A 57,671-nucleotide genomic window follows, 5' to 3' on the forward strand; every position below is an offset into this window, starting at 1 on the left:
CGGACGCCTGAAGGACTGGCGCCGCGTCGCCACCCGCTACGATCGGTGCCCGACCGTCTTCCTCTCCGCCATCGCGCTCGCTGCAACCGTCATCTTCTGGCTGTGATCAACGAGTCCTGACCCTAGCTCAAACTGGCTGAGTTTCAGGGGAGCATGTCAAGACTGGTGTACGTCCGTTGTCGCTGGACCGCAATCTCTGAGCGGTTATGCTACGGTTGTTGATCGGCTAGACGCTGCCGGTGTTGTCGCTGGACCGCAATCTCTGAGCGGTTATGCTCTTCGTCATAGACGACCCAATGCTCGATCAGTTGTCGCTGGGCCGCAATCTCTGAGCGGTTATGCTTGGTGGCCTGCTCTTGTATCCGCGCCGAGTGTTGTCGCTGGACCGCAATCTCTGAGCGGTTATGCTGTGGATCCAGGAGGACCCGGCGCAGCAGATGTTGTCGCTGGACCGCAATCTCTGAGCGGTTATGCTCCTTGGCTGGGCTCATACCGGTCGCATGGGGTTGTCGCTGGACCGCAATCTCTGAGCGGTTATGCTGGACCAAGAGCTTCGCGCGCTCAACATCAGGTTGTCGCTGGACCGCAATCTCTGAGCGGTTATGCTACCCCGAACCAAGCGCTGGATGAGGGGCTCGTTGTCGCTGGACCGCAATCTCTGAGCGGTTATGCTTTTCGCCTCGGCGGCAAGGCCCGTGCCGTTGTTGTCGCTGGACCGCAATCTCTGAGCGGTTATGCTGGCAGCGCTCGGCGATCTGCCGTGCAAGCGGTTGTCGCTGGACCGCAATCTCTGAGCGGTTATGCTGACACCGGTCCGCGCAGCGATTTCCCGCTGGTTGTCGCTGGACCGCAATCTCTGAGCGGTTATGCTCCCGGCTGCGGTCGTCACGATGGCGGTCCCGTTGTCGCTGGACCGCAATCTCTGAGCGGTTATGCTCTTCCGGGACATTGCGGCTATGCGCCACCAGTTGTCGCTGGACCGCAATCTCTGAGCGGTTATGCTCTGGCCGTTGCTGGTGACGACTTCGCCCAGGTTGTCGCTGGACCGCAATCTCTGAGCGGTTATGCTTTGGCCCCTGGAGGTGACGGTGCCGCCGCCGTTGTCGCTGGACCGCAATCTCTGAGCGGTTATGCTCATGAGCTTCTCGGCCCAGTTCCACTTCACGTTGTCGCTGGACCGCAATCTCTGAGCGGTTATGCTCAAGTGGAGCTGTCCACGACGCCGCGCATGTTGTCGCTGGACCGCAATCTCTGAGCGGTTATGCTCTGCACGACGTATCGGCGGCCCGGCCACAAGTTGTCGCTGGACCGCAATCTCTGAGCGGTTATGCTAGCAAGATCGGTGTCGAGCACGCGGAACTCGTTGTCGCTGGACCGCAATCTCTGAGCGGTTATGCTTTGAGGCGCGCATATGCCGCCGCCGCGTCAGTTGTCGCTGGACCGCAATCTCTGAGCGGTTATGCTGACGCGCCCACCAATAATATACCCGGTCCAGTTGTCGCTGGACCGCAATCTCTGAGCGGTTATGCTCTTTCACTCGCATTCCAACGCCCGCGCTTGGTTGTCGCTGGACCGCAATCTCTGAGCGGTTATGCTCAAATTTCGTTCGGATGCAGAACGCCTATCGTTGTCGCTGGACCGCAATCTCTGAGCGGTTATGCTCTGGTGCTGTTGCTGGACCCCAGCGGACAAGTTGTCGCTGGACCGCAATCTCTGAGCGGTTATGCTTCGCCTCGGTGAGCGCGAAGTGCGGTTCAGCGTTGTCGCTGGACCGCAATCTCTGAGCGGTTATGCTCCCGATAAAAAGCACGACGATGGTGAACAGGTTGTCGCTGGACCGCAATCTCTGAGCGGTTATGCTCAGCAGCATCACCTTCTGCGCCGTGCCACGGTTGTCGCTGGACCGCAATCTCTGAGCGGTTATGCTCTGCTCCGATGCGGCTGCGCTTCGTAACCGGTTGTCGCTGGACCGCAATCTCTGAGCGGTTATGCTCGCCAGGCCCGCCGGCGCGATTGCCGGATCGTTGTCGCTGGACCGCAATCTCTGAGCGGTTATGCTGACGGTGCGCGCATCGCCTATGATCCGCTGGTTGTCGCTGGACCGCAATCTCTGAGCGGTTATGCTTCTACAGGAGCGGCGCGTTGCGCCCGCGCGGTTGTCGCTGGACCGCAATCTCTGAGCGGTTATGCTGCCCCTCGGGCGGAAGAGCGATCACCAGCGGTTGTCGCTGGACCGCAATCTCTGAGCGGTTATGCTCCGGATCATTTCGCGCACAATGGCGAGCCGGTTGTCGCTGGACCGCAATCTCTGAGCGGTTATGCTTTCTAGGCGCATTGATATGGGTCGGATCGTGTTGTCGCTGGACCGCAATCTCTGAGCGGTTATGCTCGAACAGGCTATGCTTTACCACTCCAGAGGGTTGTCGCTGGACCGCAATCTCTGAGCGGTTATGCTCAGTCCCTCCTGCGGTAATCACGACTGCCGGTTGTCGCTGGACCGCAATCTCTGAGCGGTTATGCTTGACGCGATAACCCCCGCACGGTTGCCCCTGTTGTCGCTGGACCGCAATCTCTGAGCGGTTATGCTCGGATCGACGTCGAGGAACACCGCGCGCGGGTTGTCGCTGGACCGCAATCTCTGAGCGGTTATGCTCAGCCGATCGCGCGCGCCGCCCCGGATGCGGTTGTCGCTGGACCGCAATCTCTGAGCGGTTATGCTGTCATAGGGCAGCTTGTCCGCGATCGACCGGTTGTCGCTGGACCGCAATCTCTGAGCGGTTATGCTGGAACGCCACGTCCTCCCGGTCCACGCCCTGTTGTCGCTGGACCGCAATCTCTGAGCGGTTATGCTAGGAAGAGGCCTAGATACTTCATTGTTGTTGTTGTCGCTGGACCGCAATCTCTGAGCGGTTATGCTCTGCTGCGCGCCGTGGTGATCGCCCGCCGAGTTGTCGCTGGACCGCAATCTCTGAGCGGTTATGCTATGTCCTGCTTGTCGCGCAGGGTGTCGATGGTTGTCGCTGGACCGCAATCTCTGAGCGGTTATGCTGACCAGCGGCAGCTGCGGGAGGAATACGACGTTGTCGCTGGACCGCAATCTCTGAGCGGTTATGCTCAGCCCCAGCGCCTCCCGTGCCCCCGCGCTGTTGTCGCTGGACCGCAATCTCTGAGCGGTTATGCTAACGCCAAGCCGCGGCTCTATTGCCGCAAAGTTGTCGCTGGACCGCAATCTCTGAGCGGTTATGCTGCGGGCCATTCTCAACCTGATAGCCGCCCTGTTGTCGCTGGACCGCAATCTCTGAGCGGTTATGCTGCGCAGCGGGGATAGGAACAAGGCCGGTCAGTTGTCGCTGGACCGCAATCTCTGAGCGGTTATGCTAGCCGCCAGCCGGGCGCGTGCGAGGAAACGGTTGTCGCTGGACCGCAATCTCTGAGCGGTTATGCTCGAATAGAAGCGGGTTGGCTTCCTTGCTAAGTTGTCGCTGGACCGCAATCTCTGAGCGGTTATGCTAAGCGTATAGGTCCAACCATGCACTAGCTTGTTGTCGCTGGACCGCAATCTCTGAGCGGTTATGCTAGATGGTGGGGTATCGTGTTGACCTGCAACGACGAAATCCTCCATCCGGCATAGTCAAAATGGTCATGGAGCATCAGAAGAGCGCCAGCTGATCAGGGTTTTTGCGAGCTTGCCGGCGAGTCTGTCCGGCGAAGCGAATGATATTCTCATATTGACGGTCGGTGAAGCTCAGAATGTGGATCTCGCCCTTGTCGGGCAGATTCGCTTCGATCCGGCGCAGATAGGCCTCCATCTGTTCCTTCCCGCTACAAAAGCGCGCATAGACGGAGAACTGGCTTTTCTCGAATCCTTCATCGAGCAGATATTCACGAAACTTGGTGGCGGCGCGCGACTCGGCCTTACTGGTGACGGGCAGGTCGAACATCACAAAAATCCACATCAACCGATATCCCGACAGTTGCGGTGCGTCGATCGGAGCCGCGACCCTGGGTTGGCTCTTGCTCACCGTACCAAGCCGTCCAAGGCGGCGAAGTCCAGCGCGGAAGGCGGGGCGGGGAGGATCAGGTCGGCGGCGCGACCGCTCTGGAAACTGCGCGCCAGCGTTTGCGCCGCGCGTTGGACCGCCAGCCAGACCGTGGTCACGCCGTCCTCCAGCATCAGGTCGACGGCGATCAACCTGGCATAGGCTCGTTTCGCCTCAGGCGTTACCATCGTCACGCCATGCGCGAGCAGTCGCAGAGTCAGGGCGTCGACCAGTGCGCGGAACGGCTCGATCACGTCGTCGGCCAATGCGAAGGGGTTGCCGCGGTGCGCGTGATGGACGCCGATCGAGGGATGCAGCCCGGCGGCGACGACCGCCCGGGCGCAGGCGGCGCGGAGCACGGCATAGCCATAATTAAGCAGCGCGTTGATCCCCTCAGCATCCCGGTCGCGACGGAAATCCTCGCCCATCAGCAGCGGCCAGTATCGCCGTGCGGCCTGCGCCTCGACATTTTCCGGGTCGCCCGATCCGACCTTGCGCGCCAGATGCTCGAACGCGGTGGCGGAATGGCCGTTGGCCGACAGCACCGCGCCCTGCCATCGGATCTTCGCGACCACGAGCGCCCGCCAGAGCTGCTTGGACAATGGTCGCCCCGCTTCCCACTGGGCCCGCATCCGGCCGTTTTGTGCATGATGCCCGTCGATCGGGAGGCAGATCGCGGCGGGGCTGTGATTGGCGCCGCAGAACAGCATCACCGCGCCACGTTCGGCCAGCGCGACGATGACGTTGGTCGACCAGGTGACGCCATGCGCATGGACGATGACTGCGCCCACATCGTCGAGCGGGATACGACCGACCTCGACCCGATCCTCCGAAACGATCAGGAAGCCGCGATGGGTCGACAGATGCCGGTTGTCCGTGGCGATATCGATGATCCGCTCCAGTCCCATCGCGATTCCGATCCGTCAGGCGACGTCGCCGCGCGGCCTCGTCGGCCGCACGGTCTTGCGCGCCGGGAAGCCGGGGTCGAGGACGCGGCCGAGTTCGTCGATCCGCACCTGGCGGGCGCGAAGCTTCTTTAAGCCGCCGCAGGTCGGCGAGAAATTAATGTAGGGATCGTCTGAGTTCTTGTGACGGTCATCCAGCTTGCCCGACTCGTTGTGCGCAACCAGCCGAACCTGCCCATTTTGCCAGAACTGGGTCACGATCATCAACTGGCGGTCGTTCAGTGTCCGTTCGATCGCCAAAACATCACTTTGGTGGAGACTCAGGACCTTGCGCGCTGCGGGGTGGGGGCGATCGACCGTAACCGACTGGTGCGCATCGAACATCGACGTGACCTGGGGGATCCATTTCCCATCGGGCATTTCCCAGACATCGTAGCGATAATTGCTCCCGCCCTTATAGCCCTTATAGGCGCGGCCCGCCTGGTCGCGGATGGGGATGACGGTCAGTGGTTCGGTCACGCGGACCCGCCGGATCCCGCGATAGAGGAGGGGCCCCAGCTCTGGGAAGCGGGTCATGCGTGCCTCGAACGCCTTGCCGTCCAGCCCTTGGCTGAACTGCATCAGCGCCTCGCGGAGCAGCGGATCGCGCACGCGGGCTATATCGGCGGGTTTCTTCAGCGACGACAAGGGTACCCGGCGCACCACGATGCTGTTGCCTTTGGCATCGGTTTCGCCGGTCAGGCCATAGGCGGTGTCGTTGTGCAGCCGCCCGGCGGTCTGGTCGCGACCGGGTTTCAGCCCGGCCTTGGACACGGTGCCATGATCGGGGCGATGCGACACGATGATCCGGTTGACCGTGCTGCGCACATCGTCGCGAAAGCCGTCCCAGGGGGCGGGGACCAGGATGCGCTCCCGGCCCTCGCTGCCCGACTCGCCCGAGGCACGGGCGATGGCGTTGAGCATCCCCCGATCGACGATCGCGATCACCACCGCATCGATCGCATGGTGGCGATGGTCGAGCCGGTTCTTGGGCTGGTCCGCCCCGCCGCCGAAATTGTGATCGGGCAGCAGGTCGTTGAGCCCCAGCTTGCGCCGGACCATCTCGGTCAACCGGCCGGGCGACACCCAGACCGGGTTCGATCCCTCACCGCGTCCCGGATAGAGCCAGGATAGATATTCGCGCGCCAGCCGCCCGAGATATTGGGTATCGACCAGATGCCGCGCGAGGAACCCGCCCTCCTGGGTGAAGCGCTGCATCGCATCCGGCTCGAACCGCCAGCGTTTGGCCTTGGGCAGGCGCGACGCGCGTTCGGCGGTGGCGGGCCAGCGATCGGTGTGGCCCCACGCCTCGTAGGGGGAGCGGCGGCGCTTCTCGCGATTGGCTTCGCGCAGGCAGAGCAGCTTGTTGCCGTTCGAATCGTCCAGCGTTTCCGCAAAGGGGAGGATATGGTCGACCTCCACCTTGTCAGAGAAGAGCATGTCGATCGAAATCTGCTTGCCGCTGTAGATGCAACGGCGGTCCAGCACATTGCCGGGGTTCAATTCTTCCCACAGCTTGAGCCGCGCGCGGTTCGCGCCGCTGTCGCGCTGGCCGATCTCGCCCAATTTGGTCGAGCGCTCTTCGGCGGCGCGGCGATTGTCGGTGTTCTCGCGATTGCGCTTCTTCTTCTCGTCCTCGCTCAGCTTCAGTTCGCGCGCGAGTTCGATCGCGATCTCCTTGGGCGGGCCATAGGCGCGGATCAGCCGGTTCACCACATGGCGCAACTGGTTCAGCCCGATATGCACCGTCGGATTGGTCAGGCGGCCGACGCGCATCTCCTCCGGGTCGGTCGGCTCGGCAGTGCCGGGCATGATGTGGCGTTCGAGTGCAACGCCGTAATAGGGGAGTTCGGCGGCGTCTTCATTGTCGCGGCGGTCGCGGAAATCGCTGTGATGCTGGAAGCCCGCCCGCTGCACCGCCTCGCTATAGACGACCACGCGGCCATCCTCGGTCCGGTCGTGGAGTAGTGAGTCGATCAAGGTCGTCGTCGCGGTCGGGCCGAAGCGCCCATGGCCCTGCGGCGGATGCGCGCCCAGCACCGCCAGGGCCTGTTCGGGCGACAGGTCATAGGTCGCGGTGAGCCAGTCGCGATAGGCGGCCTCATCCACCTCGCTCTCGACCGCCATCAGTCGCCGGACGACCTCCCATTGCTCGTCGGTCGACAGATGCGGCCAGCGGGTGCCGAAGCGGGTCTTCTTGCCCATTTCGGCGGCAATCTCGTCGCCCTTCAACTCGGTGCGGTTCTCGCTTTCCTTGTTGAAGCGATCGGCCGGGTCGAGCTTCAACGCCTTGCGCATCGCGGCGAAGGTGGCCTTGGCCCGAGTCTTGAGCAACAGGAAGAGCATGTCCCGCTGATCGGGTGTCAGCCGCTGCGCGACTTCGCCCGCGCGGACGATGGTCAGTGCGTTGATCTCCTCCAGCAGGCGGCGTTTCTGGAACAGCGGATGCGCCTTGGGCAGGCGCGTCTCGCCGGGCACCAGCGTGCATTGGCCGACCGGCGGGGCCTTGAGCGGACGCTGGTGAAAGATGATCTCGTGCAGCCGGCGATAGACATCGGGCGTCAGCACATCGGGATGATGGTCCGACTGGGCGGCCCAGATCTGCTCGAACTCGTCGGCGATCAGCTTGCGGGCGGGGTAGAAGTCATAGCCGTCGCCCTTGGCGTTCTCGCCCGTTTCGGGGCGCAGCCGGGTACGGACAGAGGGCATATGGTTGGCGTCCTCCGCCTCCTGCCGCCGCAGATGCAGGAATTCGCCCAGCGTGCGGGCATCCTTCTCTCGCATCTTCTCGACCAGGCGATCGACGCCGATCGCGATCTTGCCCGCCTCTTCATCCTGGCCGCGATCGGTCTTGCGATTGGATTGGAAGCCGCGTCGCTGGTTGAGGTGGAAAAAGACGCGCCCCAGTTCGGGCAAACTCAGCGCCTCGTCGAGCGCCCGTGCGCGCAGGCGGTAGGGGTCTTCGATCGCGAGGCGCTGGCGCTCGGACTGGTCGGCGGGAAACAGGCCGTCGCGGATCAGATATTTGATGAGCGCGGCCTGACGTTGCTTGAACCGGTCGCGCCGCCGTCGCATCGCGCGGGCCGCGCGCCGATCGACCGCCAGTGAAGCACCGGACTTGGGATCGCGCCCGTCGCTGAAGATGCGCGAGCCGATGGCGAGGACGCTGACGGGATTCCCGCCTCGGTCCAGTGTCAATGCCGCCCATCCCAGCGAATTCGCGCCAAGATCGACTCCCAGCCGCCAGTCCATGATTCCCCCGTTCATCGTCCTTGCCCTGATGATGGCCCGTCTTGTCTAAGGAGGAAAGGGCGGAAGCCAAAACGGAATGAGCATCCCGAGAGACTATATTTGGGACTTGACTGGCAACTTGAGATGCGAAATAAAGACGGCCTCAGAGATTGCGGTACTGGCGGCTAACAAGTAGTCATATCTGCACCAGATAAGGCCAGCGCTACGGCGCTGGCTTTTTTCTTGTCTTTTCCTGACGATCAACGCTCCGCGCGCTTCAGCAGATGCTCGGCCTGTTCCAGATGCAGTCGCTCGACCATCTGGCCGTCCAGCCGGATCGCCCCCAGTCTCGCCTGTTCGGGATCGGCGAAGGCGGCGATCACGCGGCGGGCCCAGGCCAGTTCACTTTCGCTTGGTCCGAAGGCGCGGTTGGCCTCGGCGATCTGGCTGGGATGGATCAGCGTCTTGCCATCAAAGCCCATGCGTCGCCCATCCGCGCAATCCTCGGCCAGCCGTTTGGGCGCGTCGAGCGCGTTGCACACGCCGTCCAGCACGACCAGGCCGGCGGCGCGGGCCGCGACCACCATCTGGACACGCAGCGGCCGGAGCGCCTCCGCCGCAGCAGGGGAGGGGAGCCGCATCTCCTTGGCCAGATCATTCGTCCCCGCCACCAGCGCGGCCAGCCCGACCCGTGCCGCCGCCTCCGCCATCGCGCCAAGCGACAGGACGCCGCGACACGTCTCGACCATTGCCCAGAGCGGTATGCCGGGGCCGAGCGCGGCACGGGCGCGCTCCAGCGTCGCGACATCGTCGACCTTGGGGATCAGCACCGCATGCGGCGGCGCGCCGGACAGGGCAGCCAGATCATCGGCGGCCCAGGGCATGTCGAGGCCGTTGGTCCGCACGACCAGCAGGCGCGCGCCGAAGCCGCCCTCGCGCACCGCCTCGACCGCAGCGGCGCGCGCTGCCTCCTTCGCCTCGGGCGCGACGGCATCCTCCAGGTCCAGGATCACCGCGTCGCTGGCGAGCGTCCGTGCCTTGGCGAGCGCCCGGGCATTGGAGGCGGGGAGGAACAGCGCGCTGCGGGGTACGGAAAGAACGGCATGGGTCATGGCGGCACGATAGGCGGATCGATGGCGATGGGCCAAGCCCAACCGCTGCGGGCGTCGTCGATGGCCTTGCGAGGATCGACAGGCCGCCCGCCGGATCGGTTCAACCCGGCCCGACGCCGCTCCGGCTGTCGATCGCCGCCCCGCGAATGGCGGAGACGCCGTGGCGACGGTCGAAGCGAAGGATCAGCGTCTCGTCGCCCAGCGCGAGGTGAAGCGCGACGCCGTCGCCCGCATCCCATTCCCCCTCCTGCATCGCGCCACCCGATAGCGAGCGCCACTCGGCGTCTGCCAGCCAAGCGGTCCAGTCGATCGCCGTGCGCTGTCGAAACCGGCTGAGCGCGGCGACGAAATCCTCCAATGCCCGATCGCGCCCCTCCCAATCGAGCCAGGTCGTCGCATTGTCCTGCGCATAACCGTTGTTATTGCCCTGCTGGCTGCGGCCGAATTCGTCGCCGGCGGTCAGCATCGGCGTGCCGCGCGACAGGAACAGGGTGGCGAGCAGCGCGCGGACCGAGGCGGTGCGGGCGGCACGGATGGCGGGATCGTCGGTCGGCCCCTCGACGCCGTGATTCCACGCCACTTCATCGGCATGCCCGTCGCGATTCTCCTCGCCATTGGCATGGTTGTGCCGTTCGGCATAGCGGGTCAGGTCGGCCAGGGTGAAGCCGTCATGTGCGGCGACGAAGTTGACCGATCGGCTGGCGGAGCCAGTGAAAATATCCGCCGATCCGGCCACCCGTGTCGCAAGGTCGCCGGTGCGCCCGTCGCCGCGCCAGAAGCGGCGCACCTGATCGCGATAGCGGTCGTTCCATTCCAGCCAATGCTCTGGGAATTGCCCGAGCTGATAGCCGCCGGGGCCGACGTCCCAGGGCTCGGCGATCATCACGCGGCCCGACAGGATCGGATCGGCGGCGATCTCGGCGAAGATGGGAGCCTTCGGATCGAAGCCCGGCCCGCGCGCCAGCACCGGGGCGAGGTCGAAGCGAAAGCCGTCCACCCCCGCGCGCGCGAAATGGCGCAACGTGTCGAGGATCATGGTGCGCACGACCCCGCGGCTGGCATCGAGCGTGTTGCCGGTCCCCGCATCGTTGATGAGCGTGCCGTCCGCCGTCCGGGCGTAGATGTCCGGGGCGAGCCCGCGAAAGGACAGAGTTCCGCCCTGCCCATCGCTTTCGCCCATATGGTTGAAGACGAGGTCGAGGATGACGCCGATCCCGCCCTTGCGCAGCGCGGCGACGGTGGCGATCAACTCGGCGACGCCGCCCGGCACCCGATCGGGGCAGAGCGCCATCGGCACGACCGGATTATAGCCCCAGGCATTGCGCAGCCCCAAGGGCGGCAAATGGCGCTCGTCGATCGCGGCGGTGATCGGCATCAGCTCGACCGCGCCGACGCCCAGCTTGCGCAGATGATCCAGGATCGCCGGATGGGCGAGCGCGGCCAGCGTCCCGCGCTGCGCCGCCGGAATGGCGGGGTGGCGCATGGTCAGCGCGCGGACATTGCACTCGTAGATCAGCCGGCCGGGCCTGAAGAGCGGCCGGGCGGGGAGGGCGGACAGCGGCGCGACGACGCGGGCGCGGGGCACGATGTCGGCGGTGTCGTCGCCAAATCGGGCGAGGCGCGGCGACTGGACGAAACGGCGATCGATCTCGATCGCATAAGGATCGACCAGCAGTTTCGCCGGATCGAACCACAGATTCCGCGCCGGGGCATAGGCACCATGGGCGCGATAGCCATAAAGCTGGCCCAGCCGGATACCCGGCACGGTGGCGCTCCAGACATCGCCGTCGCGGCGCATCGCGACCCGCCGTTCGCTCCCCCCTTCGAACAGGCAGAGTTCGACCCTCTCGGCGCTCGATCGGACGGCGAAGCGCGTGCCCTTGGGGGCGGGGGTGGCACCGAGTGGCGGGGCGGGACGATTCGTCATGGCAGGGCTATTCTATTCCACCAGGATCACCCGGACGAAAGCCGGGCCGGGCGCTACGGTCGATCAGGTCACGACATCGGGCCGGGTGCGGCCGGTATGCCGGGCGATCCCGGCGATTTCGTCCGCCGCCGCGACGAGGTCGGCGAGCATCTCGGGCGTTTCGCGGTCCAGTTCGTCGGCCGCGTAACGCTCCAGATAGACGCGGAGCGTCGCGCCGCTGGTGCCCGTGCCCGACAGCCGGAACACCACGCGGTTGCCCCCCTCGAACAGCACCCGGATGCCCTGGTTGCGACTGACTGACTGGTCGGTGGGATCGGTATAGGCGAAATCGTCCGCCGCCTCGATCGTCAGCCCGGCGAATGTCTGTCCCGGCAGGGTCGCCAGTCTGCCGCGCAACTCGGCCATCAGCGTATCGGCGCGCGCACTGTCGACGCCCTCATAATCGTGGCGGGCATAATAATTGCGGCCATGGGTCGCCCAATGGTCGCGCGCGATCTGGTCGACCGACTTGCCCGACACCGCAAGGATGTTCAACCAGAGCAGCACCGCCCACAGCCCGTCCTTTTCGCGCACATGGTCCGAGCCGGTGCCGGCGCTCTCCTCGCCACAGATGGTCGCCATGCCGGCGTCGAGCAGATTGCCGAAGAACTTCCAGCCGGTCGGCGTCTCATAGACCGGGATGCCCAGCCTTTCGGCCACGCGGTCGGCGGCGGCGCTGGTCGGCATGGACCGGGCGATGCCCTTCAGCCCACCGGCATAAGCGGGCGCGAGATGCGCGTTCGCCGCCAGCATGGCGAGGCTGTCCGACGGCGTGACGAAACGCCCGCGCCCGATGATGAGGTTGCGGTCGCCATCGCCGTCCGAGGCCGCGCCGAAATCGGGCGCGTCGGGAGCCATCATCCGGTCGTACAGCTCTTTCGCATGGACCAGATTGGGGTCGGGATGATGCCCGCCGAAATCGGGGAGCGGGGTGCCGTTCTTCACGGTGCCGCTCGCAAAGCCCAGCCGCTTTTCCAGGATCTCGATCGCGTAAGGCCCCGTCACCGCGCTCATTGCGTCGAACGCCATGGTGAGGCCGCCCGCGACCGCCTTTCGGATCGCGGTGAAGTCGAACAATCGCTCCATCAGTGCGGCATAGTCGGCGACCGGGTCGATCGCCTCGACGGTCATGTCGCCCACCGTCACCTCGCCCAGCGTGTCGAGGTCGATGTCCGCCGCCTCGACCATCAGCCAGCGGCGGATCGTCCTGGTATTGGCGTGGATCGCGTCGGTCACCTTTTCGGGCGCCGGGCCGCCATTGGCGATATTGTACTTGATGCCGAAATCCTCGTCCGGGCCGCCGGGATTGTGGCTGGCCGACAGGACGAGGCCGCCCAGCGCCCTGCGCCGGCGGATCACGTTGCTCGCCGCCGGGGTGGACAGGATGCCGCCCTGGCCGACCACGACGCGGGCGAAGCCGTTCGCCGCCGCCATGCGGATCGCGACCTGGATCACCTCGCGGTTCAGGAAGCGGCCGTCGCCACCGATGACCAGCGTCTGGCCGGTCTTCTCATCGCCCAGCGCGTCGAATACCGACTGGACGAAATTCTCGGCATAATGCGGCTGCTGAAAGACTCGGACCTTCTTGCGCAGGCCCGACGTACCGGGCTTCTGATCGAGATAGGGCTGTGTGGCGACGGTCTTGATCATGAATACCCCAGGACGGAACGATAGAGTTCGGCATAGTGGCGGCCGCTCTGGCGCCAGCTGTAATCGGCGTTCATGCCATTGACCTGGATGATACGCCATCGATCTTGTCCGGCGTGCAGCCGCATCGCGCGGCGCAGCGCCGCGACGATCGTGTCGGGCGTCACATCGTCGAATTGCAGCCCGGTCGCGACCCCGGTGGTCAGCGCCGCTTCATTGGCGTCGATGATCGTATCGGCCAGCCCGCCGGTCCGCGCGACGACGGGGACGCAGCCATAAGCGAGACCATATAGCTGGGTCAGCCCGCACGGTTCGAAGCGCGAAGGGATCAGGATCGCGTCACACCCGCCCTGAAGCAGATGCGAGACCGGCTCGTCATAGCCGATCCGTGCCGCGACCCGGCCGGGATGACGAAGGGCGGCGGCGGCGAAGGCGATCTCCAGCGCCGGATCGCCGCTGCCCAGCACCACCAGCCGGCCGCCCATCGCGACAAGATCGTCGATCACCTCGACCAGCACGTCCATGCCCTTTTGCCAGGTCAGGCGGCTGATGACGGTGAAGATCGGGCGATCATCCTGCTCCAGTCCGAAAAGCGCCTCGACCGCGCGCTTGTTGGCGATGCGATCGTCCAGCGTGTCGACGGTGAAGGGCGCGGCCAGGGCGGTGTCGGCCCCGGGATTCCAGATGGCGGGGTCGATGCCGTTGACGATGCCGCTGACACAGGCGGCGCGCTGGGCGATCAGGCCCTCCAGGCCCATGCCATATTGTGGCCGGTGGATTTCCTCGGCATAGGTCGGGCTGACCGTGGTGATCGCGTCGGCGGTGCGCAGGCCCGCCTTCAGATAGCCGATCTGCCCATAATATTCGACGCCGTCGATCGACCAGGCGCGCGGCGGCAGGCCGAGATCGGCGAAGTGATGCGCCGCGAACGATCCCTGAAAGGCGATATTGTGGATCGTGACGATGCTCCTGGCGACCGGACCGGGGCCGGGGGCGTAATGCAGGAAGGCGGGGGCCAGCGCCGCCTGCCAGTCATGCGCATGGAGCAGGTCGAAATCGAACCCCGGCACCGCGCCGGAGGTCAGGTCGGCCCCCGCCCGCGCCAGCACCGCGAAACGCCGCCAGTTGTCGTGCCAGTCATGGCCGTCGCTATCGACATAGGGCAGCCCCTCGCGCGCATAGAGGTGCGGCGCATCCAGGACCAGCAGCCGGTGTTCGCCGATCCTCGCCGCGCGCAGCCACGCATCGGTGCCGATGATATGCGGCCAGTGATGAACGCGCGGCGCGTCGCCGATCGCGCGCATCACCTTGGGAAAGCCGGGGATCAGCGTCGTGACGGCGATGTCGTGCGGGGCGAGCGCCGCGGGCAGCGCCCCCACGACATCGGCCAGGCCGCCGGTCTTGATGAGCGGGAACGCCTCCGAGGCGACCGACAGGACGGAAAGGGTCATGGGGACTTTCAGTTGGCCAGACGGTCGATCATCGGCTGGGTGATGAGGCAGATACCCTTGTCGGTCCGCCGGAAACGATGCCCGTCGAGCACCGGATCTTCGCCGACCACCAGCCCGTCGGGTATCCTGACGCCGCGATCCAGGATCACCCGCCGCAACCGCGCGCGCCGCCCGATCTGGCAGAAGGGCAGGACCACGGCCTCGTCCAGCGCCGCGAAGCTGTGCGTGCGGACCCCGGTCGACAGAAGCGAACGGTGGATCGAGGATCCCGACACGATGCAGTCGCCCGCGACCAGGCTCGCCACCGCCGATCCGCGCCGCCCCTCGACATCATGGACGAACTTGGCGGGCGGGGTGATCTCGGCATAGGTCCAGAGCGGCCAGCTGCGATCGTACAGGTCGAGCTGCGGCACCACATCGGTCAGGTCCAGGCTGGCCTCCCAATAGGCGTCGACCGTGCCGACATCGCGCCAATAGGCGCCGGGCTCGTCGCTGGACCGCACGCAGGAGGCGGAGAAGCGATGCGCCTGCGCTTTGCCATGCTCGACCAGATGCGGGATGATGTCCTTGCCGAAATCGCGGCTCGACCCCGGCGTCCCGGCGTCGCGGCGCAACTGGTCGAACAGGAAGGCGGTGCGGAAGACATAGATGCCCAGCGAGGCCAGCGACACGTCGGGATGGCCGGGCAGGGCAGGGGGATTGGCGGGCTTTTCGACGAAATCGACGATGCGGTCGCTTTCGTCGACATGCATCACGCCGAACGCGCTGGCCTCGGCCCGCGCCACTTCCAGACAGGCGACGGTGACATCGGCCCCGCTATCGACATGCTGCTGGAGCATCAGCTCATAGTCCATCTTGTAGACATGGTCGCCCGCCAGGATGACCATGAATTCGGGCGCATAGCTGTCGATGATGTCGATATTTTGAAAAACCGCGTCGGCGGTGCCCTCATACCATTGGAATTCGCTGATCCGCTGGCTGGCGGGGAGGATGTCGAAGCTCTCGTTGCGTTCGTCGCGCAGGAAGTTCCAGCCGCGTTGGAGATGGCGAATCAGCGAATGCGCCTTGTACTGGGTCGCCACGCCGATGCGGCGGATGCCGGAATTGATCGCGTTGGACAGCGCGAAGTCGATGATCCGCGCCTTGCCGCCGAAATACACGGCGGGCTTGGCCCGGGTGTCGGTCAGTTCCATCAGACGGCTGCCGCGACCACCCGCCAGCACATAGGCCATGGCGTCGCGCGCCAGCGGTTGTCCACGCCTCAGGTCCATTCTCCGTCTCCTGTCCGTGTATCGGTATCGCAACGTTTGAAGCGCGCGCCGGTATTCCGCGCGGACGATGATTGTGATTCAGCCGTCGAAGCGCAGCATGATCGTGGCGAGCGGTGGCAATGTCACCCAGGCCACGCCGTCCAGCGCATCCACCCCGCCCATATTTCCCAGGCCGGAACCCCAATAGGGGGTCGCGTCGGAGTTCAGTATCTCGGTCCAGCGGCCGTCATGGGGCAGCGGCAGGCGATACGGCGCGCGTGCGACCGGCGTCATGTTGGCGATGACCGCGACCGGCTTCTCGCCCGGCGCCTTGCGCAGCCAGGCGAAGACCGAATGGCTGGCATCGTCGGCGACCAGCCATTCAAACCCTTCGCCCTCGCAATCGCGGGCATGGAGCGCGGGCGTGTCGCGATAGAGATGGTTGAGGTCGCGGACCAGCGCGCGGACCCCCTCATGCGCATGGCTGCACCGCAGATGCCAGTCGAGCGGGCGGGAGTCCGACCATTCCTCGCGCTGGGCGAATTCCTGGCCCATGAAGAGCAGCTTCTTGCCCGGATAGCCCCACATGAACGCGTAATAGGCACGCAGATTCGCGAATTTCTGCCAGTCGTCGCCGGCCATCTTGGACAGCAGGCTACCCTTGCCATGGACGACCTCGTCATGGCTGAGCGGCAGAACGAAATTCTCGTCAAAGGCGTAATGGAGTCCGAACAGGATCTCGCCATGATGATGCCGCCGATGCACCGGCTCCCGCGCCATGTACCGCAGCGTGTCGTGCATGAAGCCCATGTTCCACTTGAACCCGAAGCCCAGCCCGCCGTCATGCGCGGGTACGGAGACACCGGGCCAGGCGGTCGATTCCTCGGCGATCGTGAAGACGCCGGTATGCTGGCCATAGACCTGCCGGTTGACCTGGCGGAGAAACGCGACCGCTTCCCAGTTCTCGCGCCCCCCCTGTTCGTTGGGCACCCATTCGCCGCCCTTGCGGCTGTAATCGCGATACAGCATCGAGGCGACGGCATCGACGCGCAGCCCGTCGACATGATAGCGCTCGGGCCAGAACAGCGCGTTGTTCACGAGGAAGCTCGCCACCTCGCGTCGCCCGAAATTATAGATGGCGGTGTTCCAGTCGGGATGGTAACCTTGGCGCGGGTCTTCATGTTCATAGAGCGCGGTGCCGTCGAACCGCGACAGGCCGTGCGCATCGGTGGGGAAATGCGCGGGCACCCAGTCGAGGATCACGCCGATCCCGGCCCGATGCGCGCCGTCCACGAAGCGCGCGAACCCCTCCCCATCGCCGAACCGCGCCGAGGGCGCATAGAGCCCGGTGGTCTGATAGCCCCAGCTGGGATCATAGGGATGTTCGGAGATGGGCAGGAATTCGATATGGGTGAACCCCATATCGACGACATAGGGGATCAGCCGTTCGGCCAGCGCGTCCCAGCTCAGATACCAGCCATTGTCGTCGCGATCCCATGATCCGGCATGCACCTCGTAGATGCTGATCGGCACGCGGCGCGGATCGACGCTTGCCCAATGCGCGCGATGGGGCCCGTCCTGCCATTGATGGGCGGGCGGGGCGGTGGTGATCGAGGCGGTCTTGGGGCGAAGCTCGGCGGCGAAGGCGAAGGGGTCGGCCTTCATCGGCTGTTCCACGCCATGCGGGCCGGTGATCGCGAACTTATAGGCGCGGCCCTCGCCGATATGGGGAATGAAGATCTCCCACACGCCCACGTCCAGGCGGCGGCGCATGACGTGGCGCGCGGGGTTCCAGTCGTTGAAGTCGCCGACCAGCGCGACCCGCTCGGCATTGGGAGCCCAGACCGCGAAATGGACGCCCGCCACCCCCTGATGCTCGATCAGGTGCGCGCCCATCCGATCGTACAGGCGGAAATGATTGCCTTCGCCCATCAGGAAATCGTCGATGGGGCCGAGCACGGGGCCGAAGCTGTAGGGATCGGTGGTCCACCATTCCGCGCCATGACCCTGCGCCCGGTATTTCACGGGCTGTGGCGCGCCCGCGATCGTCCCCTCGAACAGGCCGCGGCCATCGACCCGCTCCAGTTCGCCGAGCGGCGCGTCGGCGAGGTCGAAGACGGCGACCGTTTCCGCCCCCGGCACGATCGCACGGAGGAACGTGCCGCCCGGCCCCTGATGCGGCCCCAGCCATGCGAAGGGATCGGCATTGCGCCCCTCGATCAGGGTGTCCAGCGCGGCGCGGGGTGGCTTCACATCACGTTCCAGATGTCCTCGGCATATTGCCGGATGGTGCGATCGGAGGAAAACCAGCCGACGTTCGCGACATTGTGGATGGCGGAGACGGCCCAGCCCGCGCGATCCTGCCAGCGGGCATCGACCTGACGCTGCGCAGCGGTATAGGCATCGAAATCGGCCGCGACCATGAACCAGTCGCCGTCATACAGGCCGCCCATCAGCCCGGCATAGCGGCCGGGATCGTCGGGCGAGAACACGCCCGAGGCGATGGCCGACACCGCCTGGCGCAGTTCGGGGCTGCCCTCGATCACCTTGCGCGGATCATAGCCGTTGCGGCGCTTGGCCGCGACCTCGTCGGCGGTCAGGCCGAAGATGATGATGTGGTCGTCGCCGACCCGTTCCTTGATCTCGACATTGGCGCCGTCGAGCGTGCCGATGGTCAGCGCGCCGTTCAGCGCGAACTTCATGTTGCCGGTGCCCGATGCCTCCATCCCCGCGGTCGAGATCTGTTCGGACAGGTCGGCGGCAGGGATGATCTTTTCGGCCAGGCTGACATTGTAATTGGGGATGAACCCGACCTTCAGCAGGTGGCCGATGCTGGGGTCCGAATTGACGCGGCGCGCGACGTCGTTCGCCAGTTTGATGATCAGCTTGGCATTGTAATAGCTCGATGCCGCCTTGCCCGCGAACAGCTTGACACGCGGGGTCCAGTCGCGCTCGGGGTGGCTGCGGATCTGGTCGTAAAGCGCCACCGTCTCGATGACGTTGAGCAACTGGCGCTTATACTCGTGGATGCGCTTGATCTGGACGTCGAACAGCGCGTCCGGGTCTATCCGTAACCCCGTATAATCCCTCAAGTAATTCGCCAGACCCACCTTGTTCGAACGTTTGACGCCGACGAAGCGTTCCCGAAAGGCCGCATCCTGCGCCAGGCCGGCGAGCGCACCCAATTGTTCCGCATCGTCCAGGAAGGATGGGCCGATGGCCTCGCGGATCAGCGCGGTCAGCTGGGGATTGCATTGCTGCAACCAGCGGCGCGGGGTGATGCCGTTGGTCTTGTTGTTGATCCGTGTCGGATAGAGGTGATGCAGGTCCGCGAAGACGGTCTGCTTCATCAATTCGGTGTGCAGCGCCGCGACGCCGTTGACGCTGTGGCTGCCCGCAAAGGCCAGATTGGCCATGCGCACCCGCCGCTCGCCGCTCTCGTCGACCAGGCTGATCGCGGCGATCGCGCGGTCGTCCACGCCTTCCATCGCCCGCGCCTCGCGCAGCAGCTTGGCGTTGATCGCATAGATCAGTTGCATGTGACGCGGCAGCAACCGCTCGAACAGGTGCAGCGGCCAGCTTTCCAGCGCCTCGGGCAGCAGCGTGTGGTTGGTATAGCCGAAGGTCCGGCGGGTGATGTCCCACGCCTCGTCAAAGCCCAGGTCGTAATGATCGACCAGGAGGCGCATCAGTTCCGCGACCGACACCGCCGGGTGGGTGTCGTTCAACTGGATCGCCGCCTTGTCGGGCAGGGTGCGGATGTCGTGGAAATACTGGACGTGCCGCCGGACGATGTCCTGGATCGAGGCGGAGGAGAAGAAATATTCCTGCCGCAGCCGCAATTCCTGCCCGGCGGGCGAACTGTCCGACGGATAGAGGATGCGGACCAGCGTTTCCGCCGCCAGCGCCCCGGCGAGCGCGCCGGTATAGTCGCCCGCGTTGAACCGATCGAGCCGGATCGGGTCGATCGCCTGCGCGGTCCACAGGCGCAGTGTGTTGACCCGCTTGCCGCGCCAGCCGACGACGGGGGTGTCGACCGCGACCGCCTCGACCGCCTCGGCGGGTTCCCAACGGACCTCGCCCGTATCGCTGCCATGCACCTCGCCGCCAAAGCCGACGAAATAGGCGCTCTCGCGCCGCTCGAACTCCCAGGGGTTGCCGTGGCTCAGCCAGGTTTCGGGCAGCTCGACCTGCCAGCCGTCATCGATCCGCTGGCGGAACATGCCGTTCACATAGCGGATGCCATAGCCGTAAGCGGGTAGGTCCAGGCTGGCGAGGCTCTCCATGAAGCACGCCGCCAACCGCCCCAGGCCGCCATTGCCGAGCGCGGCATCGGGTTCGATCTCCTCCAGATCGGCCAGGTCGACGCCCAGCGTCTGCAGCGCGGCGGCGACCTGGTTCATCACGCCCAGATTGGACAGCGCGTCGCGCAGCAGCCGCCCGATCAGGAACTCCAGGCTGAGATAATAGACCCGCTTGGCTCCCGCCGCGTGCGCCGCGCGGGTGGAGGCCATCCAGCGTTCGATGATGTCGTTGCGGACGGTCAGGATGGTCGCGGCCAGCCAGTCGTGCGGCCGGGCATTGGCGGCGTCCTTGCCGATGCGATGGACCAGCGTGTCGACGATCGCGTCGGCGAGCGGCCCGGTGTCGTCGACATGCAGGGTGGTGATGGTGGTCGTCATTGATTCGGCGATCCCTGTATCCGGTCCTCGCCAGCTTAACTGCCTCCCTTCCGAAGTCACGCGGCATTGCTTGCGCGCCGGCCGGACCCATCAGCTCGTGACGATGCCCCATAACAGCGTCAGGTTCAGGACGATGATCGCCGCCGCGATCCCCCAGGCGACGATGCGGAGCCATAGCGGGCTGGCAAAGGGGCCCATCATGCCCTTGTTCGCGGTGAAGCGGACCAGCGGGACCACGGCAAAGGGCAGTTGCAGGCTGAGGATCACCTGGCTCAGCACCAGCAATTTGGTCGCGCCCGCCTGTCCGCTCGCGCCGACGACCAGCACGGCGGGAATGATCGCCAGGCTCCGCGTGACGAGTCGCCGCAGCCAGGGCGCGAGTCGCAGGTCGAGAAATCCCTCCATCACGATCTGCCCGGCCAGGGTGCCCGTCACGGTCGAATTCTGGCCCGATGCGAGCAGCGCGATGCCGAACACCATGCTGGCCCCGCCCACGCCGAGCATCGGGGCGAGCAGGCGATAGGCCTGGTCGATCTCGGCGACATCGGTCCTGCCCGCGACATGGAAGGTGGCGGCCGCGACGATCAGGATCGCGGCGTTGATGAAGAAGGCGAAGAACAGCGCCACCGTGCTGTCGATCGTCGCCATGCGGATCGCGTCGCGCTTGCCCTCGGCCGACAGGCCGAAGGCGCGGGTCTGCACCACCGAGGAGTGGAGATAGAGGTTATGCGGCATCACCGTCGCGCCCAGGATGCCGATTGCGATATACAGCATCGCCGGATCGGTGAGGATCCGCATGGACGGCACGAAACCCGCCAGCACCGCGGCCGGATCAGGGCGGGAGGCGAACAGCTCATAGACGAAACAGGCGCCGATGATGAGCAGCAGCGCGATGATGAACGCCTCGATCTTGCGAAAGCCGTAGCGCTGAAGCGCGAGGATCAGGAAGACGTCGAAGCCGGTGATGAGGACGCCCCAGAGGAGCGGCAGGCCGAACAGCAATTGCAGCGCGATGGCGGTGCCGAGCACTTCGGCCAGGTCGCAGGCGATGATCGCGATCTCGCACAGCAGCCACAGGAGGCGCGAGACCGGCCGGGAATAGGCCGCGCGGCACGCCTGCGCCAGGTCGAGCCCGGCGGCGATGCCCAGCCGCGCCGACAGGGCCTGCAGGACCATCGCCATCAGGTTGGACATCAGGATGACCGACAGCAGCGCATAGCCATAGGCCGATCCGCCCGCGATGTCGGTCGCCCAGTTGCCCGGGTCCATATAGCCGACCGCGACCAGATAGCCGGGCCCGGCAAAGGCGAGCAGCCGCCGCAGGAAGGACGCGCCCTCGGGAATCGCGATCGAACGATGGCTTTCGGCGAGCGAGCGGGAGGCGGGCGTGGCGGCGGTCATCGGCCTGACGATGTGACGGAGTTTGGCCGAGGCGACAACCGGCAAAGCGTCGGGATCCAACCTGTTGCGCGGACGGCGAGGGCTATAGCGAGCTGCCCACCACCGCGCAGGCGAGCGCCATCAGCAACCCGGCGAACCGATTGGACCGGAACCGGCGCAGCGCGCCCGCGCCTTCATCGGGATGCAGCGTCACCACCTGCCATGCGAGATGGAGCGCCACCGGGATCAGTGCCGCGATCGCCAGAATGTCCGGTCGCACCAGCCAGATCGCCCCCGCCCAGCACAGTAGCGCCACGACGTAGAATGCGCCGACGCCCGGCTTCACATAGGCGCCCATGCGCAGCGCGGAGGAGCGCACGCCGATCATCGCGTCATCCTCGCGGTCCTGAAGCGCGTAGATCGTGTCATAGCCGATCACCCAGGCGATCGATCCGGCATAGAGCAGCCAGAGCGGGGCGGAGAGGTCGCCCGTCACCTCGGCCCAGCCGACCAGCGCCGCCCAGCTGAACACCATGCCCAGCCACGCCTGCGGCCACCAGGTGATCCGCTTCATGAAGGGATAGGCGGCGACGGGGGCCAGGCTGGCCACCGCCACGATCGCGGCGAGCGGGCGCAACTGGACCAGCACGACCAGCCCGATCAGGCTCAACGCGGCCAGCCAGATCGCGGCCAGCTTCACCGACACCAGCCCGGCCGGGATGGGCCGCGCGCGGGTGCGGGCGACCCGGGCGTCGAGATCGCGATCGACGATGTCGTTGAACACACACCCCGCGCCGCGCATCGCGATCGATCCCAGCAGGAACCAGACCAGCAGGGGCCAGCGATCGGGCAGGCCGCCGCCAAGCGCGATGGCCCAGACGCCGGGCCAGAACAGCAGCCACCAGCCGATCGGACGGTCGAACCGGGCCAGCAGCGCCAGTCCCCGCAGCCGCGGCGGCAATCGCCCGACCAGTCCCTTATGTTCGCTATCGGGTACGATCTCGGTCGTCATGATGCAGGGCCTATGGGGGCAGGGCGTGGCGCGCAAGCCCGTTCGCGGCTATCCTGCCGTCCGTGTCCGTCCAGCCATCCTTCCACGCATGATCGGTTTGTCCGTCGCCTTGGGCCGTTTCGTCGAGGCCTTGTTCTGGGCAATCCTGCGCGTGGCGGGGATGGTGGGGGGCGCGGGCCTGCTGGCGGGGATGGCGCTGGGCGGCCTGTGGTGGTCGATCCGGCGGCGGCGGCGATGACGGCCGTCCGTCGGGCCCTCCCCGGTCGCCGGGGTTGGGGGGCTGGCATCCTCGCAGCGGCGGCTTTAAGCCCGCTGTCATGTTGACTCCCGAACAGGCCCGCGACCGGGCCGCCGATATCGTCGCCCGTGCCCGTGCCGCCGGAGCCGATGCCGCCGACGCCGTCTTCGCGGCCGACGCCGCGCTCGACGTGTCGGTACGGCTGGGCGCGCTGGAGGATGTCGGCCGCTCGGAAAGCGAGGAACTGGGCCTGCGCGTCTTTGTCGGGCGGCGTTCGGCCAGCGTTTCCACCTCGGACCTGTCGGGCGATGCGATGGCGCGCGCGGTCGAGCGTGCGGTCGCGATGGCGCGCGAGGCCCCGGAGGATCGCTGGGCCGGGCTCGCCCCCGCGGAGCGATTGCTGCGCGGTGCGCCGCCGCAGCTCGATCTGGACGATGGTGGCGAGGTCGCGCCCGAAACCCTGCGTGCCGCCGCGCTGGAGGCCGAGGAGGCCGCGCGCGCGGTGCCCGGCGTCACCAATTCGGAGGGCGGCGGCGCGTCGGCCTCGCGCATGGTCATGGCGCTGGCGACCAGCCATGGCTTCGCGGCGGGCTATGCCGCCACCGGCTACAGCGTCTCGGCCAGTGTCGTCGCGGGTGAGGGCGCGGACATGCAGCGCGATTATGCGCATCACGGCGCGCGCCTGCGCCGCCTGCTCGACAGCCCCGCCGCGATCGGTACCCTCGCGGGCGAGCGGGCGGTGGCGCGGCTTCACCCCGGTCGGCTGGCCAGCGGTGGGATGCCGGTCGTCTTCGACCCGCGCGTCGGCTCGTCGCTGGTCGGCCATCTGGTCGCCGCCATCGCGGGCAGCGCGATCACCCGGCGGACCAGCTTCCTGCTCGACCGGCTGGGCGAACGGGTGATGGCGGAGGGGATCCGGGTCGAGGACGATCCCCATCGCCCGCACGGGCTGCGCTCGCGCCCGTTCGACGGCGAAGGACTGGCGGTCTCGCCGACCGCGATCGTCGCGGACGGGGTGCTGGAAACCTGGCTGCTCGAATCCGCCGCCGCCCGGCAGCTGGGGCTGGAGCCGACCGGCCATGCCGCGCGCGGCACCGGCGGCGCGCCCGGTGTGTCGACCAGCAATCTCTACATGGTGGCGGGGCGTGTGCCGGTCGAAACGCTGATCGGCGATATCGCCGACGGCGTCTATGTCACCGAACTGATCGGCAGCGGGGTCAATCCCGTCACCGGCGACTATAGCCGGGGGGCGGCGGGCTTCCGCATCGTTGGCGGACGGATCGCGGAGCCGGTTGCGGAGTTCACCGTGGCAGGCAATCTGAAAGAGATGTTCCTGGCCATGACGCCCGCCAACGATCTGGAATTCCGCTATGGCGTCAATGTGCCCACGCTGCGCATCGACGGGATGACGGTTGCGAGTGGCTGATCTGGTCCCCGCGGTGGTCGCGGCGGCGCGCGAGGCGGCGGCGATGGCGCTTGCCCGCTGGCGCACCGATATCCGCCAATGGGAAAAGGTGCCGGGCAACCCGGTGTGCGAGGTCGATCTGGATGTCGACCGGATGCTTCACGCGCGCCTCCACGCGCTGATCCCCGATGCGGGCTGGCTGTCCGAGGAGACGGCGGACAAGCCCGACCGGCTGGCCGCGCGGCGCGTCTGGGTCGTCGATCCGATCGATGGCACGCGCGATTATATTCGCGGGCGCGAGGGCTGGGCGGTCTCGGTCGCGCTGGTCGAGGACGGGCGGCCGGTGATCGGCGTGCTGGCGGCCCCGGCGCGCGGCGAGCTGTGGCTGGCCGAGGCGGGCGGCGGCGCAACGCGCAACGCGCGCACGCTGTGCGCGGGGATCCGTCACGCCATGCCGGGCGCGCGGGTGCCGGTCGATGCGCTGCCCAAGGCGGACCGCGATCTGGTCGCGGTGTTCAAGCCCAACTCGATCGCGTTGCGCATCGCCATGGTCGCGGCGGACGAGGCCGATCTGGTCGCAACGCTGCGCTGGGGCAATGAGTGGGACATCGCGGCGGCGGCGCTGATCGCGTCCGAAGCGGGGGCGGGGGTCACCGATGCGCTGGGCCAGCCCTTGCTCTTCAACAAGCCCGATCCGCGCGCCTTTGGCGTGCTGGTCACGGCGCAGGGCCTCCAGGCGGCGGCGCTCGGGCGCCTCGCCCCGCGCGCCCGCGAGGTGATCGTGCCGGTCAGCGGCTGAGTATCCCCTCCACCCAGTCGGGCACCAGGATCCCGGCCGGGCCCAGCCGGCTTTCGTCGAACCAGCCGCTGCCCTCCGACCGGTCGAGATTCAGCTCCAGCGTCGCCGCGCCGTACGCGCTCGCCATCCGCACGAACCCCGCCGCCGGATAGACCGCGCCCGACGTGCCGATCGACACGAACAGATCGGCGTGCGCCAGCGCCGCCTCGATCCGGTCCATCTCATAGGGAATCTCGCCGAAGAACACGATGTCGGGGCGCAGTGCGGGCGCACCGCAGGCGGGGCAGGGGGTGGCGGGCGGCAGCGCCCCGGACCATGCATGCCGCGCTCCGCAATCCGCGCACAGGGCCCGCTGCAACGCGCCATGCATATGCAGCAACCGCGTCGCCCCCGCCCGCTCGTGCAGATCGTCGACATTCTGCGTCACGATCAGCAATTCGCCCGTCCATGCCCGGTCCAGCCGCGCCAGCGCCCGGTGCGCGGCATTGGGCGCGACATCGGCCAGCCCGGCCCGTCGCAGGTCATAGAATCGGTGGACCAGCTCCGGGTCTGCCGCGAGTGCCCCGGGCGTGCAGACATCCTCGACCCGGTGCCCCTCCCACAGGCCGCCGGGGCCGCGAAAGGTCGCGATGCCGGACTCGGCGGAGATGCCCGCGCCGGTCAGGATGACGATGTTGGGCGGGGTCGTCATGGCGGTGGCGTCACTCCGATGCGTCGGTCCGGCTGTGGCGCAGGGCGATGTCCGCGTAAACCTCTGGCGGCGCAAGCCCATGCCGATATCGGCGCGCGACCGGTGCGGGCGGTTTCCTCGGGCGGACAGCTGTGTCAAGGAGCGCTCCCATGACGACTATCACCTTCTATCAGGGACAGGACGCCGCATGACCGCGATCGGGATTTACGGCAGCGCCGGACGCATGGGGCGCGCCATTGCCGAGATGATCCAGGATGAAGGTGCGGTGCTCGCCGGGGGATGCGATTCGCAGGACGATCCCGCCGCGCTGGCGGCCCGGGCGGATGTGCTGGTCGACTTTTCGATCGCGGGGGCGCTGGACGCGCATCTGGCGGCGGCGCGCGTGGCGCGAACCCCCATCGTGATCGGTACCACCGGCCTGTCGGTGGCGCAACATGCCGCGATCGACGCGGCTGCCGCGGACATTGCGGTGCTGCAGACCGGCAACACCTCGCTCGGCATCACGCTGCTCGCCAATCTGGTGCGCGAGGCGGCGGCGCGGCTGGGCCCGGAATGGGATATCGAGGTGGTCGAGATGCATCACCGGCACAAGGTCGATGCGCCCTCGGGCACCGCCTTGCTGCTCGGCGAGGCGGCGGCGGCGGGGCGCGGGCATGAACTGTCCGAGCTGCGTGTCGACGGCCGCGCCGGGCTGGTCGGCGCGCGGACCGAGGGGACGATCGGGCTGGCGGCGCTGCGCGGTGGATCGGTGGCGGGCGACCATGAGGTGATCTTCGCGGGCGAGGGGGAGCGGCTGACGCTTGGCCATTTCGCGCAGGACCGCTCGATCTTCGCGCGCGGGGCGGTGCGCGCGGCATTGTGGCTGGCGGGGCGGACACCGGGCCGCTACCGCATGGGCGACGTGCTGGGCCTGTAAGCGCGCATGAAAAAGGCCGATATCGTCCAGTTCTACCACCGGCTCGCGGAGGCCAATCCGCATCCCGAGACCGAGCTGGAGTTCCGCAATCCCTATACGCTCGTCGTCGCGGTGGCGCTGTCGGCGCAGGCGACCGATATCGGGGTGAACAAGGCCACCCGCGCGCTGTTCGCAGAGGTCGACACGCCGCAAAAGATGCTCGCACTGGGCGAAGAGGGGCTCAAGCAGCACATCAAGACGATCGGCCTGTTCAACACCAAGGCCAGGAACGTCATCGCGCTCTCGCAGATGCTGGTCGACGATTTTGGCGGCGAGGTGCCCGCCGATCGCGCGGCGCTGGAGCGGCTGCCCGGCGTCGGGCGCAAGACCGCCAATGTCGTCCTCAACGTCGCCTTCGGGCAGGAGACCTTCGCGGTCGATACGCATATCTTCCGCGTGTGCAACCGCACCGGCCTCGCCAAGGGCAAGACGGTGCTGGCGGTCGAACTCAGGCTGGACAAGGCGACGCCCGCGCCCTTCCGCGTCCATGCGCACCACTGGCTGATCCTGCACGGTCGCTATATCTGCAAGGCGCGGCGCCCTGAATGCTGGCGCTGTCCGGTCGAGGATCTGTGCGCCTATCGCCCCAAAACCCCGGCCCCGGCGGGAAAAGCGACCGCAATCGCCGCCTGACCCGGAAAAAAGGGCTGGCGCGACCCCGTAGCCTTTGCTAGTCGCCTGCCTCCACGCACCCGTAGCTCAGCTGGATAGAGCGCTGCCCTCCGAAGGCAGAGGCCACTGGTTCGAATCCAGTCGGGTGCACCAATTCTCTTTCATGGCCGGGCCAATCCCCTGCAATCCCGACGGGGAAAGATGGTCCGTGGTTCGAAGACGGGTCCGGTGCTGGCCTGTTTCGGTATCGCATGGCGATGCGGTGACCCTGATGCCTGTCGGTACAGGTTGTGCCTGATCCTTCGGCAAGGTGCGATGACCGCGCGGCTTGTCGGGTCCAGCCGCGTCGCAATCATCCTGCTGGAGCACATCTCTTGGGGGCAGCGGATTTCGGGCGCGCGACAGAGGCCGGTCGCCTCGCGGCGGCGATCATGACGGAAGTCGTCAAGCTGCTGCAACAATAGCCTCGTAACGGCCCGACAATCTTGAGGCCACTCGCTTGTCGATCATCCGTCCTATCGATGTCTGGTTCGTGGAGCAGGTGCTACCCCATGAGCGCCATCTCCTCGCCGTGGCGACCCGGATATGTCCCAGCCCGGAAGAGGCCCATGACCTCGTCCAGGACGTGCTGATGCGCATGCTGACGATGGCGGACTGGGCCAGCATCAACAATCCGCTTGGGTTCATGCGGCGCATGATCCGCAACGCTGCGATCGATCGCCTGCGGCGTGCCAAGATCGTCGATTTCCAGTCGCTGGCCGAAATCGAACATGTCGATATCGTGGACGATGCTCCTGATCAGCACCGCGTGGTCGAGGATCGCGATACGCTGCGTCGGCTGTTCCTGGCGATCGAGGCGTTGCCGGAGCGATATCGGGTCGCCTTTCTCCGATGCCGTGTCGACGGTGTGTCACCGCGCGCCATCGCGCTTGAGCTTGATGTCAGCCTGTCCACGCTCGAAAAGCGTCTCGCCCGCGCGGTCGCCTTGCTGACCGAAGCGATGTCGGCGGGGCAGGGCGATTCGATCGACGCGGCTTTCGAGCTTTGGACCGAGCGTCGCCGCATCGGAAACAGGCCGCATTGACGATCGGGGTCATCCGAATTGGCGGTTCGGCAGTCTTCATCCGTCATATCAACATATATCCGGGTGAAGGATCATAGTGCCTGACGAGTCCGATCACGACGATGCAAGCGACCGCGCGCTGCGCGAGGCGGCGACGTGGCTGGCCCGGCAGCGTGTCGGTCGTCTCGACGAGGCGGCCTTCGTCAAGTGGCGGGATGGCAGCCCCGCCAACGCGCTGGCGTTTTGCCGCGTCGTCGCGCTGTGGCGCACCGAGGTCGACGCGATCGAGCGACCCGTCCTGTCCGCGCGGCGTTCGCCCATCGGCCTTTTGTCGCGCCGGAGCGTCGTTCGGGCGGGCGCGGTGGCCGGCGTGGCTGCGATGGTGATGGGGGGCGCATTCGTTGCGCCCGCTTATGCCTGGCACAGTGCGACGACCGGCGTTGGCGAGAGCCGGCGCATCCTGCTGTCGGATGGCAGCGCCGTCGAGTTGAACACCGATTCCCGCGTGTCATGGCGTTTTTCGTCGGGGGAGCGGACATTCTGGCTGGAGCAGGGCGAAGTCTGCCTGAACCTGCGCGACGGCGCCGTGGCGATGGTCAGGGGCGGGGCCAGTCCCATTGCGTTGTCGCCCGGGCTGTTCAACCTGCGCAAGCGCCGCGACGCGCTGGAATTGCTCATTGTGGACGGGCGGGCCGATGTCTTGGGCGAGCATCCGCGCCGCGCGATCGCGGCGAACAGAGCGGCGGCGCAGGCCGTATCGGTATCGGACCGGACGGTTACCGCCCGCATGGCGGATACGGATCAGGTCGCGGTCAGCACCGCCTGGCGCGACCATGCCGTCCTGTTTCAGGAGGTGCCGCTGCGTAACGCGGTCGAGGATTATAATCGCTATCTTTCGCGAAAGATCGTCATTGCCGACCACGATCTTGCCGATACGCTGGTCGGGGGACGGTTCGAAAGCAACGACCCAACCGCCTTTCTGGAGGCCATCGCGATCGGTCTGAACGTTCACGTACGGACGACCGACAGCGGCTATTTTCTGACGCGCGGTCCGGTATCCAATGGCAACAAATCTTTCTTGAAGAATTATTCCGGTTAAATTCGTATAAGATTGGCGGTTTCCGTATTCCCAACCGTCATACCAATGACGATGCCATAGTCGTTGATGCTCTGGGGGAATTATGATCGGCCGTTATGCTGTGGCGTTGCTTGCAACGTCAGTGTTCTGTGCGCCTGCAATTCATGCGAAGTCTTCCTATTCTGACAATGATCGGAATTTCTCTATCCCGGCGCAACCGCTGGCCCGCGCGCTGACCAGCTTCGGCCAGCAGGCCGGGCGGCAGATATTTTTTCCGGCGGATTCGATCCGGGGCCTTCAGTCGCCGCGCGTGCAAGGCCGGATGTCGGCGCGGGCGGCCCTGGCGCTGTTGCTGAACGGGAGCGGGCTGACCGTTCGCCGCGATGATGGTCGCACCATCGTTCTGGGCCTTGCCGGACCGGCGCCGGTCGTCCAGTCGGACCCGCCGGCCGGCGGCCCGCATTACGAGGCGGCCCATGACATCGTCGTCACCGGGTCCGCACCGCTGGAAGAAGAAAAGGCCCTGGCCTGGAAGCGCCAGCAGGTCGGCACCAATGCGGTCATGTCGGGCGAAACCATTGCGCGCCGTCCCGGCGGCAATATCGTGGACATTCTCGCCGTGCTGCCCGGCGTCGCGGCCTATGCCGACATGGGCCTTGGCCAGGCGGCCACCGGCGAGGCGGAGTTTATCTCGATCCGCGGATTGGATTCCAGCTTCAACGAATATTCGATCAACGGCATGCGTGTCCCGCAGGCCGATCCCTATACTCGCGCGCTGTCGCTCAAGATGATCGCGCCCTATGGCCTGCGATCCGCGACGGTCGCCAAGACTCCGACCGCGGCCGATTATGGCAGTTCGATCGGGGGTACGGTCGATATTGCGACGCCCACCGGATTTCAGTTCGGCGACAACTATCTCCGCGTGACGGGGGGCGGCAATTTCGCGGGCCGTGCCAACCATCTCGGCTTTCCCGCCTTTGGCGGCGTCGGACAGATCGAAGTCGGCAAGCTCTTCGGAACGGCGCAGAAGGTCGGTCTTTACGCGACGGGCTATTATGAAGAACGGCGGTCTGCCGCCGAAGCCACCGAGGCGCTTCGTTATATTCCGGCGACCCCGACTTCGGCGCGCGACGATCTCGTCGCCATGGGCATCAAGTATGACATGTATAATTCGGTCATCAAGCGCTATGGCGGCAACGCTTCGATCGACTTCCACGGCGATGATGGAGTGACCGCCTTCGTCCGCGGCTCCTATGGCCGGTATGAAGTCTCCTCGATCGATGTCCAGCACAGCGTGACGAGCGCCTTGCTGCAGTTGGTCGGGGCCGCGCCCTTCTACAATAACGGCCAATATAATCCGCTGGGAACGCTTGCGGGCAGCTATTTTCAGGCACGCGACCAGCGCTCGACGCTGGCGACCGTGCAGGCCGGAGCCGACATGGCGTTCACCGATCGCGTCACGCTGTCCGCCCGTGCGTCCTATGGCTATGCGGATCAGCGACGTCCCAATTATGTCGAGGGCAGCCTGTATAGCGGGCTCGGCCTGGCGCTGGACAGCAACGGCCAGCCCATCGCCGGGGTTCGCATCGATACGTCCAATCCGGCGGCGGTGCGGCTCGACTTCGCCGACGCTGCCCAGCGCCAGGCCGTGCTCAGCCCGCAATCGGTCCGCGTCTGGAAATTCCAGGGGCGTGACGTGAGCTCCGATGATCGCATGTATGGCATGCGCGCCGATCTCGGCTGGCGGGGCGATGGCGTCGTCCGCAAGCTGACGACCGGCATCGACCTGAACGTGTCGGACCGTACCCAATATGACCGCGGCCTGCTCGGCAATGATGGCGACAATTTCGTCATTGCCGATGCGGCGGGCGGCCGCCCCAATCTCTTCAACGGGCAGGGGCCGACCGCCGCCGCACTGCCGGGCCGGACGATCTCGTTCATGGGGGGCAATTACCCCGACTTCCGCTTCTATGACCGGTCCTATTTCGAAAAGGCGATCCTGCCCTACGCCTATTCCGACCAGTTCACGCCCAACGGCACACCGAATCCCGGAGCGTATACGCAGAACGACTATAATCGGAACACGGTCTTCGGCACCGAGACGGTGCTGGGCGGCTATGTCCAGGCAGAATTGCAGCTTGGCAAGCTCCAGGCGGTCGGCGGCGTCCGCTATGAATCGACCGACTTCGCCGCGAGCCACTGGTTGCGCGCGCAGAACAGCGGCCATTTTGTGCGAGACGGCAATCGCTATGGCGAGTGGCTGCCCAGCCTGAACCTGACCTATCGGCCGACGGATCAACTGATCCTGCGGGCCGCGGCGCGGCGCAGCTTTGCGCGCCCGGCCTTCGCCCTGATCGCCGGACCCGAGACCTATGGCTATAACGACCTGACCGGAGCCTTGCAGAGCGTCAGTCGCGCCAATCCCGATCTGAAGCCGGTCACCGCCACCAGCTTCGACGCCAACATCGAATGGTATCCCGATCGCAGCGCCGTGATCGAGGCGGGCGGCTTCTACAAGAAGCTTTCGAACTTCATCTTCACGGCGAGCGCGACCGGTAGTGGCCCGGGCGGCATAACTGCGGCCGACGTCGTCAACGGGATCACCTATACGATGCCGATGAACGGCCGCGACGCGGACGTCTATGGGCTGGAACTGCACGGTCGCAAGCAATTCTGGGAACTGGGTCCGGTGCTCGGCGGCTTCGGGGTGGAAGGCTCGCTGACGCTTCAGGACAGCAAGGCCGATCCGGGGGTCACCGGCCGCGGCAAGACCGAACTGCCGCGCGCGGCCAAGCTTATCTACAACGCCGAACTCTTCTACGAACGCCCGCATCTGTCGGCGCGCCTCGCCTGGCAATATGTCGGACGGCAGTTGCTCAGCCTGAACGACCAGCTCGACAATTATCTCCAGCCGATCCGCCAGCTCAACGTGAACGCGACCTATACGCTGGGGCGTTGGTCGCTGTCGGGCCAGGTCCAGAACCTGCTCAACAACTATAGCTTCTACAAGACCATGGGCACCTCCACCCGCTATCTCGGAACACAGGATGGGGGCGGCAACGGGTCCTATGTCGAAACCGGCCGGTTCTACAAAACCACGCTGTCCTATCGCTTCTGAACGATCGGCAGGGGCTTTGGCCCCTGCCACCCCCCTGACAAGGAACAGGCCAATGATCGAGACCGACCGTCGTGCAATGCTCAAGGCCATGGTCGCCGGTGCCTCGGCGGCGGCCGCCGCACCGCTCGTGGCGGCGAAGCCGGGCACGTCCCGGGCCATCCGGGTGATCGGCCACCGGGGTGCTTGTGCGCTGCGGCCCGAACACACGCTGGCCTCCTATGCCAAGGCGATCGCCGATGGCGCCGACTATATCGAACCCGACCTGATGCCCTCCAGGGACGGCGTTCTGATGGCCTTGCATGAGCCCGACCTGGGCAAGGTCACCGATGTCGCGGCGCATCCCGAATTCGCGGACCGCCGCAAGGCGGTGACGATCGGCGGGCATCGGCTCGAGGGCTGGTTCATCACCGACTTCACCTTTGCCGAATTGAAGACGTTGCGGCTGAAGGAGCGCATTCCCGACATTCGTCCCGGCAACACGCGCTATGACGGCATGTTTCAGATGGTCAGCTTCGATGAGATCGTCGATTTCGTCGCGGCCGAAGCCACGGCGCGAGGGTATCCGATCGGCATCGCCCCGGAACTGAAGGCGCCGACGATCTTCGCCTCGGTCGGGCTGCCGGTCGAGGATCGCTTCGTCGCGGCCGTCGCCGCGCATCGCTACCTCGCCCAGGCTCCGCTCATCGTGCAATGTTTCGAGATCGCCACCCTGAAGCGGATGCGGGCCCATTTTGCGCGCGGTGGGTCCGTGCAATTGATGCAACTGATTGACGATGCGCCGATGATCCCCCTTGATGTCGCGTCTGCGGGCGGAACGACGCGCTATGCGGATATGATGACGGGCGAGGGGCTGAAGCGTGTCGCGGACTATGCCGACATCGTCGCGCCCGATATTCGCGCCCTCATCCCCTTGCGCCCCGACGGCCGGCTGGGGGATCCCAGCCCATCCATCGGTTGGGCCAAATCCGCGGGCCTGATCGTCGGTGGCTATGAGTTCCGTCCCGAAAACCGCTTCCTCGCGGCGAATTTTCGGGATCGGGCCGGGCCCGATGCGCGCAATCCCGGTGGATCCATCGCCGAGATCCACGCTTATCTGAGGGCGGGCATGGACCAGTTCTTCACTGACGATCCCGGTATCGGCCGACGCGCGGTCGATACCTATCGCGGCGGTCGCGCCTAGTCCTGGACGTATCGCCGTCGGCGATGTCGAGCGGAGGGGGCGACGCGAAGCCTATCCCTTTGAGGCGCAGGAGGTCGTTGTCCGGATCGCCGCTTTCGCTAGCGTGGGAACGGGGCCGTGATGGGAAGATGGCCGGGGCGATCGTTTCCGCCCGCCCCTAACGAAAAACGCCCTCCTTCTCGTTTGGAGAAGGAGGGCGTTTTCCATCTGGCCGATCGGGCGATCAGGCGCCGAAGGTGCGTTGCCACCAACCGCGACGCGGGGCTTCGGCCGTCGCATCGCCCGTAGCCTCCTCGACGGTCGCGGCTTCCGGCTGGGCCGGGGTCTCGACAGGCGCTTCCTCGGCGACCGGCTCGGCCACGACCTTGGGCGCGGCCTTTTTGCGGGTGCGCTTCGGCTTGACCGGAGCGGGTTCCGCCTCGGCGACAACGGGCGCTTCCTCGGCGACCGGCTCCGCTACTACCTTGGGTGCGGCCTTTTTGCGGGTGCGCTTCGGCTTGACCGGAGCGGCTTCCGCCTCGCCCTCGGGGGCGGGGGCCGGCGCTTCGACGGCGGGAGCCTCCGCGACCACCGGCTCGACCACCGGCGTCTCGGTCGCCTCCGTTACCGCCGGGGCGACCTTGCGGGCGCGCGGACGGCGGCGGGTCTTTGGCGCTTCGACGGCTTCGGCTTCGGCCTCCGCCACTGCCAGCGGCGTGGTCACCGGCGCGGCATCGCCCGCTTCGATCGGCTCGGCCACGGGCAGCGGCGTTTCGGCGGCGTGATCGTCACCCGCCTCGACGACGACCGGCTCGGCCGACGCCTCGCCAGCTTCCTGCGCGTCGCCCTCGCCGCGACGACCGCCGCGCCGCCCGCGCCGCCCGCGCCGGCGGCGACCGCCTTCGCGCGGTTCGCCCTGCTCGGCGCCTTCGGCGTCCGCCGATCCGGCATTCTCGTCCTCGACATTTTCGTCGGTGTCCGCGTCGCCGTCGGCATCCTCGAATTCGCCCTCTTCGGTCGAATCCTCGGCCTGCTCGCCACCTTCGGCCCCGCCACGGTTGCGACGGCCGCGACGACGGCGGCGGCGCTTGCGGCCACCCCCTTCGCCATCCTCGCGCGGTTCGCGGGCCTGGGCGGCTTCGGTCGCATCCTCCTCGACCACCTCGTCGTCCTCGTCCTCGACCTCGTCGATCAGATCGTCCTCATCCTCCTCGACGGGCAGGAGCATGTCGATCTTGGGCGCATAGGCGGGCGGCGGGCCGGACGCCTCGACCGTCATGCGCGCGCCCTCTTCCTCGCGATCGGGGATGATCTCGACCGTCACGCCATAGCGATCCTCGATCTCGGCAATGTCCGCGCGCTTGCGGTTGAGGACATAGATCGCCGCTTCCTGGCTGGCGCGCAGCGTCAGGATCGAGCCGCGTCCGCGTGCAGCCTCGTCCTCGATCAGGCGCAGCGCCGACAGGCCCGACGACGAGGCGGTGCGGACCAGCCCGGTGCCCTCGCAATGCGGGCAGGGGCGGGTGGAGGCTTCGAGCACGCCGGTGCGCAGCCGCTGGCGGCTCATTTCCATCAGGCCGAAGGACGAGATACGGCCGACCTGGATGCGGGCGCGATCGTTCTTCAGCGCCTCCTTCATCGCCTTCTCGACCTTTCGGACATTGGAGTTGTTGTCCATGTCGATAAAGTCGATGACGACCAGACCCGCCATGTCGCGCAGGCGAAGCTGGCGCGCGATTTCCTGCGCGGCTTCCAGGTTCGTTGCGGTCGCGGTCTGCTCGATATTATGCTCGCGCGTCGAACGGCCCGAGTTGATGTCGATCGACACCAGCGCCTCGGTCGGGTTGATGACCAGATAGCCACCCGATTTGAGCTGCACGACCGGATTGTACATCGCGGCGAGCTGATCCTCGACATGCGCGCGCTGGAAGAGCGGCACCGCGTCGGCATACTGCTTCACCCGGCGGGCGTGCGCGGGCATCAGCAGGCGCATGAAGTCCTTGGCCTGGCGATAGCCTTCCTCGCCCTCGACGATCACTTCCTCGATCTCGCGATTATAGATGTCGCGGATCGCGCGTTTGATGAGGTCGCTGTCGCCATAGATCAGCGCGGGCGCCGAGGAGTGCAGCGTCTTTTCGCGGATGCCGTCCCACAGACGCGCCAGATAGTCGAAGTCGCGCTTGATCTCGGTCTTGGTGCGCTGGAGCCCGGCGGTGCGGACGATGCAGCCCATGGTCGAGGGGAGCTGCATGTCGGCCATGATCGACTTCAGCCGCTTGCGATCGGCGGCGTTCGAAATCTTGCGGCTGATCCCGCCGCCATGCGAGGTGTTGGGCATCAGCACGCAATAGCGGCCCGCCAGCGACAGATAGGTGGTCAGCGCCGCGCCCTTGTTGCCGCGCTCTTCCTTGACGATCTGGACCAGCAGCACCTGACGGCGATGGATGACGTCCTGGATCTTGTAGCGGCGACGCAGATTCTGGCGACGCTGGCGCAGCGCCTCGACCTGATCGTCGTTGACGGTCGACTTCCTCGAGCGCGGACCGGCCTCGCCATCCTCGTCGTCATGATGGTCGTCGGCGTGATCGCCGTCTTCATCACGATCGTCGTGATCGTCATCATCGTCCAGTTCGGCGCGCAGCGCGGCTTCCTCGGCGGCGTGTTCAGCCTCTTCGCGGAGCAGCGCTTCGCGATCCTCCTTGGGGATCTGGTAATAATCCGGGTGGATCTCGGAAAAGGCCAGGAAACCATGCCGGTTGCCGCCGTAATCGACGAACGCCGCCTGCAGCGACGGTTCGACGCGGGTCACCTTGGCGAGGTAGATATTGCCCTTGAGCTGCTTGCGCTCGGCCGATTCGAAGTCGAATTCCTCGATCCGGTTACCCTTGATGACGGCCACACGGGTTTCTTCCCGGTGGCGTGCGTCGATCAGCATACGCGTGGTCATTATGAAGTCTCCACGCGCGCGCCGGGCCCTGTGGCAGCCGTCGCGCGCGGTAAATAGGAAGGGCGGCGGCGCGGGGCGCCGAACCGCTGGAAAGAACGGGATGCGTGTCGGCCGCAGCCGCAGCATCGGCAACGAGGCCGATGCGGACCCACGACACCGCGATCCCACCGGCACGGGCCGGTCGGTCTGCGGGGTGGATCATATGCGTCATGCGAGCGTCAACCTGATTGGCCCTGGCGCGAGACAAAGTCGCGTTCCCGGCCCTTTGATGGATGGCCCCGCCCCGATCGTTGGGAGAGGTGATCGGGGCCGGGGTCCACAGGATTGCTAGCACCGTCGGAACGTTTGCGCAACAGGCGGGCTCTTGCCGCCCAACCGGCAAAAAATTGCCTAATGGACGGTTAATCAATCCTTGCAACACACTCGTGACGCGGCCCGCCCTACGCCCGGATGTCGATCTCCCGGATCGCCTACAAGGGTTGGAGGACATGGCTTTTCGCTGGACCAGCCGCAGGTCGGCGCGGCATGAACGCCGCATCGTGCTGATGCTGCTCACGTTCCTGTTGGGGGTGTTCGCCCCGGTCACCGCGCTGGCCGCCACGGTGCAGAAGCTGGTGGTGCGCGGCGCGCAGGTCATCATCCGGTTCGATTCGCCGGTGAAGCGCGCGCGTAGCGTGATGCTGGCCGAGCCGCGCCGCGTGGCGGTCGACGTGATCGGCGCGTCGCCGGGCGCGGGCGTGGCGACCCTGCCCGATGGGCCGGTGCGTGAATTGATCCAGCGCCGGGTGGCGCCGGGCGTGACCCGGCTGACGCTGCAACTGGCGCAGGACGCGGTGCTGTTCGATGGCGGCTTCGATGACGAAGGGCGGCAACTGACCCTGACGCTCAAGCCGTTGGACAAGGAGTATCGCGAGGCCGGTTTCGCCGGCCCGCTCGACATCTTTCCGTTCCATTTTGGCAAGCGCGCACCCTATACTTTGTCCGTGGCCGTTCCCGCGCCGACCCGCGCGCTGCCGCTCCCGCGCGTGAAGGGGGCGGATAACCGGCCGCTGGTGGTGATCGATGCGGGCCATGGCGGCGTCGATCCGGGTGCGATCAATCCGCAGACGGGGTTGCGCGAGAAGGACGTCACGCTGGCCATCGCGAAGCAGATCCGCGACACGCTGGTCGCCAGCGGCCGGGTGCGCGCGGCGCTGACCCGCGAGGATGATCGCTACATCCTTCACCGCGAACGCTATAATATCGCGCGGCGGCTGCACGCCGATCTGTTCATCTCGATCCATTGCGACAGCGCGGGTACCGACGAAGCGCGTGGCGCGACCGCCTATACCCTGTCCGATGTCGCGTCGGACAAGGAAGCGGCTCGACTGGCGGCGCGCGAGAACAAGGCGGACGTGATCGCGGGCGTCGATCTGGGCGGCAACAGCGAGGTGTCTTCGATCCTGATCGACCTGACCCAGCGCGAGACGATGAACGATTCGGCCAGTTTCGCCCGGCTGCTCGGCCGCGAGGCGCAACCGCTGATCCCGGTCAAACCCGCCTTTCACCGCATGGCCTCGCTGATGGTGCTGAAGGCCCCGGACATGCCGTCGATCCTGTTCGAGACGGGCTATATCTCGAACATGGAGGACGCCGCGTTCCTCAACAGCAGGGACGGGCAGGAGCGGATCGCCCAGGCCGTGCTGCGCGCGGTTGAGGTGCATTTCGCGCGGCGGATGGCATCGCGATAGGGGGAGGGCTTTTCGGCTTTCGGTGCCCGTGATTGGCGGGGCGGCCTTCCCTCGGGCGCGTTGAGGTCGGCCGAGCGCGCGCGTCTGCTGCCCGTCATCGCCGACTGGAACGGCCTCTTCGTTTCTTCGGCACAGTGACTTGAGGATGTCCCGATCCTCAAGCTCTACCCGCGCCGGCTGGCGTGCTTTCGCGCGGTCGAGCAATTTCGGTCTCTCGATTGCCACCGCCTGACCGCGGTCCAGGCGCAATGAGCCGAACCCCATGCAAATCGGTTGCCGAGCCCGGCGATGCCGGTGTCGGCTTTCCGTCAATCCTGGCCATTGTTGATGGGACAGTCAGCGCCGATGGCGTGCGCCGAGCAGTTTCTGCGGCGAACCTCTGCTGCAGCTCGATCGCCGAAAATGGTAGTACCAAAACATGTCGATGCGTCGGACCTTGGGGCAGGGAAGGTGCAAAATTGGAAACTTGGTGCGACCAATTGACTTTTTCCGACGAGGAGGAGCAAAGGGACCCATCGAGTCGATAATTTGGTACTACCAAAAAAAGAGGGATGGGGATGCGTTGGAGCCAAGTCTATGATCCGCTCGGCAATCTATGGTTGTCGAGCCTGGTCGCCGCGATTCCGATTCTCTTCTTCTTCGTGGCGCTTACCCGCCTGAAGCTGAAGGGCTATGTCGCCGGCACCGTGACCGTCCTGCTGGCGCTGGCCGTTGCGATCGGACTCTATGGCATGCCCGTGCGCATGGCGCTGGCATCGGCGGTGTTCGGCTTTTTCTACGGGTTGTGGCCGATCGCCTGGATCATCATCGGCGCGGTCTTCCTCTACAGGATATCGGTCGAGACCGGGCAGTTCGAGATCATCCGGCGGTCCATCCTGTCGGTGACCGAGGATCAGCGGTTGCAATTGCTGCTGGTCGGCTTTGCCTTTGGTGCGTTTCTGGAAGGGGCGGCGGGCTTTGGCGCGCCGGTGGCGATCACCGCCTCGCTGCTGGTGGGACTGGGCTTTCGGCCGCTTTATGCCGCGGGGCTTTGCCTGATCGCCAACACCGCGCCGGTGGCGTTCGGCGCGATGGGCATTCCGATCATCGTCGCCGGGCAGGTCACCGGCATCGACCCGTTCCATATCGGACAGATGGCAGGGCGGCAGTTGCCCCTGCTGTCGATGCTGGTGCCGTTCTGGCTGATCCTCATCATGGACGGCGTGCGCGGCGTGCGCGAGACCTGGCCCGCCATCCTGGTGGCGGGTGGCTCCTTCGCGATCGTCCAGTTCTTCACCGCCAATTATGTCGGCCCCGAACTGCCCGACATCACGGCGGCGCTGGCCACGCTGATCGCGCTGCCCATCTTCCTGCGCTTCTGGAGGCCGCGTCGGATCTTCCGCTTCGAGACCGCCGAGGGCGCGGCGGCGCAACCTTCCCAGACCCCGCCGGTCGAGGCCTGCACGCCCGGACAGATCGCCCGTGCCTGGTCGCCCTTCCTGATCCTGACCGCGTTCGTCACGGTGTGGAGCATCGCGCCGTTCAAGGCTTTGTTCGCCAAGGACGGGCCGCTGGCGCCTATGGTCGTGCATATCGGCGTGCCGTTCCTGGACGGTCAGGTGCTGAAGCTGCCGCCGATCACGAAGGCGATCACGCCCTTCGCCGCCGATTACAAGTTCGACTGGTTCTCCACGACCGGCACCGCGATCCTGTTCGCGGCGATCGTGACCATCCTGTTCCTGGGGATGCGCCCGGCCAAGGCGGTCGCGACCTTTGCCGACACGGTCAATGGGTTGCTGATCCCGATCTACTCGATCGGCATGGTCCTGGCTTTCGCCTTCATCGCCAATTATTCCGGGCTGTCGGCGACCCTGGCGCTCATGCTGGCGCAGACCGGCCACGGCTTCACCTTCTTCTCGCCCTTTCTCGGCTGGCTCGGGGTGTTCCTGACCGGGTCGGATACTTCGGCTAACGCGCTGTTCTCGTCATTGCAGGCGGCGACCGCGCATCAGATCGGGGTGAGCGACGTCCTGCTGGTCGCGGTCAACACCACCGGCGGCGTGACCGGCAAGATGATCTCGCCCCAGTCGATCGCCATCGCCTGCGCCGCGGTCGGACTGGTGGGTCGGGAATCGGACCTGTTCCGCTTCACCGTCAAGCACAGCCTGGCGCTGGCGGCGCTGGTCGGCGTCATCACGACGATCCAGGCCTATCTGCTGCCATGGATGATCCCATGAGCCGCGTGGGGAACTGGATGGTGACGGTTCCGGCGGAGCCGATGGCCGGACTTGCGCTTCGGCATGGCATCGACGTGGCCGAACGCGGCGATGCTGACGGATCCGATCGGCAGCAACGGACAGTAAAGCAAGGATTTTGACGATGGCAACGCACTCCGCCACCCGTCCGCAGAGAGTCACCGACCGGATCGAGCAGGCCGTGGAGGCGCTGATTGCCGAACGCGGGCTGGCGATCGGGGAACGCCTGCCGTCGGAGCGGGCGCTGGCCGAGATGCTGGGGGCGTCGCGTAACAGCCTGCGCGAGGCGCTGATGCGGCTCGGTGAGCGCGGGCGGATCACCCTGCGCAAGGGCGGCAACATCATCGCCGCGCCGCCCAGCGTCCGGATGGAGGGTGGCGGGGGCGTTCCCAGCCAATGGGCGCAGGCGACCATCGCCCAGCCGCTGGCGCCGGTCGTCGCCGCCAATCCGGGGTTCGGCCATGACGTGATGGAGGTGCGTCACGCGCTGGAAGGACAGGCCGCCTATTACGCGGCCCTGCGCGCCCGCCCGGAGGACCTGGACCATATTCGGCGACGGTTCGACGCGATGGCCGAGCGGCACGGCGACGGCGACGCGGCCGAGGAGGCGCGGTGCGACGCGGCCTTTCACCTGGCCATCGCCGATGCCTCGCACAATGCGGTGCTACGTTCGGTCATGTCGAGCATGTTCGGGCTGATGCAGGCCAGCATCTCGCAGAGCCTGGACAAGCTTTATACCGTGCCGCGCACGTTCGAGCGGCTGTCCGAACAGCATGAACTGTTGCTCGGTGCGATCGTCGCGGGCGACGCCGACACCGCGCGGCGCGCTTCGGACGATCACCTCGCCTTCGTCGCGCAGACGGTGAAGGCGATCGACGAGGACGAAGCCCGCCGCAACCGCGCCAGCGCCGTCCATACCCCTTCTTTGCCCGCAGAGGATTGAGTGAGCCGCCATGATTATTTCCGCTACCACCGATTATCGTGAAGCCGCGCGGCGGCGGCTGCCGCCCTTCCTGTTCCATTACATCGACGGCGGCGCCTATGCCGAGCACACGCTGCGCCGCAATGTCCAGGACCTGTCCGACGTGGCGTTGCGCCAGCGGGTATTGCGCGACGTCGCGTCGCTGAGCCTGGAGACCGAGCTGTTCGGCAGGCGGATGGCCATGCCGGTGGCGCTGAGCCCGGTCGGGCTGACCGGCATGTATGCGCGGCGCGGCGAGGTGCAGGCGGCGCGCGCGGCGGCGGCGAAGGGCATTCCCTTCACCCTGTCGACCGTGTCGGTGTGCCCGATCAAGGAGGTGCAGGAGGCGTCCAGCGCGCCGATCTGGTTCCAGCTTTACGTGCTGAAGGATCGCGGCTTCATGCGCGACGCGCTGGAACGGGCGCAGGCGGCGGGGGTGAAGACGTTGATCTTCACCGTCGACATGCCCGTGCCGGGCGCCCGCTATCGCGACGCGCATTCGGGCATGTCGGGCCCCAATGCGAAGGTGCGGCGCTTCGCGCAGGCGGCGGTGCATCCCAATTGGGCCTGGAATGTCGGCCTGTGGGGGCGTCCGCACGACCTGGGCAACATCTCCACCTATCGCGGCAAGCCGACCAAGCTGGAGAATTATATCGGCTGGCTGGGTGACAATTTCGACCCCTCCATCTCCTGGCGCGACCTGGAATGGATTCGCGATTTCTGGAAGGGCTCGATGGTCATCAAGGGCATTCTCGATCCCGAGGACGCGCGCGATGCGGTGCGGTTCGGCGCGGACGGGATCGTCGTGTCCAACCATGGTGGGCGTCAGCTCGACGGGGTGCTGTCGACCACCCGTGCGCTGCCCCCCATCGCCGATGCGGTGAAGGGCGAACTGAAGATCCTGGTCGATTCGGGCATCCGCTCGGGGCTCGACGTCGTGCGGATGCTGGCGCTGGGCGCGGACATGACGCTGATCGGCCGCGCCTACATCTATGCGCTGGCCGCCGCCGGGGAAGCCGGGGTCGCCAATCTCCTCTCGCTGATGGAAAGCGAGATGCGCGTTGCGATGGCGCTGACCGGCGTGAAGTCGGTCGCCGAGCTGGATCGGTCGGCGCTGGTGATCTGAGCAGACCGGGCGGTATCCCGTGGGTTACCGCCCGGTTTCGACCCGCAGGGTGCCGCCCCGGGCGATCAGGTCATGCGCCAGCCATGGTCCCTCGATCGCCCGGCCGTTCCATGTCACCGCCCGGATCCGTCCGTCGACCGGCCCGGCGCGCCGGATGGTCAGCGTCTTGCCGCCGGAGAGCGCGATCCGCGCGCGCTCGACCAGCGGTACGCCGATCGCATAGCGCGGGCGGCCCGGTGTCAGCGGATAGAGGCCCAGCGCGCCAAAGACATACCAGCCGGTCATCGACCCGGCATCGTCGTCCATACCGTCGGCAAAGCCCTGCGGTGCCAGCGCGAAGCTTCGCCCGTGAAACGGCACGTCGCGCTTGCCCGCATTGGTATAGGGATGGTCGATCGGCCGGGTCATGATCCGGTGGACCAGCGCGGCGGTGCGATCCCGCTCGCCCAGCCCGGCATAGAGCCAGGGTGCCTGCATGTCGGGCTGGTTGGTCATGTTGAACAGCCCGTCGGCGAAGAAGCGATCCAGTTCCGCCAGGAACCGCGGCTTGCCCAGCGTCGCGACCATCCAGTCGAGATCGAAGACCGGGGCCCAGCGATACTGCCACAAAGTGCCCTGGTACAGGCCGCGCGCCTTCACCACATCGGCATCGGTGCCCATCGTCTCGAACACCGAGCGCCAAAGCGGGCGATAGGATAGCGCGCGGGCGCGGAACCGGTCGGCCATCGCCCTCTCGCCCAGATCGCTCGCCAGTTCCGCCACGGCCCAGTCGTCATAGGCCGCCTCGATCCGCTGGTCGGGCGTGTCGCGTTGCAGCGTAGCGCTCTCGGCCGCCATGGCCGCCAGCGCGGCACGCGCATCGAAGCCGGTGATCCCCTTGCGCCGGAAATCGAGCAGCGCGATCCCCGCATGTTCGGTGCGCACCGTCAGGAAAGGCTCGGTCGGCGTCGACCAGCGGCGCTTGCCTTCGCCATAAAGCGCGACCAGCGAGCGGGCGATATCGGCGGACCGTGCCGGGTCGAGCAACGCCAGCAATGGCAATTGGGTGCGGTAATTGTCCCATAGCGCCCAGCTCGTATAGCGGGCCCGGCCGGGGGCGGAGCGGTGGATCTGGCCGTCGCTGCCCCGATAACGCCCATCGGGATCGGTGATCGCGACCGGGGTCTGCATCACCCGGAACAGCGCGGTATAGACCAGTGCCCGAGTCTCGCGCGGCGCGGTGATGGCGACATGGCCCAACGCCTGTCGCCACGCCATGCGGGCGCGTGCGAGGATCGCGGCGAAAGGCCGCTCGCCCAGTTCGGCGATCCGCACCTGGGCGGCGGCGGCGCTGTCGACCGAGGACAGGCCGGTGCGGACCTCGACCACCGCGCCGGGGCGCAGCGTCAGGGCGAAGGTGGCGGCATTACCCTCCAGCACGGCGTCGCGGCGCAGCGGCTGGCCGTCCACGGTGATCCGGCTGGCGCTGTAGAGGCGATAGACGCCCGCATCGCACACCGTACCCGCGGTCATCGCCGCGCGCAGATCGTCGCCGCGCCGCGTCACCCACTCGGTCGCCAGCCGCTTGGTATAGCCGTGCCCGGCATCCAGCCGCAGCGTATAGGCTCCGGCGCGCGGCACGGTCAGCCGCAACACGCCCCCGCCGCGCGTCGCGGTCATGTCCGCCGCGATCCCGTCGGCATAGCGGACGGCGTAGCGGCCCGGGCTCGCGCGTTCGTGATGCTTGTCGATCGGCGCGCCGCCGGTCATCCCGGCGGGCAGCAACGCGATCATGAGATCGCCGCCGCCCCCGCCGCATCCCACGCCGACCGCCCGCGTATGCGAAAAGCCGAGCAGGCGTGGTGCGGCATAATTGTAACCCGCATGATTGGCGGGATCGGTATCCGGTCCCAGCTGGACCATGCCGAACGGCGCGACGGCGGCGGGCGAGAGCTGCCCGAAATCGGCCAGCGTTCCGACGAACGGATCGACGAGGTCGATCGGCGCCGCCCTGGTCTGCGCCGCGACGGGGGCGGCGCAGGCCAGGGCAAGCGGGACGACCGCTGCCCTCACGGGTCGAGCGGATCGCGCGGGTCGATCGCGAGCGAGGCGGGCGAGGATGTGAAGGGCAGCGCGGTCGGCGACACCCGCGCGCCCAGCACACCGGGTTGATACCCTAGTTCCTCGGCGTTGCGCGCGGCGAAGGGCGTCCCCTCGATATAGGCGCTCTGCCAGCGATCGGTGACGATCAGCGCGGGCTTGGCGGCCGGGGCGCGCATCGCATCCAGCAGCCGCGCGGCGTTGCGCAAATTGGTGGTGGTGTGGCGGGCATAGGGTTCCAGCACCACGCGCTCCGCCGGAATGCCGAACCGCTCGATCAGCGCGCGGCGCATCTCGACCGCTTCGTTATACGGGGTGCGATCGGGGTGGACGTTGCCGCCGGACACGATGATGAACGGCGCGTCGCCGGCGCGGAACCGCGCCGCCGCCAGCGCGAGGCGCAGCTTGCCGCCCGCACTCAGCGCGACCTTGGCGTCATCCGGTCCGGCACCGGGCACGATCAGCGCGCTATAGGGCGCCTTGCTCCAGTCGGTCCGGTGCGCGGCGGCGAAGGCGGCGGCATTCTCCGCCGGCCCGAACCGGATCGCCTCGTCACGGTCGTTGAGGTCGAGCAGGCCGACCGCGAAGCGCAAGGGCGCGGTGATGGCTTCGGGCTCGGTCCCTGCCGTCACGGTGTCGAGCGTGGCGATCAGCGCGGGAAATTCGGGGGCGGCGGGATCGAGCGCCATCGCATCGATCCTGGGATAACGCGGCGGCTCGCCCTTGCCATAGACGGCGACGATCCGGTTGATCGCCGCCGCTTCGCGCCGCCACGCCCCCTTGTCGGCGACGGGCGCCAGCCGGTTCAGCGCGGTATCGATCGTGGCGATCTCCGCGTCGGTCAGGCTGTGCCGGTCGAGCAGACAGGCGGGCATGGGGGTGCAACTTTCCGACAGCCGCGCGCGCCGTGCCTGTGCCAGACGGCGCAGCATGGGGTCGGCGGCCAGCGCGGCGCGATGCGCGGCGATACGCTGCGCCAGCCCCGGAAAGAGCCGGGTTTCGAGCTGCGTGCTCACCCGGTCCTGCGGCGCGGCGGCGGGGGTAGGGGTGGTGGGGGCAGGGGCGGCGGCGATCATCGCGATCGGAATCAGCATCTTCAGCATTTCGCCGTCTCTCCATTGCAGCGCCAGCCTGTCTGAAAGGGCGGCAGGTGATAGCCATTGCCATGGACATTGGGCGCGCTGAGATAATCGGTCGAGACGATTTGCGCGCCCGAGGCGAGCGCCGCGTCGCGCCGCCGCCCGTCATTGGCGCGCGCATCCGCCGTGTCGATATCGGCGCGGGTGCGGACCAGATAGCCGCGCTTCACCGCCTCGCGAATCTCGGCGCGCCGGGTCAGCGCATTGTCGAACATCTGAAACGCGGTGTGTGGCATGCCGGGCTTGCCCTGCACGAACGCCATGCGTCCCTCCAGCGAGCGATGCCCGTCCAGATAGGGCGCGAAGGCCGGGAAATTCATCCCCGGCACTAGGAACAGGAACAGGAACTTGCCGCGTGCCTGTGCCAGCGTCGGCCAGTGCCGTGCCAGCACGGCGGCCTCCAGGGTCGGGGCATCGCCGCGCACATCGTCGGGCGTCACCACCCGTTCGTGGCCGAGCAGTTCGGTGATGGTCGCATCGACCTCGGCAAAGGCGGCGGCGTCGAACGGAGCGGTCGCGATCGCGCCGCTCCCCATCAGCTTGGGCTCCAGCAGGACGAAGACCGGCGAATGGCCGGGATTGGCGTCCGACCATTGGCGCAACAGCGTCAGGCAGGACCGAAAGGTCGGGCATTGGCTGCGGAAATCGAAATCCGCGACGTGGAAGACCTTCAGCCCCGGCTGGCGCAACTCGCGCTCGTAGATGGGCAGCAGGTCGCGCGCGCCTTTGGCGGCCAGCGCGCGATAGGGGGCGGGGTCGGCATAGAGCCCGCCCTTGGGATCGGGTTGCAGGTCCAGCTCGATGCTGCGCACGCCGCTCTGCAACTGTGCCTCGATCGGCTGCTGGATATAGCCGAAGCCCTGGATCGGGTCGGTCAGCGTGCCGGGATGCTCGTCGAGCATCGCCGCGCGCTGTTCCGGCGTCATCCGGCTCGTCATCGTCTCGGCCATGCGGCGCAATTGCGGCGCGGCCAGCGCCAGCACCCGCGCGTCGATCGGCAGCGCATAGCTGTTATGCGTGCCGACGACCTGGATCTGGTTGATCCGCAGCCGTTCCGCCGGATCGTCGGCGGCACCGGACAAAAGGGGTGCGGCGAGGGCCAGAGCCCCCGCCGCGGCGATCGTGCGCGACAGCATCCCCATCGTTTTTACCAGCGCTTGGTGACGACGAGACGGACGTTGCGTCCGAACAGCGGCCGTCCATAGATCGCGCTCGGCGATCCCTGGCCCGCCAGCGTGTCGGTGCGGGTATTCCCCTCGGTCAGGCCATGCGCGTTGGTGATGTTGTCGCCGACGATCTGCGCCTCCCAGCCCGGCCGGGACATGGTGATCCCCGCCGCCAGCGTGTCATAGGCGGGCAACTGCGTCCGGTTGAACAGGTCGACATAGCGGCGGCCGACATAGTTCCAGCGCAGATAGGTCGCGATGGTCGTGTCCCCGCTGTGGAAGGTGAAGGTCGGGCGGATATTGCCGTAATTCTTCGGCTGGCGGATCAGCTGGTTGCCCTCGACCGCGGCCGCGCTGGCGCCCTTTTCGTTGAACAGATTGCCGATCGTCGGATCGCTGAAGGTAAAGGCGCTGGCCAGCTGGAACCACGGCGCCGGGCGCAGCGTCGCATCGATCTCCACACCCTTGGTTTTCGCGGTGCCGATGAAGGTCAGCGACTGGTCGGTGCGTCCCGTCTGCGGGTTATAGGCGACGAACGAGGCGTTGTACGGATCGAACTTGGTATAGAATCCGGTCAGGTAGAGCGACAGGATCGGATAGTCGATCTTGATCCCCGCCTCATACTGGTTGGCGCGGTTGATGACCGGCACCGCACCCGAATAGACGATGCCTTCGCCCGGCACCTGCGATTCCCGGCTGATGCGGCCGTAAAAACCGATCCGGTCGGTCAGGTCGAAATCGCCGCCCACGGTCCAGTTGGTGACCGAGATGTCGTAGGGATTATACTTCACCCCGCCGGTGAAATAGCGGGTCGCATCGTCGGCCAGCGTGGTGCTGTCGCCCAGGTCCTTCTGCCCCTGGAGCAGGCCATAGCCACGGAACGCGTATTTCTCGTGCCGGATGCCCGCATCGATGCGCAGCCGGTCGGTGACCTGCCAATTGTCGTTGCCGTAGAAGGCGTACATGTTGATGTCGGACTTGCCGCCAAGGACGGTGGTCGAATAGCGCAGCACCCCGTCCTTGGTCACCGACCCCAGGATGCGGCCATTGGCGTCATAGGCGAACAGGTCCAGCGTGCGCGGGCGCGAGGCGACCTCGAACAGATAATCCTGATAGCGCATGCGGAAATCGTCGCCATAATTGGCGCCATAGGCCCCGACGGTCAGCTGGTGGCGGCCGATGGGCGTCTCAAAGGCCTTGGTCAGCCGCAGATCGGCCTGGCCCGAGAAGAAGTCGGCCTCGATCGCGCGATACTGGCCGCCAATGACCAGGCCGGATGCCGCATAGGGATCATAGACCAGCGCGCCACCCGTGCCGCCGATCGCATAGCCCAGCCGCGCGACAGGGCCGAAGGCGGTGCCCGCGCGGGTCAGGTAGCTTGCCGCAAAACCATTGGCGTCCGATGGATTGGCGGTCGAGTAGAGCGCGTCGAAGCTCAGCTTGCCCTTGGTGAATCGCATCTTGAACGAGGGCTGCCAGCCGTCGAAATCGCCCTCATAGCTCATCCCGCCGCTGAACATCTGCGTGTGGCGGCCATTGCCCAGATCGCGTTGCTCGGTCGTCTGCGCGCCGCCCGGGACCGCATAGCGCATCGTCGCATTGCGCAGCACCGGCGTGTTCATCGTGCCGTTGAAATAGTCGATGAAGGGATTGAGCGAGACCGAGGGATCGCGCGGATCAGCGATCGGGACGGGCAGATAGAAGACATTATGGTCGTTCAGATACAGGCCCGACACGGTCAGCGTGCCGAAATCGGCCTCATGCCGCAGGTTGATGCGGAACTGTCCGCCGCGGTCGCTGGGGAACCCGTTGTCACGATAGCCCTGGTGGTGCCGCACGAAGCCGCCCATGGCATAGGTGGTGCGGCTGTCGATCGGCCCCGACATCATCGTGTCGAGCCGGAACAGGTCGGTATTGCCCGCCGTCACCTGCACCGCGCCGTGCGGCGTCTGCGTGCCGGTCACCGTGATCTGGTTGTAGATGGCCGAGGCGTTGGAGCCGAAGATCGGGGCCGGGCCGCCGCGCACGAACTCGACCGTCTTGGTCATCAGGTCGATGCGGTTGAGCACGTCGCCCTTGAAGAAGAAGCCGTCATTGTCGTGATAGATCGGCATCCCGTCCTGGTGAAAGGCCTGGAACCCGCCCTCGTTGGGAATGCCGCGCAGGCGATAGACATTCTGTACTTCGCCGCCGGTCGATTCGGACAGGACGCCGGGTACCTGGCTGAGCAGATCGGCGAAGCTGAGCGGGGCGAGCTGCCGGATCTCAGCGTTCGACAGCGAGGTGACGGCGTAGGAGACGTCGAACTTGCGCTGTGCGGTCGCGGTGCCGGTCACGACGATATCGGTCGCGGGCGGGGCCTGATCGTCGGGATCGGCGGCGGCCTTTTCGGCTCCCGCCCTGGGCGGCGTGGTCTGGGCCAGTGCGGTCCCGGTGATCGCGCTTGAGGCGAGCAGGGCGAAAAGGACAGAACGAATGTACGGTTTCTTGATGTCGGTCGACAGGATGGGTGTCGGCATGGTGAATCCCCCGGAGTACGTCCGGGCGCTCCTAGGAGAGATTCGTGACAATCAATGGTAAATCAGATGACAATGCCGTTACTTTTTGGCGATGGCCGTCCAGTAGGGCGCGAGCCATTCCTGCGGGCTGCACGGCGTGTTACCGGACGCTTGTACGGCCAGCATCTCGCCATGAAGCGCCATGATGAGCGCCTGGCCGGTCGCGGGGTCGAAGCCGTCGGCGCCGAGCTGCGCCTGAACATTCTCGGCGCGGCGGCGGCGCATGTCATGCGCGAACAGGCGAAAGGCGGGCTCGTGCCGGGCGGCGACGGCCAGGTCATGGGTCAGGCGGATCACCGCGCGGCCATGATCGTCGCGATTGGGGGCTTCCTGCGCGATGGCGTGCCACATGCGCAGGTACAGCGCGTCCACCCCCGCCTGGATCAGGTCGCGCCGCCCCGGGAAGTGATGCGCCACGCTGGAGGGTGGGGCAGCGGCGGCCTGCGCGACCCGGCGATGGGTGACCGCCGCAGTGCCTTCTTCCACGATGACCGAGGCGATGTGCGCGGCCAGTTCGGCGGCCCGCGTTCCGGTCTTGGGCGCGCGATGTGCGGCGACCGGCCGGGTGCCTTCCGCAATCGCCGCGACCACTGTGGCGAAGGCCGGGTCGACCGGTGCGCCGCAGGGGAAATCGCACGCCGCGCGCCGCAGCGTGATGTCGCGCAGGATCGGATAATGCGGATCATCCTCCAGCAGCAGCGCGAAGGGCCGCTCGTCGCGTAGATACGCCGCCATGGCGGTTCCATGGCGCTCGGCCTGGGGATGCCCCTCGAACAGCGCCTGCCACAGCCGACGTTCCTGTTCGATGATCGCGACCAGCCCGGCGGAGGGAATTCCGGTGCGGGCATCCTGCGCCAGAAAGGCGCTGGCCAGCAGCGCGGTGCGCCGCGCGACCGGCTCCGCATCGGTCAGCCAGCGCCGCGCGACCGAGGTGGCGACCGATGGAGCGAGCGGGATGAACGCGCGCAGATGGTCCAGGCAGCGCGCGACCAGGCCGGCATGATCGATGGCGGCGCGCGCGATCACCGCGTCGAGCAGATGGCGCCGCCCGCCCCAATGATGGTCGATCGCGCCCAGCGACACGTCCGCCCGCGCCGCGATGGCGCGCAGGCTGGCATGGTCGATGCCCTTTTCGAGGATCAGGGTGGCGGCACTGTCGAGAATGCGGTCGGGAATGGCGGGCATGATCCGGCCCTCTTTAGAGTTGGATCGGCGGACGTGGAAGCGGTCGCGGCGCCCCGGCCCAGCGCGTCGCCGCGCGCGGGCGGTCGGTCAGGCGACGGGATAGGGCACGGGCGCGGCGATATTCTCGTCCACGGCCAACCGCCTGCCTATTGGCGGGAAGGCCCGCTGCGGACAGGCGGGACGTTCGCACACCTTGCACCCGGCCCCGATCGGCGTCGCAAAGCTCGGATCGGCGAGGTCGAGGCCGCGCGAATAGACGAGGTGGCCGGCATGGCGCAGGTCGCAGCCGAGCCCGATCGCGAACAGCTTTTCGGGCTCGCCAAACCCATCGGGGCCGCTCGTCACTGTTCTCGCGATCCACAGATAGCTGCGCCCGTCGGGCATCTGCGCGACCTGGCGCAACACGCGGCCGGGCTGGGCAAAGGCCTCATAGACGTTCCAGAGCGGACAGGTGCCGCCGACGCGCGAAAAGTGGAAATCGGTCGCCGACTGGCGCTTCGAGATATTGCCGGCCCGATCGACGCGGACGAAGAAGAAGGGCACGCCGCGCGCGCCGGTCCGCTGGAGCGTCGACAGGCGGTGGCATACGGTTTCGAACCCGACCCCGAAGCGTCGGCCCAGGCGTTCGATGTCATAACGCTCGGCCTGGGCGGCGGCGAGAAACGCGGCATAGGGCAGGACCAGCGCGCCCGCGAAGTAATTGGCGAGCCCGATGCGGCCAAGGCGTCGCGCCTCCGCGTCGACAAGGATCGCATTGTCGACCAGGCGGTCGAGCGCGTCGTCCAGTTCGAGGAAGGCGAGTTGCGTCGCCATCTGGAAGACCCGCTGGCCGGGTGTGAGCGATGACGACAGGGTAAGCGCCCGTGCGGCGGGATCGAAGCGGCGGGGCGCGATTGCGACATCCGTCAGCACCGTGATCCCGTGCCGCTGCTTCAGCCATGTAATCAGGCCGTCATGGATCGTCCGCGGGGTCAGCCGGGCGTCGCGGTACAGCCGTTCCGCTGCGTCATCCAGCACGTCGACATGGTTCTGGCGCGCATAGAAGAAATCCCGGACCTGCTCGAAGGGCTGCCTCGCCCGATCGCTGACGCTCCATTCCTCGCCCAGTTCGGCGGCCATCGCATCGCCGCGCTCCAGGGCCTCCCGGTATCGGCGGTGCAGCGCCACCAGCGTGCGCCCGACCGCCGGCATGTTCGCCGCCAGTTCGCGCAGTTCGGCGAGCGACACGCTTTCCTCGACATCGGCGATCGCGTCGCGAATATCGGTCATGAGGCGCGCCTCCTCGTCGTCCGAGAAGACCTGCACATCGACCCCGAACGCGGCATTGAGCTTCAGCAGGATCGGGACGGTCAGCGGGCGCTGATTCTGTTCGAGCTGGTTCAGGTAGCTGGGCGAGATCTGGAGCGCCTGGGCCAGTTCCACCTGCTTCAGCCTGCGCTCCTCGCGCAACCGCCGCAGCCGGACCCCCATGAATGTCTTGCGCGCCACCATATCTTCGCAACCTTCGCAAATTTGCAGCTCTATCTTCGCATCACTTTGCTCTTTCAGCCCTGTGAAAGCGCCCGTGTTTGCGGATTATGCGAATATGCTTGCCACCACTCAACTGCAAGGTGCCGACCTGCTCGACCGCGTCCTCGACGCCGCGACGGCGCGGGCGCGGGATGTGCTGGGCGCGCGCGTGGCGCTGCATCGGTGCCAGGACGTCGAGCTTCGGGCCGAGCTGGATGCGATCGTCTTCCGGGCTTCGTGCGTCAGCCGGACCGATGAAGGCACCGTCATCGCGGTCTTCGCCACCGGGCGCGACCGGGCGGGGCACGACTGCATGGTGGCCGCGGGGCGCTTCACCTTCGCGACCTTTCCTCGCCCGAGCGCCTCGATCGCTGCGCGGCTCACCCAATGGACTCCGGGAATCCAATGAACGATGCTTACCGAACCCCGCTGAACGGGACGGCGCTCAGCTATTTCGACGCGCGCGCCGCGATCGAGGCCATTCGGCCCGGTGCCTATGACACGCTTCCCTATGTCGCGCGCGTGCTGGCCGAGCAGCTGGTCCGTCGGTGCGATGCCGACCGGTTGACCGATGCCCTGATCCAGATCGCCGATCGCCGTCGCGATCTCGACTTTCCATGGTATCCGGCGCGGGTCGTCTGCCACGACATTCTTGGCCAGACCGCATTGGTCGATCTGGCGGGCCTGCGGGATGCGATCGCCGATCAGGGCGGCGATCCCGCGAAGGTCAATCCCGTCGTGCCGACCCAGCTGATCGTCGACCATAGCCTGGCGGTCGAGCATGGCGGCTTCGAGCCCGATGCCTTTGCCCGGAATCGCGCGATCGAGGATCGGCGCAACGAGGATCGCTTCGACTTCATCGAATGGAGCAAGCGCGCGTTCGACAATGTCGACGTGGTCCCAGCCGGCAACGGCATCATGCACCAGATCAACCTGGAGAAGATGTCGCCGGTGATCCAGGTGCAGGACGGGGTCGCCTATCCCGACACCTGCGTCGGCACCGACAGCCATACGCCGCATATCGACGCGCTGGGCGTGATCGCGGTGGGGGTCGGCGGCCTCGAGGCGGAGACGGTGATGCTCGGCCGCCCGTCGATGATGCGGCTGCCCGATATCGTCGGCGTGCGCCTGACCGGGCGTCGGCAGGAGGGGATCACCGCGACCGACATCGTCCTCGCCCTGACCGAGTTCCTGCGCAAGGAGCGTGTGGTCGGTGCGTGGCTGGAGTTTTTCGGCCCCGGCGCGGAGAGCCTGACGATCGGTGATCGGGCGACGATCTCCAACATGTGCCCCGAATATGGGGCGACCGCGGCGATGTTCTATATCGACCGGCAGACGATCGACTATCTGTTGCTGACCAACCGGGCGCCCGAGCATGTCGCGCTGGTCGAGACCTATGCGAAGGCCACCGGGCTTTGGGCCGATGCGCTGGCGACCGCGCGATATGAGCGCGTGCTGGCATTCGACCTGAGCGGCGTCGAGCGCAATCTCGCCGGCCCGTCGAACCCGCACCGGCGGCTGCCCACCGCCGCGCTGCACACGCGTGGCATCGCGACCGGCCTCGACGGCGCGCTGGCCCAGGAGCGGGCGGGGCTGTTGCCCGATGGCGCGGTCATCATCGCGGCGATCACCAGTTGCACCAACACGTCGAACCCGCGCAACGTCGTCGCCGCCGGGCTGGTGGCGCGGCGGGCCAATGCGTTCGGCCTGACGCGCAAGCCCTGGGTCAAGACGAGCTTCGCCCCCGGATCGCGGGTGCCGCGCCTGTATCTGGAGGAAGCGGGGCTGCTGGGCGAGCTGGAGCGGCTCGGCTTCGGCATTGTCGGCTTTGCCTGCACCACCTGCAACGGCATGTCGGGCGCGCTCGATCCCGCCATCCAGCGCGAGATCGTCGCGCGCGACCTCTACACCACGGCGGTGCTGTCGGGGAATCGCAACTTCGACGGGCGTATCCACCCCTATGCCAGGCAGGCGTTCCTCGCCTCGCCGCCGCTGGTCGTCGCTTATGCCATTGCGGGCACGATCCGCCTCGACATCGAGAAGGACGTGCTGGGCGTGACGCCCGAGGGTCGCGAGATAAAGCTGGCGGATCTGTGGCCGAGCGACGCGGAGATCGACGCGATCGTCGGCGCGCATGTGAAGGCCGACCAGTTTCGCGACGTCTATGAACCGATGTTCGCGCGCGTGCCTGACGGCAATGCGCCGGTTCGTCCGCTCTACGACTGGCGTCCGCGTTCGACCTATATCCGCAGGCCGCCTTATTGGGACACCAAGGGGCTGGGCGCGCTTGCCGCCAGCCCGCGAACGCTGCGGGGCATGCGGCCGCTCGCGATCCTGCCGGACAACATCACCACCGACCACCTGTCGCCGTCCAACGCGATCCTGCCGACCAGCGCGGCGGGCGAGTATCTGACCGCGATGGGGGTGCCGGAGGAGGATTATAACTCCTACGCCACGCATCGCGGCGATCATCTGACCGCGATGCGCGCGACCTTCGCCAACCCGCAACTCGTCAACGAAATGGCGGTGGTGGACGGCGCGGTGCAGAGGGGCAGCCTCGCACGACTCGAGCCGGACGGGACCGTCATTCGCATGTGGGAGGCGATCGAGACCTATCTGGGTCGCGGGCAGCCGCTCATCATCGTTGCCGGCGCCGATTACGGGCAGGGCTCGTCACGGGACTGGGCGGCCAAGGGCGTCCGGCTCGCGGGGGTCGAGGCGATCGTCGCCGAGGGCTTCGAGCGCATCCACCGCACCAACCTTATCGGCATGGGCGTGCTGCCGCTGGAGTTCCTGCCCGGCACCACCCGCCTCACCCTGGGGCTGGACGGCACCGAGATCTTTGATGTCGTGGGTGTGCCCGGCGCCCGCGCCGAACTGCACCTGGTCGTCCACCGGGCGGACGGGACGACGGCCGAAATCCCGGTCCTGTGCCGGCTGGACACCGCCGAGGAGGTGTCGATCTACGACGCTGGCGGTGTCCTGCAACGCTTCGCGCAGGACTTTCTCGCATCGCGTGCGGCGGCATGACGTCGCAGCTTCGCATCCCCGCCACCTATATGCGCGGCGGTACGAGCAAGGGCGTGTTCTTCCGGCTGGAAGACCTTCCCGAACCGGCACGGGAACCGGGCGATGCCCGCGACCGGCTGTTCCGGCGCGTCATCGGCAGTCCCGACCCCTATGGCGCGCAGATCGACGGGATGGGCGGCGCGACGTCGAGCACCAGCAAGTGCGTGATCGTCTCGCCCGCGACACGTGTCGGCCATGATGTCGATTATCTCTACGGACAGGTCGCGATCGACAGCGGTGCGGTCGACTGGTCGAGCAATTGCGGGAACCTGTCGGCGGCGGTCGGCGGCTTCGCCATCCAGGCGGGCTATGTCGATGCGGCGCGCGCCATCGACGGGCTCTGCACCGTGCGCATCTGGCAGGCCAATATCGGCAAGACGATCGTCGCCCATGTGCCCGTCGCCGACGGCAAGCTGGTCGAGACCGGCGATTTCGAACTGGATGGCGTCGCCTTTCCGGCGGCGGAGATCGTGCTGGAGTTCATCGATCCCGCCGATGGTTCGGATGCGCTGTTCCCCACCGGCCATCCCGTCGACATGCTGACGGTCGCGGAGGATGTGGTCGCGGGCGGCACGATCCGCGCGACGCTCATCAATGCCGGGGTTCCGACCGTCTTCGTCGATGCGGAGGATCTGGGCTATACCGGCGCCGAGCTTCGCGACGCGATCAACGGCGATGCGCCCGCGCTCGCCCGTTTCGAGGCGCTGCGCGCCGCGGGCGCCGATGCGATGGGCATCGCCCGGACGGCGCGCGCCCCCGCGATCGCGTTCGTCGCGCCGCCGATCGATCACCGCACGGCGAGCGGCCGGGAAGTGCTGGCGAGCGAGATCGACCTGCTGGTCCGCGCGCTGTCGATGGGCAAGCTGCACCACGCGATGATGGGCACGGCGTCGGTCGCGATCGCCGCCGCCGCTGTGGTCCCCGGCACCCTGGTCAACAGGGCGGCGGGCGGTGGCGAGCGCGCCACCATCCGCTTCGGCCACCCCTCCGGCACCTTGCGGGTGGGGGCCGAAGCCCGGCGAACCGACGGTCGATGGACCATCGCCAGCGCGATCATGAGCCGAAGCGCGCGGGTGTTGATGGACGGTCATGTCCACGTGCCGCGTGACAATTGCTGAGAGGATAAGAGCCGATGAACGACGTCCCAACCTTCAAGCCCAAGAAATCCGTGGCGCTGTCCGGCGTGACCGCCGGGACCACGGCACTCTGCACCGTCGGCCGGACGGGCAATGACCTTCATTATCGCGGCTATGACATTCTCGATTTCGCCGAGACGAGCGAGTTCGAGGAAATCGCCCATCTGCTGGTCCACGGCACGCTGCCGACCGCGGCGCAACTCGCGGCGTATAAGAAGAAGCTGCGCGGGCTGCGCGGGCTGCCGCGTTCGGTGAAGGGCGCGCTGGAAGCGATCCCCGCCGCCGCGCACCCGATGGATGTGATGCGCTCGGGCGTGTCGGCGCTTGGCTGCGTGCTGCCCGAAGCGCGCGATCACAATGTCGCCGACGCGCGCGACATCGCCGACCGGCTGATGGCCTCGCTCGGCTCGATCCTGCTCTACTGGTATCACTTCGCGCATCATGGCCGCCGGATCGAGGTGGAGACCGACGATGACAGCATCGGTGGCCATTTCCTCCATCTGCTGCATGGCGAAGCGCCATCGGCCAGCTTCGCGCGCGCCATGCACACCTCGCTCATCCTGTATGCCGAGCATGAATTCAACGCCTCGACATTCACCGCGCGGGTGATCGCGGGCACCGGGTCGGACATGTATTCGGCGGTCGCCGGTGCGATCGGCGCGTTGCGCGGGCCCAAGCATGGCGGCGCGAACGAGGTCGCCTATGAGATCCAGAAACGCTACGCCACCCCCGACGAGGCGGAGGCGGACATCCGCCGGCGGGTCGCGGCGAAGGAGGTCGTGATCGGCTTCGGCCACCCGGTCTATACCGTGGCGGACCCGCGCAACATCGTCATCAAGCGGGTGGCCAAGACCCTGGCCGACGAGGCGGGAGCCCAGCGCCAGTTCGCCGTCGCCGCGCGGATCGAGGAGGTGATGTGGGACGCCAAGGCGATGTTCCCCAATCTCGATTGGTTCTCGGCCGTGTCCTATAATCTGATGGGCGTGCCGACCGCGATGT

The 57,671-nt window shown here is 66.8% G+C and carries 38 protein-coding genes, 1 tRNA gene, 1 pseudogene and 1 CRISPR repeat array (1 of these 41 running past the window's edge); of the genes and pseudogenes, 20 read left to right on the forward strand and 20 right to left on the reverse strand.

Annotated features, from left to right (window positions below):
• Positions 1 to 106, forward strand: a pseudogene (locus tag RN629_RS11515) (IS5/IS1182 family transposase); the annotation flags it as partial.
• A 69-nt stretch (positions 107 to 175) separates the two neighbouring features.
• A CRISPR array of direct repeats spans positions 176 to 3,577; the repeat unit is 36 nt; unit sequence GTTGTCGCTGGACCGCAATCTCTGAGCGGTTATGCT.
• Positions 3,578 to 3,650: 73 nt separating this feature from the next.
• Here the strand turns inward: RN629_RS11515 and cas2 are convergent.
• From cas2 to ubiA, 12 genes are all read right to left on the reverse strand, one after another.
• Complete coding sequence (gene cas2 / locus RN629_RS11520; protein WP_407035341.1) at positions 3,651 to 4,022, reverse strand: CRISPR-associated endonuclease Cas2; 372 nt, start codon at positions 4,020 to 4,022, stop codon at positions 3,651 to 3,653.
• Entirely contained in the window at positions 4,019 to 4,948 is a 930-nt protein-coding gene (gene cas1, locus RN629_RS11525) for a type II CRISPR-associated endonuclease Cas1 (protein ID WP_407035342.1), read from the reverse strand. The genes cas2 and cas1 overlap by 4 nt, the downstream gene beginning before the upstream one ends.
• Before the next feature lie 15 nt (positions 4,949 to 4,963).
• On the reverse strand, positions 4,964 to 8,251 hold the full coding sequence (cas9, locus tag RN629_RS11530; RefSeq protein ID WP_407035343.1) for a type II CRISPR RNA-guided endonuclease Cas9: 3,288 nt from the start codon (positions 8,249 to 8,251) through the stop codon (positions 4,964 to 4,966).
• Between the two features lie 224 nt (positions 8,252 to 8,475).
• Complete coding sequence (locus tag RN629_RS11535; RefSeq protein ID WP_407035388.1) at positions 8,476 to 9,327, reverse strand: HpcH/HpaI aldolase/citrate lyase family protein; 852 nt, start codon at positions 9,325 to 9,327, stop codon at positions 8,476 to 8,478.
• A 100-nt stretch (positions 9,328 to 9,427) separates the two neighbouring features.
• Complete coding sequence (glgX, locus tag RN629_RS11540) at positions 9,428 to 11,254, reverse strand: glycogen debranching protein GlgX (RefSeq protein ID WP_407035344.1); 1,827 nt, start codon at positions 11,252 to 11,254, stop codon at positions 9,428 to 9,430.
• Positions 11,255 to 11,317: 63 nt separating this feature from the next.
• Positions 11,318 to 12,943, reverse strand: coding sequence for an alpha-D-glucose phosphate-specific phosphoglucomutase (locus RN629_RS11545; protein WP_407035345.1), 1,626 nt, complete (start codon positions 12,941 to 12,943; stop codon positions 11,318 to 11,320).
• Complete coding sequence (gene glgA, locus RN629_RS11550) at positions 12,940 to 14,391, reverse strand: glycogen synthase GlgA (protein WP_407035346.1); 1,452 nt, start codon at positions 14,389 to 14,391, stop codon at positions 12,940 to 12,942. The genes RN629_RS11545 and glgA overlap by 4 nt, the downstream gene beginning before the upstream one ends.
• A gap of 8 nt (positions 14,392 to 14,399) precedes the next feature.
• Entirely contained in the window at positions 14,400 to 15,662 is a 1,263-nt protein-coding gene (glgC, locus tag RN629_RS11555) for a glucose-1-phosphate adenylyltransferase (protein WP_407035347.1), read from the reverse strand.
• A 78-nt stretch (positions 15,663 to 15,740) separates the two neighbouring features.
• Positions 15,741 to 17,894, reverse strand: coding sequence for a 1,4-alpha-glucan branching protein GlgB (gene glgB / locus RN629_RS11560; protein WP_407035348.1), 2,154 nt, complete (start codon positions 17,892 to 17,894; stop codon positions 15,741 to 15,743).
• Entirely contained in the window at positions 17,891 to 20,323 is a 2,433-nt protein-coding gene (locus tag RN629_RS11565; RefSeq protein WP_407035349.1) for a glycogen/starch/alpha-glucan phosphorylase, read from the reverse strand. The genes glgB and RN629_RS11565 overlap by 4 nt, the downstream gene beginning before the upstream one ends.
• A gap of 90 nt (positions 20,324 to 20,413) precedes the next feature.
• Positions 20,414 to 21,724: an Nramp family divalent metal transporter gene (locus tag RN629_RS11570; protein WP_407035350.1), complete on the reverse strand. Its 1,311-nt coding sequence runs from the start codon at positions 21,722 to 21,724 to the stop codon at positions 20,414 to 20,416.
• A gap of 82 nt (positions 21,725 to 21,806) precedes the next feature.
• Entirely contained in the window at positions 21,807 to 22,715 is a 909-nt protein-coding gene (gene ubiA, locus RN629_RS11575; RefSeq protein WP_407035351.1) for a 4-hydroxybenzoate octaprenyltransferase, read from the reverse strand.
• Between ubiA and RN629_RS11580 the strand changes: the two genes are divergently transcribed.
• The 3 genes from RN629_RS11580 to RN629_RS11590 all read left to right on the forward strand — a co-directional run bounded on the left by RN629_RS11580 (position 22,714) and on the right by RN629_RS11590 (position 25,157).
• Positions 22,714 to 22,953, forward strand: coding sequence for a hypothetical protein (locus RN629_RS11580; RefSeq protein ID WP_407035352.1), 240 nt, complete (start codon positions 22,714 to 22,716; stop codon positions 22,951 to 22,953). The two genes, ubiA and RN629_RS11580, sit on opposite strands and share 2 nt — an antisense overlap.
• A gap of 79 nt (positions 22,954 to 23,032) precedes the next feature.
• A complete protein-coding gene (locus RN629_RS11585) occupies positions 23,033 to 24,379 on the forward strand; it encodes a TldD/PmbA family protein (RefSeq protein ID WP_407035353.1) in 1,347 nt (448 codons plus the stop codon).
• Positions 24,372 to 25,157: a 3'(2'),5'-bisphosphate nucleotidase CysQ gene (locus RN629_RS11590; protein WP_407035354.1), complete on the forward strand. Its 786-nt coding sequence runs from the start codon at positions 24,372 to 24,374 to the stop codon at positions 25,155 to 25,157. The genes RN629_RS11585 and RN629_RS11590 overlap by 8 nt, the downstream gene beginning before the upstream one ends.
• Here RN629_RS11590 and RN629_RS11595 read toward each other — a convergent pair.
• On the reverse strand, positions 25,147 to 25,848 hold the full coding sequence (locus RN629_RS11595; protein WP_407035355.1) for an NAD-dependent deacylase: 702 nt from the start codon (positions 25,846 to 25,848) through the stop codon (positions 25,147 to 25,149). The genes RN629_RS11590 and RN629_RS11595 overlap by 11 nt on opposite strands.
• Positions 25,849 to 26,035: 187 nt before the next feature.
• On the opposite strand from RN629_RS11595, the gene dapB reads away from it, so the two are divergent.
• From dapB to RN629_RS11630, 7 genes are all read left to right on the forward strand, one after another.
• The gene (gene dapB / locus RN629_RS11600) at positions 26,036 to 26,764 is read left to right on the forward strand and encodes a 4-hydroxy-tetrahydrodipicolinate reductase (protein ID WP_407035356.1); all 729 of its coding nucleotides are present in this window, start codon (positions 26,036 to 26,038) and stop codon (positions 26,762 to 26,764) included.
• A gap of 6 nt (positions 26,765 to 26,770) precedes the next feature.
• Positions 26,771 to 27,436 carry an endonuclease III gene (nth, locus tag RN629_RS11605; protein WP_407035357.1) on the forward strand — a complete coding sequence of 222 codons (666 nt, stop codon included), beginning with the start codon at positions 26,771 to 26,773 and terminating at the stop codon, positions 27,434 to 27,436.
• Between the two features lie 55 nt (positions 27,437 to 27,491).
• Positions 27,492 to 27,568, forward strand: a tRNA-Arg gene (locus RN629_RS11610).
• Between the two features lie 346 nt (positions 27,569 to 27,914).
• Positions 27,915 to 28,499: an RNA polymerase sigma factor gene (locus RN629_RS11615; protein WP_407035358.1), complete on the forward strand. Its 585-nt coding sequence runs from the start codon at positions 27,915 to 27,917 to the stop codon at positions 28,497 to 28,499.
• 76 nt (positions 28,500 to 28,575) lie between these two features.
• Positions 28,576 to 29,577, forward strand: a complete 1,002-nt coding sequence (locus tag RN629_RS11620; protein ID WP_407035359.1) for a FecR family protein — start codon at positions 28,576 to 28,578, stop codon at positions 29,575 to 29,577.
• An 82-nt stretch (positions 29,578 to 29,659) separates the two neighbouring features.
• Positions 29,660 to 32,674, forward strand: coding sequence for a TonB-dependent receptor (locus RN629_RS11625; protein ID WP_407035360.1), 3,015 nt, complete (start codon positions 29,660 to 29,662; stop codon positions 32,672 to 32,674).
• A gap of 52 nt (positions 32,675 to 32,726) precedes the next feature.
• Positions 32,727 to 33,854, forward strand: a complete 1,128-nt coding sequence (locus RN629_RS11630) for a glycerophosphodiester phosphodiesterase family protein (RefSeq protein WP_407035361.1) — start codon at positions 32,727 to 32,729, stop codon at positions 33,852 to 33,854.
• Between the two features lie 223 nt (positions 33,855 to 34,077).
• On the opposite strand, the gene RN629_RS11635 is transcribed toward RN629_RS11630, so the two are convergent.
• Complete coding sequence (locus RN629_RS11635; RefSeq protein ID WP_407035389.1) at positions 34,078 to 36,768, reverse strand: ribonuclease E/G; 2,691 nt, start codon at positions 36,766 to 36,768, stop codon at positions 34,078 to 34,080.
• 500 nt (positions 36,769 to 37,268) lie between these two features.
• Between RN629_RS11635 and RN629_RS11640 the strand changes: the two genes are divergently transcribed.
• The 5 genes from RN629_RS11640 (at position 37,269) to lldD (ending at position 42,831) form a co-directional block, all read left to right on the forward strand.
• The gene (locus RN629_RS11640) at positions 37,269 to 38,510 is read left to right on the forward strand and encodes an N-acetylmuramoyl-L-alanine amidase (protein ID WP_407035362.1); all 1,242 of its coding nucleotides are present in this window, start codon (positions 37,269 to 37,271) and stop codon (positions 38,508 to 38,510) included.
• 557 nt (positions 38,511 to 39,067) lie between these two features.
• Positions 39,068 to 40,726 carry an L-lactate permease gene (gene lldP / locus RN629_RS11645; protein ID WP_407035363.1) on the forward strand — a complete coding sequence of 553 codons (1,659 nt, stop codon included), beginning with the start codon at positions 39,068 to 39,070 and terminating at the stop codon, positions 40,724 to 40,726.
• Positions 40,723 to 40,866, forward strand: a complete 144-nt coding sequence (locus tag RN629_RS11650; RefSeq protein ID WP_407035364.1) for a hypothetical protein — start codon at positions 40,723 to 40,725, stop codon at positions 40,864 to 40,866. Before lldP ends, RN629_RS11650 begins: the two co-directional genes overlap by 4 nt.
• A 2-nt stretch (positions 40,867 to 40,868) precedes the next feature.
• Entirely contained in the window at positions 40,869 to 41,687 is an 819-nt protein-coding gene (locus RN629_RS11655) for an FCD domain-containing protein (protein ID WP_407035365.1), read from the forward strand.
• Between the two features lie 10 nt (positions 41,688 to 41,697).
• A complete protein-coding gene (gene lldD / locus RN629_RS11660; protein ID WP_407035366.1) occupies positions 41,698 to 42,831 on the forward strand; it encodes an FMN-dependent L-lactate dehydrogenase LldD in 1,134 nt (377 codons plus the stop codon).
• A gap of 24 nt (positions 42,832 to 42,855) precedes the next feature.
• Here lldD and RN629_RS11665 read toward each other — a convergent pair whose 3' ends face one another.
• From RN629_RS11665 to RN629_RS11690, 6 genes are all read right to left on the reverse strand, one after another.
• A complete protein-coding gene (locus RN629_RS11665) occupies positions 42,856 to 44,883 on the reverse strand; it encodes a glycoside hydrolase domain-containing protein (RefSeq protein WP_407035367.1) in 2,028 nt (675 codons plus the stop codon).
• Positions 44,880 to 46,013 carry a YdcF family protein gene (locus tag RN629_RS11670; RefSeq protein WP_407035368.1) on the reverse strand — a complete coding sequence of 378 codons (1,134 nt, stop codon included), beginning with the start codon at positions 46,011 to 46,013 and terminating at the stop codon, positions 44,880 to 44,882. The genes RN629_RS11665 and RN629_RS11670 overlap by 4 nt, the downstream gene beginning before the upstream one ends.
• The gene (locus RN629_RS11675) at positions 46,007 to 47,185 is read right to left on the reverse strand and encodes a Ca2+-dependent phosphoinositide-specific phospholipase C (protein ID WP_407035369.1); all 1,179 of its coding nucleotides are present in this window, start codon (positions 47,183 to 47,185) and stop codon (positions 46,007 to 46,009) included. The genes RN629_RS11670 and RN629_RS11675 overlap by 7 nt, the downstream gene beginning before the upstream one ends.
• An 11-nt stretch (positions 47,186 to 47,196) precedes the next feature.
• Positions 47,197 to 49,734, reverse strand: a complete 2,538-nt coding sequence (locus RN629_RS11680) for a TonB-dependent receptor (RefSeq protein WP_407035370.1) — start codon at positions 49,732 to 49,734, stop codon at positions 47,197 to 47,199.
• A gap of 78 nt (positions 49,735 to 49,812) precedes the next feature.
• A complete protein-coding gene (locus tag RN629_RS11685) occupies positions 49,813 to 50,958 on the reverse strand; it encodes a TetR family transcriptional regulator (RefSeq protein ID WP_407035371.1) in 1,146 nt (381 codons plus the stop codon).
• 87 nt (positions 50,959 to 51,045) lie between these two features.
• Entirely contained in the window at positions 51,046 to 52,449 is a 1,404-nt protein-coding gene (locus RN629_RS11690; protein ID WP_407035372.1) for a short-chain fatty acyl-CoA regulator family protein, read from the reverse strand.
• Between the two features lie 94 nt (positions 52,450 to 52,543).
• On the opposite strand from RN629_RS11690, the gene RN629_RS11695 reads away from it, so the two are divergent.
• The 4 genes in view from RN629_RS11695 to prpC are tightly spaced (at most 14 nt apart) and all read left to right on the forward strand, a layout consistent with a single transcriptional unit that may run on beyond the window.
• Positions 52,544 to 52,876 (forward strand): hypothetical protein, encoded by a 333-nt coding sequence (locus RN629_RS11695; RefSeq protein ID WP_407035373.1) that lies wholly within the window; start codon positions 52,544 to 52,546, stop codon positions 52,874 to 52,876.
• Positions 52,873 to 55,497, forward strand: coding sequence for a Fe/S-dependent 2-methylisocitrate dehydratase AcnD (acnD, locus tag RN629_RS11700; protein ID WP_407035374.1), 2,625 nt, complete (start codon positions 52,873 to 52,875; stop codon positions 55,495 to 55,497). The genes RN629_RS11695 and acnD overlap by 4 nt, the downstream gene beginning before the upstream one ends.
• Entirely contained in the window at positions 55,494 to 56,654 is a 1,161-nt protein-coding gene (gene prpF, locus RN629_RS11705; protein WP_407035375.1) for a 2-methylaconitate cis-trans isomerase PrpF, read from the forward strand. Before acnD ends, prpF begins: the two co-directional genes overlap by 4 nt.
• A gap of 14 nt (positions 56,655 to 56,668) precedes the next feature.
• Positions 56,669 to 57,671, forward strand: the 5' portion of a protein-coding gene (gene prpC, locus RN629_RS11710) for a bifunctional 2-methylcitrate synthase/citrate synthase (RefSeq protein ID WP_407035376.1). 161 nt of this gene lie beyond the right edge of the window; 1,003 of the gene's 1,164 nt are visible here — the first part of the coding sequence; its start codon is at positions 56,669 to 56,671; its stop codon lies off the right edge, out of view.

The sequence above is a fragment of the Facivitalis istanbulensis genome, from assembly GCF_040560405.1.
In the GTDB taxonomy this organism is placed as follows: domain Bacteria; phylum Pseudomonadota; class Alphaproteobacteria; order Sphingomonadales; family Sphingomonadaceae; genus Sphingomonas; species Sphingomonas istanbulensis.

Coding starts and splice junctions, on each gene's coding strand:
- RN629_RS11580 (WP_407035352.1), top strand. CDS start 22,714: ATGATGCAGGGCCTATGGGGGCAGGGCGTGGCGCGCAAGCCCGTTCGC.
- glgX (WP_407035344.1), bottom strand. CDS start 11,254: ATGACGAATCGTCCCGCCCCGCCACTCGGTGCCACCCCCGCCCCCAAG.
- RN629_RS11695 (WP_407035373.1), top strand. CDS start 52,544: ATGCTTGCCACCACTCAACTGCAAGGTGCCGACCTGCTCGACCGCGTC.
- RN629_RS11635 (WP_407035389.1), bottom strand. CDS start 36,768: ATGCTGATCGACGCACGCCACCGGGAAGAAACCCGTGTGGCCGTCATC.
- lldD (WP_407035366.1), top strand. CDS start 41,698: ATGATTATTTCCGCTACCACCGATTATCGTGAAGCCGCGCGGCGGCGG.
- RN629_RS11535 (WP_407035388.1), bottom strand. CDS start 9,327: ATGACCCATGCCGTTCTTTCCGTACCCCGCAGCGCGCTGTTCCTCCCC.
- RN629_RS11585 (WP_407035353.1), top strand. CDS start 23,033: ATGTTGACTCCCGAACAGGCCCGCGACCGGGCCGCCGATATCGTCGCC.
- RN629_RS11670 (WP_407035368.1), bottom strand. CDS start 46,013: ATGCTGAAGATGCTGATTCCGATCGCGATGATCGCCGCCGCCCCTGCC.
- glgA (WP_407035346.1), bottom strand. CDS start 14,391: ATGACCCTTTCCGTCCTGTCGGTCGCCTCGGAGGCGTTCCCGCTCATC.
- dapB (WP_407035356.1), top strand. CDS start 26,036: ATGACCGCGATCGGGATTTACGGCAGCGCCGGACGCATGGGGCGCGCC.
- RN629_RS11680 (WP_407035370.1), bottom strand. CDS start 49,734: ATGCCGACACCCATCCTGTCGACCGACATCAAGAAACCGTACATTCGT.
- RN629_RS11655 (WP_407035365.1), top strand. CDS start 40,869: ATGGCAACGCACTCCGCCACCCGTCCGCAGAGAGTCACCGACCGGATC.
- RN629_RS11650 (WP_407035364.1), top strand. CDS start 40,723: ATGAGCCGCGTGGGGAACTGGATGGTGACGGTTCCGGCGGAGCCGATG.
- RN629_RS11595 (WP_407035355.1), bottom strand. CDS start 25,848: ATGACGACCCCGCCCAACATCGTCATCCTGACCGGCGCGGGCATCTCC.
- glgC (WP_407035347.1), bottom strand. CDS start 15,662: ATGGACCTGAGGCGTGGACAACCGCTGGCGCGCGACGCCATGGCCTAT.
- RN629_RS11675 (WP_407035369.1), bottom strand. CDS start 47,185: ATGCTGTCGCGCACGATCGCCGCGGCGGGGGCTCTGGCCCTCGCCGCA.
- RN629_RS11545 (WP_407035345.1), bottom strand. CDS start 12,943: ATGATCAAGACCGTCGCCACACAGCCCTATCTCGATCAGAAGCCCGGT.
- acnD (WP_407035374.1), top strand. CDS start 52,873: ATGAACGATGCTTACCGAACCCCGCTGAACGGGACGGCGCTCAGCTAT.
- RN629_RS11625 (WP_407035360.1), top strand. CDS start 29,660: ATGATCGGCCGTTATGCTGTGGCGTTGCTTGCAACGTCAGTGTTCTGT.
- cas1 (WP_407035342.1), bottom strand. CDS start 4,948: ATGGGACTGGAGCGGATCATCGATATCGCCACGGACAACCGGCATCTG.
- cas9 (WP_407035343.1), bottom strand. CDS start 8,251: ATGAACGGGGGAATCATGGACTGGCGGCTGGGAGTCGATCTTGGCGCG.
- RN629_RS11565 (WP_407035349.1), bottom strand. CDS start 20,323: ATGACGACCACCATCACCACCCTGCATGTCGACGACACCGGGCCGCTC.
- RN629_RS11690 (WP_407035372.1), bottom strand. CDS start 52,449: ATGGTGGCGCGCAAGACATTCATGGGGGTCCGGCTGCGGCGGTTGCGC.
- prpF (WP_407035375.1), top strand. CDS start 55,494: ATGACGTCGCAGCTTCGCATCCCCGCCACCTATATGCGCGGCGGTACG.
- lldP (WP_407035363.1), top strand. CDS start 39,068: ATGCGTTGGAGCCAAGTCTATGATCCGCTCGGCAATCTATGGTTGTCG.
- RN629_RS11630 (WP_407035361.1), top strand. CDS start 32,727: ATGATCGAGACCGACCGTCGTGCAATGCTCAAGGCCATGGTCGCCGGT.
- RN629_RS11640 (WP_407035362.1), top strand. CDS start 37,269: ATGGCTTTTCGCTGGACCAGCCGCAGGTCGGCGCGGCATGAACGCCGC.
- RN629_RS11685 (WP_407035371.1), bottom strand. CDS start 50,958: ATGCCCGCCATTCCCGACCGCATTCTCGACAGTGCCGCCACCCTGATC.
- ubiA (WP_407035351.1), bottom strand. CDS start 22,715: ATGACGACCGAGATCGTACCCGATAGCGAACATAAGGGACTGGTCGGG.
- RN629_RS11570 (WP_407035350.1), bottom strand. CDS start 21,724: ATGACCGCCGCCACGCCCGCCTCCCGCTCGCTCGCCGAAAGCCATCGT.
- nth (WP_407035357.1), top strand. CDS start 26,771: ATGAAAAAGGCCGATATCGTCCAGTTCTACCACCGGCTCGCGGAGGCC.